At 72.0% G+C, this 56,065-nt stretch carries 54 protein-coding genes and 3 tRNA genes (1 of these 57 only partly in view); 25 read left to right on the forward strand and 32 right to left on the reverse strand.

All coding sequences use genetic code 11. The annotated features are described in order from the left end of the window. Positions 1-404: the start of an ABC transporter ATP-binding protein gene (locus LUM46_RS18265; protein ID WP_274995764.1), read on the reverse strand. It extends 658 nt beyond the left edge of the window; the window shows 404 of its 1,062 coding nt (coding positions 1-404); its start codon is at positions 402-404; its stop codon lies off the left edge, out of view. A gap of 41 nt (positions 405-445) precedes the next feature. Here LUM46_RS18265 and LUM46_RS18270 point away from each other — a divergent pair, with 41 nt between their 5' ends. Further along, positions 446-1,105, forward strand: a complete 660-nt coding sequence (locus LUM46_RS18270) for an ABC transporter permease (RefSeq protein WP_274995765.1) — start codon at positions 446-448, stop codon at positions 1,103-1,105. After that, positions 1,102-1,785 (forward strand): ABC transporter permease, encoded by a 684-nt coding sequence (locus LUM46_RS18275; RefSeq protein ID WP_274995767.1) that lies wholly within the window; start codon positions 1,102-1,104, stop codon positions 1,783-1,785. The genes LUM46_RS18270 and LUM46_RS18275 overlap by 4 nt, the downstream gene beginning before the upstream one ends. A 15-nt stretch (positions 1,786-1,800) precedes the next feature. Here the strand turns inward: LUM46_RS18275 and LUM46_RS18280 are convergent, their stop codons facing one another. Further along, the gene (locus LUM46_RS18280) at positions 1,801-2,397 is read right to left on the reverse strand and encodes a TetR/AcrR family transcriptional regulator (protein ID WP_274995768.1); all 597 of its coding nucleotides are present in this window, start codon (positions 2,395-2,397) and stop codon (positions 1,801-1,803) included. A 64-nt stretch (positions 2,398-2,461) separates the two neighbouring features. On the opposite strand from LUM46_RS18280, the gene LUM46_RS18285 reads away from it, so the two are divergent. Next, positions 2,462-3,298 carry an SDR family NAD(P)-dependent oxidoreductase gene (locus tag LUM46_RS18285; RefSeq protein ID WP_274995770.1) on the forward strand — a complete coding sequence of 279 codons (837 nt, stop codon included), beginning with the start codon at positions 2,462-2,464 and terminating at the stop codon, positions 3,296-3,298. A gap of 112 nt (positions 3,299-3,410) precedes the next feature. After that, positions 3,411-4,439: a glycine betaine ABC transporter substrate-binding protein gene (locus LUM46_RS18290; RefSeq protein ID WP_274995771.1), complete on the forward strand. Its 1,029-nt coding sequence runs from the start codon at positions 3,411-3,413 to the stop codon at positions 4,437-4,439. Between the two features lie 123 nt (positions 4,440-4,562). Here the strand turns inward: LUM46_RS18290 and LUM46_RS18295 are convergent, their stop codons facing one another. Genes LUM46_RS18295 through LUM46_RS18305 form a run of 3 tightly spaced genes read right to left on the reverse strand, consistent with a single transcriptional unit; the run spans position 4,563 to position 9,476 of the window. Continuing rightward, positions 4,563-6,149, reverse strand: coding sequence for a dihydrolipoyl dehydrogenase family protein (locus tag LUM46_RS18295; RefSeq protein ID WP_274995772.1), 1,587 nt, complete (start codon positions 6,147-6,149; stop codon positions 4,563-4,565). Between the two features lie 50 nt (positions 6,150-6,199). Then, positions 6,200-7,045, reverse strand: coding sequence for an alpha/beta hydrolase family protein (locus LUM46_RS18300; protein WP_274995774.1), 846 nt, complete (start codon positions 7,043-7,045; stop codon positions 6,200-6,202). 10 nt (positions 7,046-7,055) lie between these two features. Next, positions 7,056-9,476, reverse strand: coding sequence for a Tex family protein (locus LUM46_RS18305; RefSeq protein ID WP_274995775.1), 2,421 nt, complete (start codon positions 9,474-9,476; stop codon positions 7,056-7,058). Between the two features lie 155 nt (positions 9,477-9,631). On the opposite strand from LUM46_RS18305, the gene LUM46_RS18310 reads away from it, so the two are divergent. The 4 genes from LUM46_RS18310 (at position 9,632) to LUM46_RS18325 (ending at position 13,289) form a co-directional block, all read left to right on the forward strand. After that, positions 9,632-10,936: a serpin family protein gene (locus LUM46_RS18310; RefSeq protein WP_274995777.1), complete on the forward strand. Its 1,305-nt coding sequence runs from the start codon at positions 9,632-9,634 to the stop codon at positions 10,934-10,936. Positions 10,937-11,039: 103 nt separating this feature from the next. Then, positions 11,040-12,431, forward strand: coding sequence for an OFA family MFS transporter (locus tag LUM46_RS18315; protein WP_274995873.1), 1,392 nt, complete (start codon positions 11,040-11,042; stop codon positions 12,429-12,431). Between the two features lie 2 nt (positions 12,432-12,433). Further along, positions 12,434-12,583 (forward strand): MFS transporter small subunit, encoded by a 150-nt coding sequence (locus LUM46_RS18320; protein ID WP_274995779.1) that lies wholly within the window; start codon positions 12,434-12,436, stop codon positions 12,581-12,583. A gap of 178 nt (positions 12,584-12,761) precedes the next feature. Then, entirely contained in the window at positions 12,762-13,289 is a 528-nt protein-coding gene (locus LUM46_RS18325) for a hypothetical protein (RefSeq protein ID WP_274995781.1), read from the forward strand. Between the two features lie 71 nt (positions 13,290-13,360). Here the strand turns inward: LUM46_RS18325 and LUM46_RS18330 are convergent, their stop codons facing one another. Further along, positions 13,361-14,338, reverse strand: a complete 978-nt coding sequence (locus LUM46_RS18330; protein WP_274995783.1) for a hypothetical protein — start codon at positions 14,336-14,338, stop codon at positions 13,361-13,363. Between the two features lie 245 nt (positions 14,339-14,583). Here LUM46_RS18330 and LUM46_RS18335 point away from each other — a divergent pair, with 245 nt between their 5' ends. Further along, the gene (locus LUM46_RS18335; protein WP_274995785.1) at positions 14,584-15,627 is read left to right on the forward strand and encodes an ArsR/SmtB family transcription factor; all 1,044 of its coding nucleotides are present in this window, start codon (positions 14,584-14,586) and stop codon (positions 15,625-15,627) included. A gap of 38 nt (positions 15,628-15,665) precedes the next feature. Here LUM46_RS18335 and fdhD read toward each other — a convergent pair whose 3' ends face one another. Further along, on the reverse strand, positions 15,666-16,478 hold the full coding sequence (gene fdhD, locus LUM46_RS18340) for a formate dehydrogenase accessory sulfurtransferase FdhD (protein ID WP_274995787.1): 813 nt from the start codon (positions 16,476-16,478) through the stop codon (positions 15,666-15,668). 77 nt (positions 16,479-16,555) lie between these two features. Between fdhD and LUM46_RS18345 the strand changes: the two genes are divergently transcribed. Continuing rightward, entirely contained in the window at positions 16,556-18,880 is a 2,325-nt protein-coding gene (locus tag LUM46_RS18345) for an FdhF/YdeP family oxidoreductase (RefSeq protein WP_274995788.1), read from the forward strand. A gap of 23 nt (positions 18,881-18,903) precedes the next feature. Here LUM46_RS18345 and trmB read toward each other — a convergent pair whose 3' ends face one another. Continuing rightward, complete coding sequence (gene trmB / locus LUM46_RS18350; protein ID WP_374726939.1) at positions 18,904-19,701, reverse strand: tRNA (guanosine(46)-N7)-methyltransferase TrmB; 798 nt, start codon at positions 19,699-19,701, stop codon at positions 18,904-18,906. A 141-nt stretch (positions 19,702-19,842) separates the two neighbouring features. On the opposite strand from trmB, the gene LUM46_RS18355 reads away from it, so the two are divergent. Then, positions 19,843-20,124 carry a hypothetical protein gene (locus tag LUM46_RS18355; RefSeq protein WP_274995792.1) on the forward strand — a complete coding sequence of 94 codons (282 nt, stop codon included), beginning with the start codon at positions 19,843-19,845 and terminating at the stop codon, positions 20,122-20,124. Positions 20,125-20,136: 12 nt separating this feature from the next. On the opposite strand, the gene LUM46_RS18360 is transcribed toward LUM46_RS18355, so the two are convergent. After that, positions 20,137-20,712, reverse strand: coding sequence for a TetR/AcrR family transcriptional regulator (locus tag LUM46_RS18360; protein WP_274995794.1), 576 nt, complete (start codon positions 20,710-20,712; stop codon positions 20,137-20,139). Between the two features lie 87 nt (positions 20,713-20,799). Here LUM46_RS18360 and LUM46_RS18365 point away from each other — a divergent pair, with 87 nt between their 5' ends. Then, entirely contained in the window at positions 20,800-21,801 is a 1,002-nt protein-coding gene (locus LUM46_RS18365) for an alpha/beta fold hydrolase (protein WP_274995795.1), read from the forward strand. A 15-nt stretch (positions 21,802-21,816) separates the two neighbouring features. Here the strand turns inward: LUM46_RS18365 and LUM46_RS18370 are convergent, their stop codons facing one another. Further along, on the reverse strand, positions 21,817-22,392 hold the full coding sequence (locus tag LUM46_RS18370) for a TetR/AcrR family transcriptional regulator (protein WP_274995796.1): 576 nt from the start codon (positions 22,390-22,392) through the stop codon (positions 21,817-21,819). 104 nt (positions 22,393-22,496) lie between these two features. Here LUM46_RS18370 and LUM46_RS18375 point away from each other — a divergent pair, with 104 nt between their 5' ends. Then, positions 22,497-23,513, forward strand: coding sequence for an NAD(P)-dependent alcohol dehydrogenase (locus LUM46_RS18375; protein ID WP_274995798.1), 1,017 nt, complete (start codon positions 22,497-22,499; stop codon positions 23,511-23,513). A 13-nt stretch (positions 23,514-23,526) separates the two neighbouring features. Here the strand turns inward: LUM46_RS18375 and LUM46_RS18380 are convergent, their stop codons facing one another. The 5 genes from LUM46_RS18380 to LUM46_RS18400 form a co-directional block, all read right to left on the reverse strand. Then, positions 23,527-24,744 (reverse strand): HupE/UreJ family protein, encoded by a 1,218-nt coding sequence (locus LUM46_RS18380; protein ID WP_274995799.1) that lies wholly within the window; start codon positions 24,742-24,744, stop codon positions 23,527-23,529. Continuing rightward, complete coding sequence (locus LUM46_RS18385; RefSeq protein WP_274995800.1) at positions 24,741-28,661, reverse strand: metallophosphoesterase; 3,921 nt, start codon at positions 28,659-28,661, stop codon at positions 24,741-24,743. Before LUM46_RS18385 ends, LUM46_RS18380 begins: the two co-directional genes overlap by 4 nt. Before the next feature lie 241 nt (positions 28,662-28,902). Further along, positions 28,903-28,978: transfer RNA gene (locus tag LUM46_RS18390), tRNA-Lys, on the reverse strand. Positions 28,979-29,084: 106 nt separating this feature from the next. Continuing rightward, positions 29,085-29,160 (reverse strand) — tRNA-Lys (locus LUM46_RS18395). Positions 29,161-29,249: 89 nt separating this feature from the next. Then, positions 29,250-29,546 (reverse strand): GroES family chaperonin, encoded by a 297-nt coding sequence (locus tag LUM46_RS18400; RefSeq protein WP_374727003.1) that lies wholly within the window; start codon positions 29,544-29,546, stop codon positions 29,250-29,252. A 160-nt stretch (positions 29,547-29,706) separates the two neighbouring features. On the opposite strand from LUM46_RS18400, the gene bcp reads away from it, so the two are divergent. From bcp to LUM46_RS18415, 3 genes are all read left to right on the forward strand, one after another. Continuing rightward, the gene (bcp, locus tag LUM46_RS18405) at positions 29,707-30,186 is read left to right on the forward strand and encodes a thioredoxin-dependent thiol peroxidase (protein ID WP_274995801.1); all 480 of its coding nucleotides are present in this window, start codon (positions 29,707-29,709) and stop codon (positions 30,184-30,186) included. Beyond that, positions 30,186-31,397, forward strand: coding sequence for an acyl-CoA dehydrogenase family protein (locus LUM46_RS18410; RefSeq protein ID WP_274995802.1), 1,212 nt, complete (start codon positions 30,186-30,188; stop codon positions 31,395-31,397). Before bcp ends, LUM46_RS18410 begins: the two co-directional genes overlap by 1 nt. 31 nt (positions 31,398-31,428) lie before the next feature. Further along, positions 31,429-31,510 (forward strand) — tRNA-Leu (locus tag LUM46_RS18415). 81 nt (positions 31,511-31,591) lie between these two features. Here LUM46_RS18415 and trxA read toward each other — a convergent pair. Continuing rightward, positions 31,592-31,954 carry a thioredoxin gene (trxA, locus tag LUM46_RS18420; RefSeq protein WP_274995804.1) on the reverse strand — a complete coding sequence of 121 codons (363 nt, stop codon included), beginning with the start codon at positions 31,952-31,954 and terminating at the stop codon, positions 31,592-31,594. A gap of 156 nt (positions 31,955-32,110) precedes the next feature. On the opposite strand from trxA, the gene LUM46_RS18425 reads away from it, so the two are divergent. Together LUM46_RS18425 and LUM46_RS18430 are read left to right on the forward strand one after the other, a co-directional pair. Beyond that, a complete protein-coding gene (locus LUM46_RS18425; RefSeq protein WP_274995806.1) occupies positions 32,111-32,683 on the forward strand; it encodes an NUDIX hydrolase family protein in 573 nt (190 codons plus the stop codon). 78 nt (positions 32,684-32,761) lie between these two features. Beyond that, a complete protein-coding gene (locus LUM46_RS18430; RefSeq protein ID WP_274995807.1) occupies positions 32,762-33,499 on the forward strand; it encodes a hypothetical protein in 738 nt (245 codons plus the stop codon). Here the strand turns inward: LUM46_RS18430 and LUM46_RS18435 are convergent. From LUM46_RS18435 to LUM46_RS18445, 3 genes are all read right to left on the reverse strand, one after another. Then, entirely contained in the window at positions 33,496-35,145 is a 1,650-nt protein-coding gene (locus tag LUM46_RS18435) for an ATP-binding cassette domain-containing protein (protein WP_274995810.1), read from the reverse strand. The two genes, LUM46_RS18430 and LUM46_RS18435, sit on opposite strands and share 4 nt — an antisense overlap. 172 nt (positions 35,146-35,317) lie before the next feature. Then, the gene (locus tag LUM46_RS18440; protein ID WP_274995812.1) at positions 35,318-36,988 is read right to left on the reverse strand and encodes a sodium:solute symporter family protein; all 1,671 of its coding nucleotides are present in this window, start codon (positions 36,986-36,988) and stop codon (positions 35,318-35,320) included. Then, positions 36,985-37,329, reverse strand: coding sequence for a DUF4212 domain-containing protein (locus LUM46_RS18445; RefSeq protein ID WP_274995813.1), 345 nt, complete (start codon positions 37,327-37,329; stop codon positions 36,985-36,987). Before LUM46_RS18445 ends, LUM46_RS18440 begins: the two co-directional genes overlap by 4 nt. A 318-nt stretch (positions 37,330-37,647) precedes the next feature. Here LUM46_RS18445 and LUM46_RS18450 point away from each other — a divergent pair, with 318 nt between their 5' ends. The 6 genes from LUM46_RS18450 to LUM46_RS18475 all read left to right on the forward strand — a co-directional run bounded on the left by LUM46_RS18450 (position 37,648) and on the right by LUM46_RS18475 (position 42,776). Beyond that, positions 37,648-38,073 carry a hypothetical protein gene (locus LUM46_RS18450; RefSeq protein ID WP_274995814.1) on the forward strand — a complete coding sequence of 142 codons (426 nt, stop codon included), beginning with the start codon at positions 37,648-37,650 and terminating at the stop codon, positions 38,071-38,073. Positions 38,074-38,082: 9 nt separating this feature from the next. Then, positions 38,083-38,433 (forward strand): 6TM ABC transporter family protein, encoded by a 351-nt coding sequence (locus tag LUM46_RS18455; RefSeq protein ID WP_274995815.1) that lies wholly within the window; start codon positions 38,083-38,085, stop codon positions 38,431-38,433. Then, on the forward strand, positions 38,430-40,160 hold the full coding sequence (locus LUM46_RS18460; protein ID WP_274995816.1) for a solute symporter family protein: 1,731 nt from the start codon (positions 38,430-38,432) through the stop codon (positions 40,158-40,160). The genes LUM46_RS18455 and LUM46_RS18460 overlap by 4 nt, the downstream gene beginning before the upstream one ends. After that, positions 40,144-41,475 carry a histidine kinase gene (locus LUM46_RS18465; RefSeq protein ID WP_274995818.1) on the forward strand — a complete coding sequence of 444 codons (1,332 nt, stop codon included), beginning with the start codon at positions 40,144-40,146 and terminating at the stop codon, positions 41,473-41,475. Before LUM46_RS18460 ends, LUM46_RS18465 begins: the two co-directional genes overlap by 17 nt. Positions 41,476-41,479: 4 nt before the next feature. Next, on the forward strand, positions 41,480-42,295 hold the full coding sequence (locus tag LUM46_RS18470) for a LytR/AlgR family response regulator transcription factor (protein WP_274995820.1): 816 nt from the start codon (positions 41,480-41,482) through the stop codon (positions 42,293-42,295). A gap of 91 nt (positions 42,296-42,386) precedes the next feature. Then, a complete protein-coding gene (locus LUM46_RS18475) occupies positions 42,387-42,776 on the forward strand; it encodes a DUF3054 domain-containing protein (RefSeq protein ID WP_274995822.1) in 390 nt (129 codons plus the stop codon). 159 nt (positions 42,777-42,935) lie between these two features. On the opposite strand, the gene rdgB is transcribed toward LUM46_RS18475, so the two are convergent. The 9 genes from rdgB to LUM46_RS18520 all read right to left on the reverse strand — a co-directional run bounded on the left by rdgB (position 42,936) and on the right by LUM46_RS18520 (position 50,929). Continuing rightward, positions 42,936-43,583, reverse strand: coding sequence for an RdgB/HAM1 family non-canonical purine NTP pyrophosphatase (rdgB, locus tag LUM46_RS18480; RefSeq protein WP_274995823.1), 648 nt, complete (start codon positions 43,581-43,583; stop codon positions 42,936-42,938). Beyond that, on the reverse strand, positions 43,580-44,335 hold the full coding sequence (gene rph, locus LUM46_RS18485; RefSeq protein ID WP_274995824.1) for a ribonuclease PH: 756 nt from the start codon (positions 44,333-44,335) through the stop codon (positions 43,580-43,582). Before rph ends, rdgB begins: the two co-directional genes overlap by 4 nt. A 17-nt stretch (positions 44,336-44,352) precedes the next feature. Further along, the gene (locus LUM46_RS18490; RefSeq protein ID WP_274995825.1) at positions 44,353-45,180 is read right to left on the reverse strand and encodes an MBL fold metallo-hydrolase; all 828 of its coding nucleotides are present in this window, start codon (positions 45,178-45,180) and stop codon (positions 44,353-44,355) included. Beyond that, positions 45,180-45,983, reverse strand: a complete 804-nt coding sequence (murI, locus tag LUM46_RS18495; RefSeq protein WP_274995826.1) for a glutamate racemase — start codon at positions 45,981-45,983, stop codon at positions 45,180-45,182. Before murI ends, LUM46_RS18490 begins: the two co-directional genes overlap by 1 nt. Positions 45,984-46,084: 101 nt before the next feature. Further along, positions 46,085-46,855 (reverse strand): DUF2017 family protein, encoded by a 771-nt coding sequence (locus LUM46_RS18500; RefSeq protein ID WP_274995827.1) that lies wholly within the window; start codon positions 46,853-46,855, stop codon positions 46,085-46,087. Further along, positions 46,852-47,160: an ATP-dependent Clp protease adapter ClpS gene (gene clpS, locus LUM46_RS18505; protein WP_274995877.1), complete on the reverse strand. Its 309-nt coding sequence runs from the start codon at positions 47,158-47,160 to the stop codon at positions 46,852-46,854. The genes LUM46_RS18500 and clpS overlap by 4 nt, the downstream gene beginning before the upstream one ends. Before the next feature lie 127 nt (positions 47,161-47,287). Further along, complete coding sequence (locus LUM46_RS18510) at positions 47,288-48,736, reverse strand: nicotinate phosphoribosyltransferase (protein ID WP_274995828.1); 1,449 nt, start codon at positions 48,734-48,736, stop codon at positions 47,288-47,290. A gap of 85 nt (positions 48,737-48,821) precedes the next feature. Beyond that, on the reverse strand, positions 48,822-50,630 hold the full coding sequence (locus LUM46_RS18515; protein ID WP_274995831.1) for a DEAD/DEAH box helicase: 1,809 nt from the start codon (positions 50,628-50,630) through the stop codon (positions 48,822-48,824). Further along, entirely contained in the window at positions 50,627-50,929 is a 303-nt protein-coding gene (locus LUM46_RS18520; protein WP_274995833.1) for a DUF3039 domain-containing protein, read from the reverse strand. The genes LUM46_RS18515 and LUM46_RS18520 overlap by 4 nt, the downstream gene beginning before the upstream one ends. A gap of 136 nt (positions 50,930-51,065) precedes the next feature. Here LUM46_RS18520 and LUM46_RS18525 point away from each other — a divergent pair, with 136 nt between their 5' ends. Then, positions 51,066-52,454, forward strand: coding sequence for an AAA family ATPase (locus tag LUM46_RS18525; protein ID WP_274995835.1), 1,389 nt, complete (start codon positions 51,066-51,068; stop codon positions 52,452-52,454). Between the two features lie 3 nt (positions 52,455-52,457). On the opposite strand, the gene nagB is transcribed toward LUM46_RS18525, so the two are convergent. Genes nagB through LUM46_RS18545 form a run of 4 tightly spaced genes read right to left on the reverse strand, consistent with a single transcriptional unit; the run spans position 52,458 to position 56,048 of the window. Then, entirely contained in the window at positions 52,458-53,237 is a 780-nt protein-coding gene (nagB, locus tag LUM46_RS18530; RefSeq protein ID WP_274995836.1) for a glucosamine-6-phosphate deaminase, read from the reverse strand. Beyond that, positions 53,237-54,247 (reverse strand): ROK family protein, encoded by a 1,011-nt coding sequence (locus tag LUM46_RS18535; RefSeq protein ID WP_274995837.1) that lies wholly within the window; start codon positions 54,245-54,247, stop codon positions 53,237-53,239. The genes nagB and LUM46_RS18535 overlap by 1 nt, the downstream gene beginning before the upstream one ends. Beyond that, on the reverse strand, positions 54,247-55,098 hold the full coding sequence (locus LUM46_RS18540) for a carbohydrate ABC transporter permease (RefSeq protein WP_274995838.1): 852 nt from the start codon (positions 55,096-55,098) through the stop codon (positions 54,247-54,249). The genes LUM46_RS18535 and LUM46_RS18540 overlap by 1 nt, the downstream gene beginning before the upstream one ends. After that, a complete protein-coding gene (locus tag LUM46_RS18545; RefSeq protein ID WP_274995839.1) occupies positions 55,095-56,048 on the reverse strand; it encodes a carbohydrate ABC transporter permease in 954 nt (317 codons plus the stop codon). The genes LUM46_RS18540 and LUM46_RS18545 overlap by 4 nt, the downstream gene beginning before the upstream one ends. Positions 56,049-56,065: the final 17 nt, after the last annotated feature.

Genomic DNA, 56,065 nt, shown 5'->3' on the forward strand with positions numbered 1-56,065 from the left:
GCGAAGTTCGCGGCCGGCAGGCCGACGAGCTCCAGCAGCTCGGCCACCCGCGCCCGGGTGCGCCGGCGGTCCCAGCCCAGCAGCGCGGGCACCGTCGAGATGTTCGCCTCGACGGTGCGGTGCGGGAACAGCCCGACGTTCTGGATGACATAGCCGATGCGGCGGCGCAGCGCCACGGGGTCGGCGGTCGTCACGTCCTCGCCGTTGAGCAGGATCCGGCCCGACGTCGGCTCCACCAGACGGTTCACCATGCGCAGCGTGGTGGACTTGCCGCAGCCGGACGGGCCGACGAGCGCGAGGATCTCGTGCTCGCGGACGGCGAGGCTCAGTCCTTCGACGGCGACGGCGCCGGTCCCGAACGCCTTGCGAACGGATTCCAGCTCGATCACGGTGCGGGCAGTCATGCCTGAGAACCTACCGGGTCGCACGCGGTAGGTTCTCAGGCATGCCCGGCAACCCCTGGTTCTCCTGGTCCTACGTGGTCGACAACGCGCCCCTGCTGTGGCAGCGCACGGTCGAGCACGCCGGCCTGACCATCGAGGCGGTCGCGATCTCCGCGGCGATCGCCATCCCCCTGGGGGCCTTGATCTCCCGGTCCCGGTGGCTGTCCGGGCCCGTGCTCGGTGCGGTCGCCGTGGCGTACACGGTGCCGTCCCTGGCGTTGTTCGCGATCCTGGCGCCGCTGCTCGGCATCGGCCGCACGCCCGTCCTCGTGGGCCTCGTGGTCTATGCGCTGCTCATCATCCTGCGCAACACGGTGGCCGGGCTCGCCACCGTGGACCCGGCGGTCATCGACGCCGCCCGCGGCCTGGGCTACGGGCCGGGCCGGCTGCTCGTCCAGGTGGCGATGCCCAGCGCGCTGCCGAGCATCATCGCCGGCCTCCGGCTGGCCACCGTCTCGACGGTAGCGCTCGTCACCGTCGGGGTCGTGGTGGGGTACGGCGGGCTGGGACAGCTGATGTTCCAGGGCTTCCGCAACAACTTCTACCGGGCCGAGATCATGACGGCCACGCTCGCGACCATCCTGCTCGCCCTCCTGCTGGACCTCGTCCTGTGGGCCGCCGGCCGAGCACTGACCCCCTGGCTGCGCAGGAGGACCGCATGACCGCCCCCACCGGCGTCGTCGACCAGGCGCTCGTCTGGCTCAACGACCCACTGACCTGGACCGAGCCCGGCGGCGTCCTCGACCTCACCGCCGAGCACCTGCTCATGACCGCGGCCGCCGTCGCGGCGGCGGCCGCTGTCGCGATACCCGTCGGCGCCTGGCTCGGGCACAGCGGGCAGGGCGCCGGTCTGGTCGTCTGGCTCACCAACGCCTCTCGTGCCATGCCCACGCTCGGCATCATCCTGCTGCTCGCAGCAGGCGGGCTGTTCGGCAACACGGCCACCGTCATCGCCGCGGCGTTCTTCGCCGTGCCGGTCCTCCTGGTGAACACCTACGAGGGCGTGCGCGGCGCCGACCCCGACGCGCGCGACGCCGCCCGCGGCATGGGTATGAGCGGCGGCCGCATCCTGCTCCAGGTCGAGCTGCCGCTCGCCACCACCCTCGTCGCCGCCGGACTGCGGACCACCATCGTGCAGGTGGTCGCGACCATCCCGCTGGCGGCGCTCGCCGGGGGCGGCGGCCTGGGCCAGATCATCGCGTTCGGCATGGGCACCCAGCGGTACGGCGAGGTGCTCGCCGGCGGCGTGCTCGTCGCGGCGCTCTGTCTCGCGATCGACGCCGTGCTCGCGGTCGGGCAGCGCCTGGCGACGCCCGCCCCGCTGCGCGCGAGCGCCGGCTAGGGGCGGCGCTCCGGGTCAGCCTCGGACGGCGGCGACCGCCGCGTCGAACAGGTCCACGGGGTCTGCCGTGCCGCCCGACTCGCGCCAGGCCTCGACGGCCGTGTCGAGACAGGCGAGCGCTGCGGCGATGACGGCACGAGCGCGCGGGTCGGCAGTGGTGCCGGGGGCGATGCCGAGCCGGCGCTCGATGTCGGGCGCGAACAGCTCCTGCCAGCGCAGGTGCTTCTCGAGGTGCTTGGCGCGCAGCGACGGCGCGTCGGCGTACATGTCGGCGATCTCCAGCGCCGTCACGGCACCGGAGCCCGGAGCATGCAGGGTCTTGAGCGCCTCGCGGAGCGCGTCCCACGCCGACTCGCTCTCCGGACGCGCCTCGAGCGCGTCGCGCACCCGGCGCCCGAGCGCCTCGAGATCGCCCAGGACGACGTCTTCCTTGCTCCGGAAGTAGTGGAAGAAGGACCGCCTCGAGATTCCGGCCGCTGTCGCTATCTGCTCGACGGTGGTCGCCTCGAAGCCCTGCTCGGCGAACAGGCGCAGCGCCGTGTCGGTGATCTCAGCGTGGACGGCCCTGCGCGTTCGCTCGCGCAGGCTCGGTGTCTCAGACGTCGGCTCCACGGGGGTGATCCTACCCTGGGTGCGAATGCTTGCACCGAGTGCAACAGTCTGCGTACAGTGCAGTATGGCCGACATCGACTTCACCTCGCAGACCACCATCGTCACGGGCGCCAGCTCAGGGATCGGCGCCGCCTTCGCACGAGCTCTGGCCCAGCGCGGCTCCGGCGTGATCCTGGTCGCCCGCCGCCTCGACCGCCTCCAGGAGCTCGCGAGCGAGCTCGAGCGCGAGCACGGCGTGCGCGCCACCCCGATCGCCCTCGACCTCAGCCGGCCCGGAGCCGGGCGGACGCTGGCGAGCGAGGTCGCGGCGCGCGGCCTCACCGTGACGGGCCTCGTGAACAACGCGGGCTTCGGCACCGACGGGCCGTTCCACGAGGAGGACCCGGACCGGCTGCAGGACGAGATCGCCGTCGACGTGGCGAACCTCGTGGACCTCTCACGCGCGTTCATCGAGCCGCTCCGGCAGGCCGGGCGCGGCATCCTGGTCAACGTGGCGAGCATGGCCGCCTACCTGCCCGGCCCGGACATGGCCGTCTACTCGGCCTGCAAGGCCTTCGTCCTCAGCTTCACCGAGGCGCTCTGGTACGAGTCGCGATCGAGCGGCCTTCGTGTGCTCTCCCTCGCGCCCGGGCTCACTCGCACGGAGTTCTTCGACGACCTCCAGGGCGGGGCCTACTCCGGCAGCTACCAGACACCCGAGCAGGTCGTCGGGACCGCCCTGCGGTCGCTGGACCGGGGAAACCGCCGGCCCAGCGTCGTCTCGGGCCGGGGCAACGCCCTGGCAGCGGGAGCAGGACGCCTCTTCACCCGACGCCACGCCGTGCTCCTGTCCGGTTCGGCCGGCGCCCGCTCGCGCAACACCGCCGCGGCAGCACCCGCCGGAGCGGGCCGCAGAATGTAACGGACTTCTCACGAGCCGGTTTACCCCTTGCCATAGTGCTCCGGCCGGGGTCGAATGGGGGGCGATCAAAGCCGTAGAACAGTTGTACGTCACCCACGTTCGGAGACATTCGATGAAGTTCCCCCGTACGCATGTGTCCCTGCCCCGGGCGCTCGGCGCCGCGGCCGCCGTAGCCAGCCTCGCCCTCCTCACCGCCTGCGGCGAGCCGGGCTCCGCCGGAGGCAGCGGCGGCACCTCGACGAGCGCCGGCAGCGTCGCTGCCTGTGAGGCGGTCCCGAGCGACGAGCTGGTGGTCCTCGACGACGACAAGCAGCTGCAGACCGTCGACAACATCATCCCCGCCGTCAACGCGGCGGCCGTCGAGGGCGACGACACCCTGATCCCGCTCCTCGACACGGTGTCGGCGGCGCTCGACACCGACACCCTCATCGGCCTGAACAAGGCCGTCGACGTCGACCGCCGCACCTCCAAGGAGGTCGCGGAGGAGTTCGTGGCGGACGCCGGCCTCGACAACCCCGAGCAGAGCGGCAGCGGCGAGATCGTCATCGGCGCCGCCGACTTCGCAGAGAGCGCCACCCTCGGCACCATCTACGCGACGGTGCTGAACGCCGCCGGCTACGACACCGAGGTGACCACCATCGGCAACCGCGAGGCCTACCTCCCGGCGCTGGAGGACGGCACGCAGGTCCAGGTGATCCCCGAGTACGTGGGCACGCTCACCGAGTTCATCAACAAGGACGTCAACGGGGCCGACGCGGAGCCGGTCGCCAGCAGCGACCTCGACGCCACCGCCGAGGCCCTCACCGGGCTGGGCGAGGAGGTCGGCCTCGTGTTCGGCGAGCCGTCGCCCGCGCAGGACCAGAACGCGTTCGCGGTGACCAAGGCCTTCGCCGACGAGCACGGCGTCGCGACGCTCAGCGAGCTCGCCGAGGCCTGCGGCGGCCTGGTGCTCGGCGGCCCGCCGGAGTGCACGGAGCGCCCGTTCTGCCAGCCAGGTCTCGAGGAGACCTACGGTCTGGAGTTCGCGGAGTTCCGCTCGCTCGACGCCGGCGGCCCGCTGACCAAGTCGGCGCTCCAGCAGGGTGAGGTCACGCTCGGCCTGGTCTTCAGCTCGGACGGCTCCCTGACCCCGTCCGAGTAACGCCGACACCTCGCCGTAGTCGGCGGCCAGTCCACTCCCTTTCGAGGCCTAAGTTTCTCCCTCTTGAAACAGTTCAGAGCGGAGAAACTTAGGCCTCGAAGGGGAACTTCTCAACGCGCCAGATCAGAGGCCGTACGACTCCAGGAAGCGGAGCCAGACCTCGCTGACCGTCGGGTACGCGGGGACCGCGTGCCAGAGCCGGTCCAGCGGCACCTCGCCGACGACGGCGATCGTCGCGGCGTGCAGCATCTCCCCGGCGTCGGGCCCCACGAAGGTGGCCCCGACCAGGACGCGCCGCTGCGTGTCGACGAGCACCTGGGCACGCCCCGTGTACCCGGGTGTCTCGACGCTCGCGCCGGCCACCCAGGCCAGGTCGTAGGAGACCGCCTCCACCGGGATCCCCGCCGCGCGCGCCTCGCGCTCGGTCGGCCCCACCCACGACACCTGCGGCTGGGTGAACACGACCTGGACGCTGGCGGTGTGGTCGGCGGTCGCGGCGTACCGCGACCATGCCCTGCCCTCCTGCCCGACGGCGGGCCCCGGCTCACCGTCGGTCGGCGCCCGGTCCCCCGCCTCCGTGCCGTACCGAGCGGCCACCACGTCGCCGACGACGCGTGCCTGGTACTTGCCCTGGTGCGTGGTCGGTGCGCGGCCCGTGACGTCGCCGCACGCGTACAGCCAGCCGCCCGTGACGCCGGCGACCTGCATCGAGTCGTCCACCACCAGGGCGCCGCCACGGCCGAGGCCCGACTCGTCCAGGCCCACGCTCTCCACGCCCAGGTCAGCGGTGCGCGGCACGCGACCGGTCGCCACGAGGATCTCGGCCGCGGTGATCGTGTCGCCGTCGGTCAGGGTGACGGTCACCGGGCCGGTCGCCTCGCCCTCGGCTCCGGACCCCGCGCCGGGACGCTCGACCGACGCCACCTCGACACCCGTCCGGACGTCCACCCCGAGCCCGCGCAGCGCGTCGCCGACCATCTCCCCCGCGAAGGGCTCGGCGTTCGACAGCAGGCCGCCACGGGCCACCAGCGTCACCTGCGCGCCGAGGTCCGCGTACGCGTTCGCCATCTCGACGCCGACCACGCCGCCACCGACGACCACCAGCGACTCGGGGACGGCGTCCGCCGCCGTCGCCTCGCGGCTCGACCAGGGGGACGCCTCGGCCAGCCCCGGGGTGTCGGGCAGGACGGGCACGCTGCCCGTCGCGACGATCACCGCGTGCCGGGCGCGCAGGAGCTGCGTCGCCGGCGACTCCCCCGTCTCGGCCTCCCCGAGGCCGCCCGCGCCGTCGCCGTCGGACGCACCGGTCCCGCCGGCTCCGGCCGGCGGCACGGTGACCTCGACGAGCCGCTCCCCGGCCAGCCGTCCGTGCCCGCGCACGAGGGTCAGGCCGGCGCCCTCGACCCAGGAGACCTGACCGGCGTCGTCCCAGCCGCTGGTGATCTCGTCCCGCCGCGCGAGGACGGCGGCGACGTCGGGCGCGCCCGGGTCCCGCAGGCCCGGCGTGTCCCGGGCGAGAGCGCGCACCGCGCCCGCGCGCAGCAGCACCTTGGACGGCATGCAGGCCCAGTACGAGCACTCACCGCCCACCAGCTCGGACTCGACCAGGGCGACGGACAGGCCGGTGCGCGACGCGCGGTCGGCCGCGTTCTCACCGACCGGACCGCCGCCGATCACGACGACGTCGAACGTCTCTTCAGAAAGGCTCATGGCGCCATCACACCACGCCGGTGAGACGAGTGGCACGAGGTCGGCGGCGCCTACCTCGCGAGGGTCCTGGTGAAGAACTCGACCGAAGCGTCCACGACGTCGGCCTTCGCCTTCGGGTCGTCCTGGTCGGGCAGGACGAAGCCGTAGTGACCGGAGTCGGCCGAGCCGACGACACCGCCCTCGGCTCCTGGTACGTGGCGTGCGTAGCGCAGGGCGTTCTGCGGGGCGGGCAGGCTCTGATCGTTCGCCGTCCAGGACACCGCGACGGGCACGTCGACAGCAGCGAGGCTGTCGACGTCCACGGGCGCCCCGAGCGGGCAGAGCAAGAAGCCGGCGCGGACGCGCGGGTCGCGATAGTCCGCGGCCGCCTTCGAGACCCACGCCCGGGCCACCTCCTGCCGGTCCGGCAGTGATCCGTACCGTGCCACGATCTCGTCGGCGAGCCCGGGGTACTCCGGCGTGGGCGCCGCCTCGACCGCGCCCGTGAGCATGGCGCGGTACGCCTCCGCGGAGACGCGCGCGCCGCAGACGGCCGCGGCGGTGTACCCGCCGATCGAGAACCCGCAGGCACCGACGGGACCGCGCGGCGCGACGTGGTCCAGGACGAACGAGAGGTCGAGCGGCCGGTCCCACCACCAGACGAAGGCCTCGGCGACGTATCCGTCCACGTGGCTGTTCCCGTGGTGGTCCAGGCCGACGACGTCGAACCCGGCCTCGCACAGCGGCTCCGCCCACCAGGAGAGGTCGAGGGCACTGCCGCCCGTGCCGTGGGACAGCACCACGAGCGGCGCGCTGTCGCGTGCGGCGCGCCACTCGTAGATCCGGACCGGGCGAGGCCCGCCGCCGTCGTGCGCGCGGCGGGACTCGTCGAGAAGGACCGTGACCCGGGGACTCATGGGCGAGGCCTCACGCAAGGCCCGCCTTGCGCAGGGCGTCCGCCATCGCGGTGTCCGCGGGCGCGGGACGGCCGCCGCGGCCGCCCTGCCCGCCCTGCCCGCCCTGCCCCTGTCCGCGCCCGTTCCGGCCGCGGCCCTCGCCGCCACCCGGACGACCCCCGCGCTGGCCACCACCGCCCTGGCCGCCACCGCCCTGGCCGCCCGCGCCCTGCCCGCCGGAGCGGGAGCCGCCGGAGGTGCGGCCATCCGGCGTCACGCCGACTTCGTCGTCCAGGCGCAGCGACAGGGCGATCCGCTTGCGCGGCAGGTCCACGTCCATGACCTTCACCTTGACGATGTCGCCCGACTTCACGACCTCGCGCGGGTCGGTGACGAAGTTCTTGGACATCGCCGAGACGTGCACGAGGCCGTCCTGGTGCACGCCGACGTCGACGAACGCGCCGAACGCGGCGACGTTCGTGACCTGGCCCTCGAGCACCATGCCGGGTACCAAATCACCGAGCGTCTCGACGCCGTCCGCGAAGGACGCCGTGGTGAACGCCGGGCGCGGGTCGCGGCCGGGCTTCTCCAGCTCGGCGAAGATGTCGGTGACGGTCGGCAGACCGAACGTCTCGTCCACGAAGTCCGTGGGTCGCAGCGTGCGCAGCGCGCCGCCGTTGCCGATGAGCGCCTGCACGTCCGTACCCGCCGCCGTCACGATGCGCCGTGCCAGCGGGTACGCCTCGGGGTGCACCGACGACACGTCCAGCGGCTCGTCCCCGCCCGAGACCTTGAGGAAGCCCGCGCACTGCTCGAACGCCTTGGGCCCCAGCCGCGGCACCTTCTTCAGCGCCGCACGCGACGGGTAGGGCCCGTTGGCGTCGCGGTAGGACACGATGTTCTCCGCGAGCGTCGAGGTGATGCCCGAGACACGCGAGAGCAGCGGCACCGACGCGGTGTTGAGGTCGACGCCGACGCCGTTCACGCAGTCCTCGACGACCGCGTCCAGCGACCGCGACAGCTTGGTCTCGGTGATGTCGTGCTGGTACTGACCCACGCCGATCGACTTGGGGTCGATCTTCACGAGCTCGGCGAGCGGGTCCTGCAGGCGGCGTGCGATCGACACGGCGCCCCGGATGGACACGTCGAGGTCGGGCAGCTCCGCCGAGGCGAACGCGGAGGCGGAGTACACCGAGGCGCCCGCCTCGCTCACCATCACCTTGGTCAGGTTCAGCTGCGGGGCCATCTTGATCAGGTCGGCGGCCAGCTTGTCCGTCTCGCGGGACGCCGTCCCGTTGCCGATCGAGACGAGCTCGACCTTGTGCTTCTGGCACAGCGCAGCCAGCGTGGCCAGGGACTCGTCCCACTTGTTGCGAGGTGCATGCGGGTAGATCGTCGCGTGCTCCACGACCTTGCCCGTCTCGTCCACGACGGCGACCTTCACGCCCGTGCGCAGGCCCGGGTCCAGCGCCAGGGTCGGTCGTGTCCCTGCCGGTGCCGCGAGCAGCAGGTCCCGAAGGTTCGACGCAAAGATTCGCACCGCCTCGTCCTCCGCCTCCGAGCGCAGCCGCAGCCGCACGTCGATGCCGAGGTGCACGAGGATCTTCGTGCGCCAGGCCCAGCGGACGGTGTCGGCGAGCCAGCGGTCGGCGGGGCGCCCCTGGTTGGTGATGCCGAACTGGTGCGCGATCGTCGCCTCGTACGACGTGGGCACGCCGGCCTCGATGCCCTCCTCCGGCTCGATGGTCAGGTCCAGCACGTCCTCCTTCTCGCCCCGGAACAGGGCGAGCACGCGGTGCGACGGCAGGCTGGACAGCGCCTCGGCGAAGTCGAAGTAGTCGGAGAACTTGGCGCCCTTGTCCTGGGCGCCGTCACGGACCGTGGACAGCATGCGGCCGCGCTTCCAGAGCCGTTCGCGCAGCGTGCCGATCAGGTCGGCGTCCTCACCCATGCGCTCGACGAGGATCGCACGGGCGCCGGCGAGCGCCGCGTCGGCGTCAGCCACGCCCTTGTCGGCGTCGACGTAGGGGCCGGCGGCCTCCGTCGGGTCGAGCGACGGGTCGTCGAGGAGCGCGAGGGCGAGCGGCTCCAGGCCGGCCTCGCGTGCGATCTGCGCCTTGGTGCGCCGCTTCGGCTTGAAGGGCAGGTAGATGTCCTCCAGGCGGGACTTGGTCTCCGCCGACAAGATCTGGGCACGCAGCTCGTCCGTGAGCTTGCCCTGCTCCTCCACCGACGACAGGATCGCCGTGCGCCGTTCCTCCAGCTCGCGCAGGTACCGCAGCCGCTCCTCGAGCGTGCGCAGCTGCGCGTCGTCGAGCGTGCCCGTGACCTCCTTGCGGTAGCGGGCGATGAACGGCACGGTCGCGCCGCCGTCGAGCAGGTCGACGGCCGCCGTCACCTGCCCTTCCCGAACACCCAGCTCCTCGGCGATCCGCCGGTTGATGCTTGCCACTTGTTCCCTTACGTCACGTCTGGAAGGTCGGGACAGATTGTGCCTGGCACCACTGACACTTGTCGCCTCCTGCGGTGCGTGTCCGGATGCAAGGCCGAGGCTCGTCGCCACACAGACGGGTCAGACCCAGCGTCGGCACCACCGGAGGAGCCACAGTGCAGCGTCGCCACGCCGTCCCTCGCGTCACCCACCGCCGGACGACGGTGCTCACGGCGGTGGTCGCCGCAGCGGCCCTCGCCGTCACCGCCTGCTCCGGCCCCGACCTCGCCGAGGGCCTGGAACGGTCGGACGCGGCGCGCCACGTCGTCACGCTCGCCGACGCCTCCGCGAGCGCCGACGCCGTCGCCGCGACCGAGCACCTGGGCCTGCTCGCGCTGCGCGTGAGCGCCGAGCCGGAGGAGAACGCCCTGGTCTCCCCCGCGTCGCTCGCCCTCGCCCTGGCGCTGCTCGCCGAAGGTGCCCGCGGCGAGACCGCGGACTCCCTGGACGCGGCGCTCGGCGCCTCCGGCGAGGACCGCACCTCCGCCTACAACGCGCTCCAGGGTGCGCTGGCGGCCCACGACGGCGACCCGGACGTGGTGCGGGACGACGACCTGCCCGACGAGCCGGTGCTGCACCTGGCGAACCAGGCGGTGCTGGACGACCAGCTCACGGTCGAGCAGGACTACCTCGACGCGCTCGCGTCCGCGTTCGGTGCCGGTGTCCAGCGCACCGACCTGAGCAGCGGCGAGGGCACACGGGTCCTGGACTCCTGGGTCGACCACCACACGGGTGGCCTGATCGAGGAGTCGGCCATCCAGCCCGACCCCTGGCTGCGCCTGGTGCTGCAGAACGCGGTCCTGCTCGCGGTGCGCTGGGAGACGCCGTTCCAGGAGCACGCCACGAGCGACGAGGACTTCACCGGGCCGGCCGGCACGCGGCCCACCGAGATGCTGCACGGCGCGGAGTCCTGGGCCTACGCGGAGAGCGGCGGGTGGGCCGCCGTCCGGCTGCCCTATGTCGACGCGTTCCACGCGGACGTGCTCCTGCCCCCGGCCGGCACCGACCCGGCGGAGGTCTCGCCCGAGATCCTGACCACCCTCGTCGATGCCCTCGGTACGGCGGAACCGCGGACCGTCGCCCTCGCCATGCCGACCCTGGAGCTGAAGCCGCCCGCCCTGGACCTCGCCCCCGTGCTGGCGGAGGCCGGGCTGGGCGGCCTCTACGACGGCCCCGACCTGTCCGGCGTCACGACCACGGAGCCGCTGCAGGTCAGCCAGGCGTTCCAGCAGGCCTCCCTGAGCCTGGACGAGGAGGGCACCGTCGCGGCCGCCGTGACCGAGATCGGCACCGAGACCAGCGGCATGCCGGCCGAGCCGGAGATCCGGATGACCGTCGACCGTCCCTACCTGCTGCGGATCGCCCACACCGGCACGAGCCTCCCCCTGTTCCTGGCGGCCGTGCGCAGCCCGCAGCACTGACCATTGACCGGAGCAACCCACCGCCAGTAGCGTGCGCAGCAAAACGGGTGAAACCGCATTTATGCGGCCGGATCCCCCGAGCACGAGGAGGTGCTCCGTGGCGTTGTCGTTCCTCGACCGCGAGCACACGGTGGCCAGGCCCGGCTACAGCAGGTGGCTCATCCCGCCGGCGGCGCTCGCCATCCACCTGTGCATCGGCCAGGCGTATGCCACCAGCGTCTACAAGAACGCGCTGGTCACCCACTTCGAGTCGAGCCTGACGGCGATCGGCGTCATCTTCTCCATCGCGATCGTCATGCTCGGCCTCTCGGCGGCGGTGCTGGGCACCTGGGTGGAACGCGTGGGGCCGCGTGCTGCGATGTTCGCGTCCGCGTGCCTCTGGGCCTCCGGGTTCCTGGTCGGGGCGCTCGGCATCGCGACGTCGCAGCTGTGGCTCGTCTACCTCGGCTACGGCGTCATCGGCGGGATCGGGCTCGGTATCGGCTACATCTCTCCCGTGTCGACCCTGATCAAGTGGTTCCCGGACCGGCCGGGCCTGGCCACCGGCATGGCGATCATGGGGTTCGGTGGCGGTGCGCTCGTCGCCTCGCCCCTGTCGCGGCAGCTCATGGCGTTCTACGACAGCGGCTACGACCCCGCCGACCCCACGTCCGTGGCGTCCGGCAGTTCCGTCACCTCGCTCTTCGTGACCCTCGGCACCGTGTACTTCCTCGTGATGATGCTCGGGGTGTTCACGGTGAAGGTCCCGCCGCCCGGCTGGTCACCCGCCGGTTTCGACGCCGGCGCGGTGGCGGCCAAACCGATGGTGTCGACCGCGAACGTCTCGGCGGCCAACGCCATCAGGACCCCGCAGTTCTGGCTCCTGTGGACGGTCCTGTTCTGCAACGTGACCGCGGGCATCGGCATCCTCGAGCAGGCTGCCCCGATGATCCAGGACTTCTTCCGGGACGGCGACACCTCCTCCGTCGCGCCGACCACGGCGGCCGGCTTCGTCGCGTTCCTGTCCCTGTTCAACATGGCGGGCCGCTTCGTGTGGTCGTCGACGTCGGACTACATCGGCCGCAGACCGACCTACATCATGTACCTCGGCGTCGGGATGGTCCTCTACGTGCTGCTGGCCACGGTGGGGCACCTCTCCACGCTGGTCTTCGTGCTCGTCGCGGCAGTGATCCTCTCCTTCTACGGCGGTGGTTTCGCCACGGTCCCCGCCTACCTGCGCGACCTGTTCGGCACGTTCCAGGTCGGCGCCATCCACGGCCGCCTGCTCACCGCATGGTCCGCGGCGGGCATCGCCGGGCCGCTGATCATCAACGGGTTCCTCGACGCGCAGGGGACACCGGGCGAGCTGGTCGCGGCCGACTACCGGCCCGCGCTGTTCACCATGGTCGGCGTGCTCGCGCTGGGCTTCGTCGCCAACATCCTGGTCCGTCCCGTGGCCGAGCGGTTCCACGAGGCGCCGAGCCGCACCGATGCGTTCACCGAAGGAAAGGTGTGACCATGCCGGAGCAGACCACCGAGCAGCCGGCCCCGGAGCCGACGGCGAACCAGGTGCCGCGCCTGATCGTCACGTGGCTGGTCGTCACCGCCCCACTGGCCTACGGCTTGTTCCAGACGGTCAAGGGCGTCGTCCCGCTGTTCGCGGAGTGACCACCTCGGCCCGGTTCGTGATGCGCCGCAGGGTGGAGTTTCGGCCTGCCCCGAAGCATTCACCCGGAGCCGAACGTCGTCGCGGGGGAGCCGCCCGGATCACTAGATTCCGAGTGCCCCGCGAAAGAGCCCGGCACGGGGTCGGGCGAGGTGAGCGCGGGGCAGGACGGAAGATCCGATGTCACTCCAGAAGCGCGCACTCGCCGCACTGTCGGGTGTGCTGATGGTGTTCCTCGTCGCTCTCGGGGGTATCCCGGCGGCACAGGCATCCGACGGCACTCCGGATGGCACCCGCGTCACCAGCGCGTCCGACGACGGACAGGGGCTGCGGGCGGCAGCCGCGGCACGTTCGGCGGGCTCCGACGCGGGGACGCTGGCCAACCCGGGCGTGTCTCCGGCGCCGGAGAACACGTTCTCCAACCGGACCTACAGCCAGGCGATCAACCTGGTGAACACCTGCCCGAGCGGCCGCTTCTGCACGTACCAGCAGCAGGACAACGGCCAGTACCGGGTGTACGACTTCTACCGGTGCACCGACTACCAGCTCTCGAACTGGTTCGACAGCCGCATGGCGAAGAACAACCAGACCGGCGGCGTGACCGTCCGGTTGCTGGGATCGAACGGACAGCAGGTCGACACGGTCACGGCAGGCCAGTACAAGGCCGTGAACTGGAACCCGGTCTGGACCATCCGGCTCTGCGGCTGACCGGCCGACGGACGGCACGCCCCGTGCGCCGATGTCTGGCGCGCGGGGCGTGCCGCGCGCGCGCCCGCCCCTCAGGACGGCGAGCTGCTCAGCAGCCCGTAGCCCAGCGCGGTGAGCTCGTGCGAGGTCCGGTTGCCGCACCGGGTGGAGCGGATCAGACCGGCCCTGCGCAGCACGGTCGCATGCTCCGACGCGGAGGCCAGTGATGCTCCGAGCCGCCGGGCCAGTCCGGACGTCGTCGTCGGGCGCACGAGCGCCTGCAGCGCGGCGGCCCGCGTCCGGCCCAGCAGCCGGGCGAGCGGCGCCTGTGCGTCGGCTGCTGCCGGAGCACCGACGAGGCTCACGCCATGCTCGATCGGGAAGAGGAGCACCGGCTCGAGCTCCGGATCGGCAAAGGTCATGGGCTTGCGCCAGCAGAAGTAGGAGGGGACCAGCCGCAGCCCGCGTCCGGCCAGGTGGACGTCCCGGTCCACGGTCGGGTTGTCGATCAGCAGGACAGGAGCGTCCCAGACGACGGTCGGGTGCAGGGACGACAGCACTCCTTCCACGCCTCTCGCCGCGAGCACGCGAGCGCGGACCATGAGGTCGACGTCCACCGCGGCACGGATCCGGGTCCAGTACGGCTCGATCGCGTGGGAGTGGTACGCGGTCATCGTGGCGCCCAGACCGTCCACCGCCTTCACCAGGCCGTTCCGCAGGTCCGTCGCCCACGCCGACACCGGTTTCTGCGCGCTGAGGCGGTCCAGGTCGGTCCGCAGGCGGTCCCGGTGCGTGAAGAGGACGCCGTCCAGCCCGTCGACGAAGTCGGTCGTCCCGGCGGGCGGTGTCAGGAAGTCCGGCGAGTACCCGCGGGAAGGTGTCAGGTGCAGGTACGGCAGGGCGAGCCGAGGCAGGTCGGCGACCACCTGCGCGCGCCACGCTCCGAACGTCCGGGCACCATGGAGCTCGTTGACCAGGTGGGCGCTGAGCATGGTCTCCCACATCGGGTCGGGTCCGGACGCGATCCGGACCCGGGCCAGGTCGTCGGACGTGAAATGGAACCGGAGCATGTTCTCCCTCACGTGGTGCGCATCGTCGCGTAGCCCTGCAGCAAGCAGGCGGGTGTCCTCTGAGTGAGAAGTGGTCTGGCGGGCGATCTTCGTACATGCGGCTTGGTGGCGCCTCAGAGCACGGAGCCCCGGAGCGGCCGGCGCCGTCGGCCACCAGCAGACCGCGGAGGGACAGGCACGGGCCATCGTTTCGGCCACCGTCGAATCGTCTTCCGGGTGGACCCGGAGCGGCACACACTGGTCCCGTGGCGATCCACATCACGATGACGACCGACGTCCTGGCCCGGTCGCGCTTCGTCGTGTCGCCCGCGCACGAGGTCGTGAGCGCGGTCCGCCTGCGAGGCCGGCACCCGGCCCCGCATGCCCGCGCCTGGTACGAGCTCGCGGCGTGCCGGATGGACCGGGGCCTCCTCGCGGTCCTGGAGGCGCTGGTACCCGACGAGCACGACTACGTGTCCGACTTCCTCGCACCACCGCCGGAGCCCGGAGACACCATCGCGCGCCAGGCCGCCCGGATCGCCGGGACGGACCCGGCGGTGGTGGACTACCACCTCGACATCGGGCTGCGGGGCCGCGCCGTCCGGCCCGGCGTCGCGGCCATGCACGGCGACGCGGCACGCTACGAACGCTGGCGCCGCCCCGTGCCGCCGGTCCTGGCGGAGCTCGTGGCGTGCGGGCCCGAGGTCGTCGCCAGGACGGCGGCCGAGGCGGTGCTGGCATTCTTCGAGGCAGGCGTGGCCTGCGACTGGCCGGACGTTGCCGCGCTGCTCGCCGAGGACATCCGGCGGCGCGGTGAACTGGTCGCCGCACGAGGCGCCGTCGCAGCCCTGACGAGCCTCGGGCCCGGGCTGACGTGGAACGGGGACGGCGTGAGCCTGGCGCGCCGCTTCGAGGGAACCGTGGGCTGGGCGCGCGAGGGGCTGCTCTTCGTCCCCGTCACCGCCCACGACGGGCCGGTGCGGTTCACCGCGGAGGAGCCGTACACGCCGATGCTCGTCTACCGCCCGGACGGGATCGCGCGGCTGTGGGAGCGACAGGTACCGCCGGACCCGGCGCCGGCCCTCGCCGAGCTGGTCGGCAGCACACGTGCGCAGCTGCTCATGGTGCTCGACGAGCCGCTGTCCACCCGCGATCTCAGCCGGCGCTACCACTGGTCGGAGCCGACGGTGTCGTACCACCTGAAAGTCCTGGAGCGGTCCCGGCTGGTCGCGGCCGAGCGCCGCGGGAGGTGGGTGCTGTACCGGCAGACTCCGCTCGGGGAGCAGCTGCTCGGCCCGTGCGAGCCGTGAGGTGCGCAGCTTGTACGCGATCGGCACCGCCCGACGGATCAGCGCAGCCGGTCCGCCCGCGAGTAGACGTTCATCGAGTCGCCGCGCACGAAGCCGAGCAGGGTCAGGCCGCACTCGTCGGCCAGGTCCACGGCGAGCGTGGACGGCGCCGAGATCGCGGACAGCACCGGGATCCCGGCTCGCGCCGCCTTCTGCACCAGCTCGAACGACGCCCGCCCGCTGACCTGGAGCACCGTCCCGGCGGCGGGCAGGGCGCCGTCGCGCAGCGCCGCACCGACCACCTTGTCGACGGCGTTGTGCCGGCCGACGTCCTCCCGGACGTACAGCGGCTCGCCGTCGGCGGTGAACAGCCCCGCCGCATGCAGGCCCCCAGTCCGGTCGAAGGCGCGCTGGCGCTCGCGCAGCAGGTCGGGCAGGGCGGCGATCACGTCCGCACCGACCGTCATCGGATCCGTGGCGACCGGCCAGCGCAGCCCGGCCCGGACCTCGACCACGGTGTCCGACCCGCACACGCCGCACGCGCTCGTCGTCGCGAACGCCCGTGGCCGCGGGGGCTCGACGCCGCGCGCGAGCGCCACCTCGACGGTGTTGTCCTCGTCGGGGCACAGCCGCATCGCCACGACGTCCGCCGGCGCGGCCACCGCACCCTCCGAGACCAGCCAGCCGGCCACGAGGTCGAAGTCGTCGCCCGGGGTGCGCATCGTGAGGGTCAGCGCGCTGCTGCCCGGCGCCGGGCCGGGATCGACCAGCCGGACCATCAGCGGTTCCTCGACGGCGAGCGTGTCCGGACGTGCCGCACGTGCGCCCTCGCGGACGCGGACGACGCGCCGTCGATCGGTGACGACTCCCATGCCGCCAGTCTCGCACCCGCACGGACCGAGATGTCCGGACTCTCCACACCGGGTGAAGTCCGGCGTAGGGTCGAGCCGTGAGCGACGTGAGCGACGAGGCCCGCACCGAAGCCCCCGAGAAGACCCTGCGCATCAGCCCGCCGAAGAGCACAGCCGCCGGTGTGCCAGGGGTGGTGCACGGCCTGGCCCACGTCCTCGACGAGGCAGGCGTCGCGCGCGGTCTGCGCACCCTTCCCCTGCTCAACCAGCACCGCGGCTTCGACTGCCCCGGCTGCGCGTGGCCGGAGCCGGGCAAGCCGCACCTCGCGGAGTTCTGCGAGAACGGCGCCAAGGCGGTCGCGGAGGAGTCCACGCGCCGGCGTGCCGACGCCGCGTTCTTCGCGGAGCACCCGATCTCCGAGCTGGCGACCTGGACCGATCACCGGCTGGGGAAGTCCGGGCGGCTCACCGAGCCGATGCTGCGGGACGAGGGCGCCGACCACTACCGGCCCGTGTCCTGGGACGAGGCCCTCGACCTGGTCGCGACCGAGCTGCGCGGGATGGACTCACCGGACCAGGCGGCGTTCTACACCTCGGGCCGCACCAGCAACGAGGCGGCGTTCCTCTACCAGCTGCTGGCACGCAAGCTCGGCACGAACAACCTGCCGGACTGCTCGAACATGTGCCACGAGTCGTCGGGGACCGCCCTGACGGAGACGCTGGGCATCGGCAAGGGCAGCGTGTCCCTCGAGGACATCACCGACCACGCCGACCTGATCGTCGTCGTCGGACAGAATCCCGGGACCAACCACCCGCGCATGCTCACCGCGCTCGAGGAGGCCAAGGACCGCGGTGCGCGGATCGTGGCCATCAACCCCCTGCCCGAGGCCGGGCTGCAGACGTTCAAGAACCCGCAGCGGGTGCGCGGCGTGGTCGGGCAGGGCACGAAGCTCGCCGACCGGTTCCTCCAGGTCCGCCTCGCCGGCGACCTCGCCCTCTTCCAGGCCGTCAACCGCCTGCTCCTGGAGGCGGACGACGACGCCCGCACGGCCGGGCACCCGGGCGTGCTGGACCACGGGTTCATCGCCGAGCACACCTCGGGCTTCCCCGAGGCCGCTGCCGCGTGGCGCAGCCTCGACTGGGCCGACGTGGACGCGGCGACCGGCCTGGACCGGTCCGAGATCGAGGACTTCGTCGGCGACGTCCTGGCCGCCCAGAAGATCATCGTCTGCTGGGCGATGGGCCTGACCCAGCACAAGCAGGCGGTGGCGACGATCCGCGAGGTGGTGAGCTTCCTGCTGCTGCGCGGGAACGTCGGCCGGCCGGGTGCCGGCGCCTGCCCGGTGCGCGGGCACAGCAACGTGCAGGGCGACCGCACCATGGGCATCTGGGAGCGGCCCACCGAGGCGTTCCTCGACGCCCTGGCCACGGAGTTCGACTTCGAGCCGCCGCGCGCCCCCGGGCACGACGTCGTGGACACGGTGCGTGCGCTGCGCGACGGGGAGCTGCGGGTCTTCATGGCGGTGGGCGGCAACTTCGCCGCAGCCACGCCCGACAGCGCCGTGACCGAGGCGGCCCTGCGCGAGGTGCCGCTCACGGTGCACGTCTCGACCAAGCTGAACCGGTCGCACGTCCTGCCGGGCAAGCGGTCCCTGGTCCTGCCGTGCCTCGGGCGCACCGAGCGGGACCTCACGGGTGGACGCGAGCAGGTGGTGACCGTCGAGGACTCGATGAGCGTGGTGCACACGTCCCGGGGGCGGCTGGCCCCGGCCTCGGACTCCCTGCGCAGCGAGACCGCCATCCTCTGCGACCTCGCCCGCCGCACGCTCGGGTCCGGTGACGCGACCCCGTGGGAGGAGTTCGCCGACGACTACTCACGCGTTCGCGACTCGATCTCGCGCGTGGTCCCGGGCTTCGAGGACTTCGAGCGGCGTGTGGCCGAGCCCGGCGGGTTCGTGCTGCCCCACCCGCCGCGCGACGCCCGCCTCTTCCCGACGACCACCGGCAAGGCGAACTTCACGGTGAACGAGCTGGAGGTGGTCCAGGTCCCGGAGGGCCGGCTGCTGCTCCAGACCGTCCGCTCCCACGACCAGTTCAACACCACCGTCTACGGCCTGGACGACCGGTACCGCGGCGTGAAGGGCGGGCGGCGGGTCGTCTTCGTGCGCCCCGAGGACCTCACGGCCCTCGGGTTCGCCGACGGCGACACGGTCGACCTGGTCAGCGAGTGGCCGGTGGCGGACGGCACGGTCGAGGAGCGCCGCGCCCCAGGGTTCCGTGCCATCGCGTTCCCGACGGCGCACGGCTGTGCGGCGGCCTACTTCCCGGAGACCAACGTGCTGGTGCCGCTGGACCACACGGCCGAGGGCAGCAACACCCCGGCATCGAAGTCGGTGGTCATCCGCCTCGAGGCGCCGGAGTAGGACCGGGGCGCCGTGGCGTGCGGTCAGCGGCGCACGTACTCGAGGTCCGCGATGTCGCGTCCTGCCTGGTGAGCCTTGCGCTCGAACCCCGTGAGCACACGCCGCTCGAACCGCGGGGCCAAGGCGCCCGCGCCGTGCGCGTTGATGAGCTCGGCGTCCGCCTCGAGCACCTCGACCATCTGCTCGGCGTACTCCGCCCAGTCCGTCGCGAGCCGCAGGGTGCCGCCCGGGCGCAGCACGCGGGCCGCGAGCGCCGTGAACTCCGCGGTCACGAGACGACGCTTGTGATGGCGCGCCTTGTGCCAGGGGTCGGGGAAGAAGACCCAGAGCTCGTCGACGGCGCCGGCCGGGATCGTGGTCTCCAGCAGCTCGGCCGCGTTGGCCTGCACGAGTCGCAGGTTCGGCAGCCCGTCCTGACCGAGGGCCGCGCCGGCCCGCTCGGCACGCGCGATGGTGTGCGCCAGCCCGGGCTGGTAGACCTCGACGGCGAGGTAGTCGCGTGCGGGGTCGGTGACAGCCGCCTCGACGACGGCGTCGCCCAGGCCTGAGCCGATCTCCACGACGAGCGGTGCCCTGCGGCCGAACACCGCCTCGGCGTCCAGCACGAACTGAGGGTCGACGGAGGTCCGGGCGATCGCCCGGGGCACGTCGATCAGGTAGGTGCCGTGCCGCTCGGCCCACATCCGCTTCTGCTTGTCCGTGAGCCTGCCGGACCGGCGCACGAACGACACCGGCTTCGTCCGGAACCCCGCGAGCTCGGGCCGGTCCGCGGCGTCGGGCTGGTGCGGGGCGTCAGGCTGGGGAGGAACGGGCTGGCTCACGGGCACAGCGTACGAGGTGGTGGCCGAGCGTTGCGTATCCGCAAGGATTGCCGCCTCCCCGCGCGGGCGGGCTCCGGCCTGCGGAAGGCTGGGAGCGGATCACCTGAAGCACTCCCCGGACGACCTCTGATCGGAAGCACCATGACCGACCGCGGCCCGTGCTCCCAGGTCGAGCTCGACGGACGGCGCGTCGTGATCGACCTGTCCGACGCCGACCTCGCACAGCTCGCCCGGATCACGACGAGGCGCCGCGCCTGCGCCCCCGATCTCGTCCTGGACTGGATCCGTCGTGGGCTGTACGGCGAGGGCGCCTGGGCCGAGCTGAGCGGCAGGTCTGACCGGATGGCGCGGGACGTCGAGGTCGCACGACAGACCGACGAGCTGTTCGGGGGCCTGCTCGGCGACTGCGGCGACAGCGACTGACCCGCCGGTGCCTCAGAGCCGACCGACCTCCACCTCGAGCATCCCCACGGCCTCGGCCGGCTCCAGGTCGCCGACCAGGACCCGCAGGGTCAGGCCGTCGGCCAGGGCGAGCAGGTGCCTGGCCTGCTCCAGTGCGCTTCGGCCGTCGCCGTCACCGACCGCACCGCGGTCGGCACGGATCAGCCGCACGCACTCCTCCTCCGCCCCCCGTCGCGCCTCGGCCAGCACCTGGCGGACGGCGGAGTCGTTGATCGACTTCGCCACGTAGGCGTACCAGACGCTGACGCCCATGCGTCCGGCGTCGTCCCGCGGGATCTGCTGGCTCACGACGTGCAGCAGGCGTTCGCGTGGCGCCGCGTCGGCGGTCTCCTGGTAGCCGCCGTACGCACTCTGGACGAGCGAGGTGCACCCGGCCAGGACGAGGGCCTCCTTCGTGCCGAAGTAGTGCTGGATCCGTCCCATCGAGACGCCCGCCTCGGCCGCGACGTGCCGCAGGCTGACGCCCTCGATCCCGTGCTGGGCGATCACCAGCCAGAGCGCGTAGACGATCTCCCAGCGGCGTTCCTCGTGGTCCACGACTCTCGGCATGCGCCCACGATAACAATACGTTCGCATCGCAACCTGATACGATGCGAACGTATTGCAAAACAGTCGACATCCTGGGAGGGCCCTCCGATGCGCACGAACCACTCCGGACCGAAGCGCCGCCGGTGGCCGATCGTCCTGCTGGCCGTCGTCGCGGTGGTCTCGACGAGCGGCCTGGTCCTGCTCCTCGCGACCGGCGGACCAGCCGTCGGACACTTCCGCTCGCCGGACGCGCGCGACGACTACGCCGACGCGTACGCCGAGGCGCTCGACCGCCTGCCGGAGCCCACCGAGACCCACGACGTCGAGACGACCTTCGGCACGGTGCGCGCCTACGCCTGGGTAGCCGAGGAGCAGCCAGCCGCCACGCCCGTCGTCCTGCTGCCCGGGCGTTCGGCGGCCACGCCCATGTGGGGCGACAACCTGCCGCACTACATCGAGCACCGGACCGTCTACGCCTTCGACACCCTCGGAGACACCGGCCTGTCCGAGCAGACGATCCCGATGCGCGACGTCGGGGACGCCGCCCGCTGGGTGGACGAGGCCATGGCCGGCCTGGACATCGAACGCGCGCACCTGGTGGGGCACTCGCAGGGCGGTGGGCTGGCCGCCGCCGTGGCGGTGCGCCACCCGGACCGCCTGGCCAGCCTCACCCTGCTCGAGCCGGTCCTGACCCTCGGATCACTGCCGCTCTCGACGGTGCTTGCGAGCATCCCGCTCTCGATGCCGTTCCTCCCCGAGTCGTGGCGCGAGGCGGCACTGAACGAGATCGGCGGTGTCGAGGACGAGGAGGTCGACCCGGACGACCCGCTGGCCCGGATGATCGATGTCGGCGCGGAGAGCTACAACTCGTCAGGGCTGCCCAACCCCGTCCAGCTCACCGACACGGAGCTGAAGGGCCTACCGATGCCGGCCTACGTGGCGATCGCGAGCGACTCCTCCCTGGCCGGCGGCGAGGCGGCGGCGGACAAGGCGAAGCTGATCCCGGATGCCCGGGTCAAGATCTGGCCCGACACCACCCACTCCCTCCCCATGCAGGTGGCCCCGGCGCTCGACGCCGAGCTGGAGGCGTTCTGGGCGGCACACCCGTAGGAGCAGCGCCCGCCGTCAGCGCTCAGGGACGAACGCGCGCCGCACCGTCTCGGCGAGCGCCGTGCGCCGCCGCGCGTGGTCGTCGTCCGGGTCGGCGGGCGACGCCGCGTGGTAGAGGCTGGCCGGGGACCAGGTGAGCGCGAGCATGCTGACCATGGCGAGCACGTCGGCCGGTGCCACGTCAGGATGGACGCGCCCCTCCCGCTGGGCGTCCGCGATGGCCTCCACCTTGTCGGCGTACGAGCCCTGCCGGTCGGTGACCAGGTCGCCCGTGGGCACGCGCTCGAGCCGCGCCCAGGTCGCCAGCCGGACCAGCTCCGGCCGCCCCAGGCACGCGTCGTAGAGGCCCACGGCGTACCCGGGCAGGTCTGCCGCGGTCATCGGCACCGCGTCGACGAGCCGGTCCGCGTGCTCGCGGAACACGGCGTCGAACAGGCCGTCCTTGTCGCCGAAGTACCCGTAGAGCTGGGCCTTGTTCGCCTGCGCGGTCGCCGAGATCCGGTCGACCCGGGCACCCGCTATGCCGTACGCGGCGAACTCCGCCGTGGCGGCGTCGAGCAGGCGGCGGCGCGTCGCTTGTCCATCCCTCACGATCGAGACAGTAACAGACTGGTTTGTTTGACCCATCCGGCTCGGCGGGTTACGGTCCTCACGAAGCAACTAACCAGTTTGTTTCTAGTTGAAGGGTGAGCACCATGACAGTTCACGCGTACGCGGCCGTCGTCGCGGGCGGACCACTGGAGCCCTACGAGTACGAGCCTGGCCCGCTCGGGCCGAACGAGGTGGACGTCCGGGTGACCCATTCGGGCATCTGCCACACCGACGTCGGCATGATCGACGACGACTGGGGCATCTCCCGGTTCCCCGTCGTGGCCGGGCACGAGACCGTCGGCGTCGTCGAGGCCGTCGGGGACGCCGTCGACCAGGGGCAGGTCGCCGTCGGGCAGCGCGTCGGCGTCGGCGCGGTCGCCGGAGCATGCTTCAGCTGCGAGTGGTGCCTCGGTGGCCGCCAGCACCTGTGCCCGCACAAGGACAACCTGGTGCAGCGCGGCGACCGTGGTGGGTTCGCCCACCACGTACGCGCCAGCGACTGGCGCTACGTGCTGCCTGTCCCCGACGAGATCCCCTCCGCACAGGCGGCCCCGCTGCTCTGCGCGGGCACCACGGTGTTCCCACCGCTGCTGGAGCACGGCGTGCGCCCGGTCGACCGGGTGGCCGTGGTCGGCATCGGCGGCCTGGGCCACCTTGCCATCCAGTTCCTCGCGAAGTGGGGCTGCGAGGTCACGGCCATCTCGACCACTCCGGACAAGGAGGCGGACGCCCGTCGGTTCGGCGCCACGGGGTTCATCGCGACCAGGGAGCCTGGCGCTCTGCGGGCGGCCGCGGGCTCGTTCGACTTCATCCTCTCCACGGTCTCGGCGGACCTGCCCTGGGACGAGTACCTCGACGCGCTGCGTCCCCAGGGCACGCTGTGCGTCGTCGGCGTACCCTCCAGCCCGATCGCGGTCGGGCCGCTGAACCTGCTACCGGCCGAGAAGACGGTGGTCGGTGGCGTGACCGGCACCCCGCTGCGGACCCGGCAGATGCTCGAGTTCGCCGCGCGGCACGGGATCCGGACCGAGGTGGAGACCTACCCGGTGGCCCAGATCGAGCAGGCGGTGGACCGGGTGCGCCACGGCAGGGCTCGCTACCGCGCCGTCCTGGAGCTGTAGGCCCCGGCCACCGTCAGAACCCGCCGACGAGCCGCTCCACCACCCAGAAGAGCGCCACCACGACGATCCCCGCGGTCGCCGTCCCGAGCACCCAGCGGGCGGCCCGCGGGGCTCGCACGCGCAGCAGCACCAGCAGCGGGAACACGAGGGCGATGATGCCGAGCTGCACCGCCTCGATGCCCACGTTGAACGACAGCAGGGACCACAGCAGCGTCCAGGACCAGGCCGCGTCGATGCCGAGCGCGCCGGCGAACCCGACACCGTGCACCAGCCCGAAGACGAACACGACGGGCAGCCGCCACCGGTCCCAGGTGGTCAGCTGCTCCCGCGAGCCGGCCACCGGCCGCCACCGCAGCGCGTCCCGGACGGTGCCCGGGGACTCGCCTCGCCCGCGCCAGATCAGGTACAGGTCCACAGCAGCGACCACCGCTATCGACGCCGCGATCACCGGCTCCACCACGATCGCCGGCGCCGAGACCACGCCCAGGGCCGCGAGCAGGAACGTCACCGAGTGCGCGACGGTGAACGCGGTGGCGGTCCAGACGACGTCGCGCAGGCGGCGCGCGCCGATCAGCAGCGCGAGCAGGAACAGCACATGGTCCAGCCCGAACAGCAGGTGCTCACCGCCCAGCACGAAGAACTCGCCGATCTGCTTGAGCAGGCGGTGCTCCCCCGTGGTGAGGGTGGGCGACGCCGCGGTCAGCACCGCGGAGCCGTCCTCCTCGTCGAGGGTGTACCGGACGATCGTCTCGGTGGAGTGCACGAACGACTCGGCATCCGGGAACAGGGCGCTCGAGACCTCGTGCACGCCCTCCGGCTCGCCGTCGCACCCGAACGTGTACGTCAGGGAGGCGTACGGCCGGCCCCCGCGCTCCACGACGTCGGCGCCGGACAGCGCCGGGGCGCACGGCTCGCCCTCGTAGGTGACCGCGAAGCGGTCGGTGACGTACCCGTCGACGGCCTGCTCGTGCTCGTCGAGCTGCGCGAGCTGGTCGGCCCGGCCGGTCGCCTCGTAGGCCTCGGCCCGCAGCCACGCCGACTTCATCAGCAGGTCGTACTCGAGGTCGAGCACCGCGGTGACGTCCGCCGTCGGCCCGCCCGCCGACGCCGCCGGGGTCACCGTGGCGTAGACGTCGCTGTTGGCGTCGTGGGCCCACGCGGCCTGCCCGACGGCGGGGCTGCTCACCACTGCGAGCAGCCCCGCCCACGCGACGCGGCGCCAGAACCTCAACGCCGTGCCGTGGTGAAGTACGCCGGCGGAGCCGTCGTGGTGCCGCCCCCGGAGGTGCGGGCCGTGACGAACCAGGCGTAGGTGCGGTCGGGCTTGAGACCGGTCCACCGAACCGAGGCGACGTCACCGGACGCGACGGTGTCCTCGCCGATCTGGTGCACCGGGTCGTACAGCACCACGGACTCGGTGGTGAACGACGTGGTGCGGGAGGTCAGGTCGACCGGCAGCACCATGTTGTCCTCGAGCCCGTTGTACCGCTGGTCCTCGTCGTACTCGGTGGCGCCGAACTCACCCAGCAGCGGCGAGTAGGTGTCGATGGAGACCTCGCCGCGGTCGACGTCGAACTGCAGCATCCGGAAGAACGACGCGCCCAGCCGGAGCCGGTCGGTCGGCCGGTAACCGCCGATCTCGGTGAGCCCCAGCTGGCCCGCCGACACCGTGTAGAACTGGTAGTCCGCGAGCAGCTCGATCACGCCGCCACCGATGTCGCCGACCACGGGCGGGCGCACGTTGGTGCCCACCCCGTGGCGGTGCCCGGCCAGCACCATGAAGACGTTCGGGTTGTCCTTGACGAGCAGGTTGTACAGCAGGGGCCCGTCGGACCCGCCGAAGTTGGCGCCGCGCCCGTCGGGCGACGTGGACGGCTCCAGGTAGTCGTGCGTGAGCAGGATGCCGTTGCGGTCGGAGTAGCGGTCGAAGATCTCCGCCGCCCACTCGGCCTCGTCCCGGGTCACGCCGTAGGACAGGCCCACCACCACGAAGTCGAGGCCGCCGGCCGAGAACAGGTCGTAGTGGTTCTCGTTCGAGCCGGGCGTCATGGACCCGCCGTAGGTGGCGTTCTCCCAGCCCTCGGCGAGCTCCTCGTAGCGGTCCGGCCCGAAGTGCTCGTCGAACAGCTCCGGGTTGGTGCCCGACTGGTTGTCGTGATTGCCCGCGACGACCCCGTTGGGGATGCCCGCCGCGTCGATCCGGCCCTGGGCCTCCGAGGCGAACTCGAACTCGCCGGCCACCTGCTCCTCGAGCTCCGGCGGGATCGCCCGGATGTTGTTCTCGGTGATGTCGCCGGTGTGCGCCACGTACGCGATCTTGCGCTCCGCGGCGTTGTCGACGATCCAGTCCATGACGCTCGTGTAGGCACTGCCCCACACGGCCCGCTCCTGGGCCGTCTCCTGCTCGACGGCGCCCTCCGACAGGTACTGCGTGTCCGTGTAGTGGACCATCGAGAAGTCGTAGTCGTCGGGGTCGGCGAAGGTGTCCGGGTCCCCGGCGTCGATGTCGTCGGCGAAGGGGTCCTCACCGGTGACCATCGCGTGGACCTTGCCACGGTCCACGTAGTCGCGGGTCACGGCACCCTCCAGCACCGTGGGCCCGTCGACGGCGCCCCGCGCGGAGGCGACGACGTCCCAGGCGTCGGTGTCCGGGTTCCAGGCCCGCAGGCTGACGAGGCGGGCCGGGTCGGCGGCGCCCTCCCAGCGCAGCACCGGCGCCTCGACCTTGCCGCGGACCGGCACGTCGAACCGCTGGTAAGTGACGTCGGCCGACGCCGGCGAGTCCGCGGACCTGCCGTCGCCCGGCTTCAGCCCCTTGGTGCTCAGCCTCTGCTGGCCCGGGACCTGCAGAGCGGTCGGCACACCGTCGCTCTCACCCTGCCAGGCGCTGGTCGGGGTGAGGATCTCGGCGCGGGAGAAGCTCGCGGTGACCTTACCGCCGTCGGGCTCCGCGACCTTCGCGCTCAGCGTCGCGGTGCGGCCGACGCCGGGCGCGCCCGGCTCGGGTGCGACGTCGGCCGGCACGTCGGGGATCCCGGCGCTGACGAACGGGACCTCGTGGGTGACCTCGTTGCCGAGGCCGTCCGTCGCCGAGACCTCGAGCGTGTGGCGGCCGGCGGAGAGACCCGGGCCGACCAGGTCGCCCGGGGTGACCTCCTTGCCGTCCAGCGTGACGTCCGGGCCCTGCACCACGCCGGAGGTGTCGTCCACGGAGACCGCGAGCGGCACGCTGCTCGTGAGCCGGTCGCCCTCGGCGGGCGTCACGGCGACGAGCTCCGGGCCGGTGTTGTCCGTGAACAGGGCGCGGGTGGCGGTCTCCCCGGTGGTCGACGTCGCCGCGAGCTCGTGCTCGCCGTCGGCCAGCGCGGTGGTGTCGACCTGCGCGATCAGGCCGCGGGCCGGAGCGTCGACGTGGAAGACCCAGTCGACCTCGACCTCGGGGTTCACGCTGCTGCCGCAGCTGCCGTCACCGATGTTGTGGCTCGCGCGCATGCTCACGTGCGATGCCGTGCCCTCCGCCGGGATCAGCTCCGGGTCGGCCAGCACGTAGTCGTCCCGGTTGTCACCGCACGAGCTCCCGTACAGGGTGCCGGCGACCACGTCGACCCGGTTCCAGCCGGCCAGGAGCCACTCGTTCGGGACGGTGATCTCGACACGCTCGGACACGTAGTCCCGCTCGTCCATGGTGAGCTGGTGCCCGTTGACCTCCAGGTACGAGCCGTACCGTGCCTCCATCGAGTTGGAGCCCACGTCGAAGGCGAGCACCGCGTCGCCCGCGCCCAGCGACGGGTGCTGGGTGACCGCGGGGGCGTCGATCGTGTACGTGAGCGCGACCTCGCGCAGCAGGCTGTCGTCGGTTCCGCAGCTCCCGTCGCCCAGCGCGTAGGAGTCGGCGACGTCGTGTCCCGTGACCGTGGCACCGTCGAGCACCAGGTCGAGACCGGAGACCGCGAAGTCGTCGCGGTTGGCACCGCACGAGGACGCGTAGTCGCCGGCCACCAGCGTGATCGTGTTGTCCCCCGGGACGAGCAGGCTCGCCGGGATCGTGACGTCCACCCGCTCGCTCGCCCAGTCGCCGCCGAGCTCGACGCGCGAGCCGTTGACCAGCAGGAAGTTGTGGTACGCGTCGTCGATGGAGTTGGCACCGACGTCGAACGAGAAGGTGGCGGCGCCGTTGCCGAGAGTCGGCAGCGACTCGGGCTCACCGCCGTCGAGCAGCAGCTCGGCGACGCCGCCGTCAGCACCCGCAGGACGGGCGGCGGTGACGGCCACCGTGCCGTGGGCGAGCGTGCCGTCGACCGGGGTGAGGCGCGGGGCGCCGGTCGGGGCGTTGTTGACGCGGACCTCGTGGGCCGTCGTGTCGCCGTCCGCGGTCCGCGCCTCGATGGTGTGCTTGCCGTTCGACAGCGTCGTGGTGTCGAGGTCGGCGCGCAACCCGGTGGTGCTCTGCGGGTCGCCCTGGAGGAAGAACGAGAGCTCGGCACGGCGGAGCAGGCTGGTGTTGGTACCGCAGCTGCCGTCGCCGAACGCGTAGGTGTACTCGTTCTCCTCGCCGTCGGCAGTCTCGCCGAGCGGCTCGAGCGTGAAGTCGGAGAGCACGAAGTCGTCGTGGTTCGCGCCGCAGCTGGTGTTGAACGTCCCGGCGACCACCTCGACGGTGTTCTCGCCCGTCACGAGGTACTCGTTGGGGATCTCCAGCTCGACGCGCTCGCTCGCGGCGTCGGGCAGGTAGATCGGCTCCGAGCCGTTGACCGACACGTAGTTCTTGTACCGCGCCTCGGTCGAGTTGCTCCCGACCGTGTAGCCGAGGACCGACGTGCCGAGCGTCGTGGTGGCGCCGGGCACGGCGGCGCCGTCGACGGTGAGTCGCTCGATGTCGTCGCCGGGGGCGACGGGCTCCGCCGCGACGGGCACCGTTCCCTCGAGGAACGCGCCGTCAGCCGGGGCGAGGACGGGGCCGCCTGCCGCCGGCGTCTCCGGCTCGTGCGGCGCACTCGCGGCCCTGCCTGCCGCGGTGCTGCCGGTGTCCACGGGAGCGGCGGACGACGACGTCGCGACCCATCCCGTCATCGCGAGCGTGGCCGCCGTGACCGCCGCGACGAGACCGGCCTGCTGCCGACCCCGCTGTTTCCTGGTGACTGGCCGCATGGCCGTCCTCCCTGTGCTCCGTGAAAGGTGGGCGGCCCTGAGCACGCCCGGGGGTCAACCTGGACCGGGCGGGTGAACGGAACGGGAGCGACAGGCAACAATCGGACAAACTGTCCCCTCGTCCGGGCATCATCCCAGGTCAGCGGCAGCTACGCGGGCGGGTGAACTTGGGGTGCGGGTGAGCGGGACACCACGGGGAACGGCGAAGGCCCCCACCGTCGTGGGGGCCTTCGCCGTGTTGTGGTGCGCCATCAGGGACTCGAACCCCGAACCCGCTGATTAAGAGTCAGCTGCTCTGCCTATTGAGCTAATGGCGCCTGCGACGGAAAGATTACCAGGGCCTGAGCCCTCTGGCGCACCGGTTTCTCCGTCTCACGACGGTCCCGCGGCCGCCCTCTGGAGGGGGCCGCCGGGCCGCCGTGCTGGTGCGCCATCTAGGACTTGAACCTAGAACCCGCTGATTAAGAGTCAGCTGCTCTGCCAATTGAGCTAATGGCGCGCAACGGGGAGAAACACTACCAGGACCAGCACCGTCATCGGTAACCGAACGAACGGCCCGGACCTGTGAACTGCGCGACAGCCAGTGTTCTACAGGTACAGCCCCGTGGAGCCGGCCGCCTCGTCGCGCTCGGCCACGCCGTGCACGTCCCGCTCGCGCAGCAGCACGTAGTCCTTGCCCGCCAGGTCCACCTCGGCGCGCTCCTCGGGGTCGTACAGGACGCGGTCGCCGATGGCGACCTGCCGTACGTGCTCGCCCTTGGCCACCACGGTCGCCCACGCGAGCCGCTTGGGCCCGACGGCGGTCGCCGGGATCACGAGGCCGGCCGTCGACTGCCGCTCCGCCGAGTCCGTCTCGGGCTCCACCAGGAGCCGGTCGTGCAGCATGCGGATCGGGAGGGTGCCGGGCGTCGTAGCAGCGTTCATCACAGCGTTCGTCACAGCGGGGGTGCTCACAGGACAACGCTACGCGACCACCGGACGAGGCCGTCCACAGGTCCCGCCGCACGGACCGCCGTCGGCCCGTCGGGCGGCTACGGTTACGGGCATGACCACACGTCTCGCACCCGGGGACAAGGCTCCCGACTTCACGCTCCCGACCGCCGACGGCGCGACCGTCCGCCTCGCCGACCTGGCCCAGAACACGACCAAGGGCGTCATCGTGTATTTCTACCCGGCCGCCGCGACGCCGGGCTGCACCAAGGAGGCGTGCGACTTCCGCGACTCCCTGGCGTCCCTGCAGGGCGCCGGCTACGCCGTCGTCGGCATCTCCCCCGACAAGGTGTCGAAGCTGACCAAGTTCGCCGACGCCGAGACGCTGACGTTCCCGCTCGCGTCCGACGAGGACCACGCGACGCTGGAGGCCTACGGCGCCTGGGGCGAGAAGCAGAACTACGGCAAGACGTACGTCGGTGTGATTCGCTCCACCGTCGTGGTGAACCCGGACCTGACGGTGGCCGAGTCCTTCTACAACGTCCGGGCGACCGGTCACGTGGCCCGGGTGCGCAAGGTGCTGGCTCTCGACTGATGGGCTCACCCGCCGACCTGCTCGACATCGACTCGGAGCTGAGCGACGCCGAGCTGGCCACGCGCGAGAAGGTCCGTGAGTTCGTGGACCGGCGCATCCGCCCGAACATCGCCCGCTGGTTCGCCGACGCGCACTTCCCGCGCGAGCTCGTTCCCGAGTTCGGCGAGCTCGGCCTGCTCGGCATGCACCTGGACGGGTACGGCTGCGCCGGCCGGTCCGCCGTCGAGTACGGGCTGGCGGTGCAGGAGCTGGAGGCCGGCGACTCGGGCATCCGCACCTTCGTCTCGGTGCAGGGTTCGCTGGCGATGTCGGCGATCCACAAGCACGGCTCCGAGGAGCAGAAGCAGCGGTGGCTCCCCCGCATGGCGACCGGAGAGGCGGTCGGCTGCTTCGGGCTCACCGAGCCCGGCGCGGGCTCCGACCCGGCGAGCATGACCACGCGCGCCCGGTTCGAGCCAGGCAGCGAGAGCGGCGACTCCGGCGGCGAGTGGGTGCTGGACGGTGCCAAGCGGTGGATCGGCATGGCCTCGTTCGCGGACATCGCGATCATCTGGGCCAAGGTCGCCGAGCCGCAGGAGGGTGGCGGCGAGCGGGACCGGGTGCGCGGGTTCATCGTGCCGACGTCGGCCCTGGGGTTCACCGCGGTGCCGATCGAGCCGAAGCTGTCGATGCGCGCGTCCGTGCAGTGCGACATCACGCTGGACGGCGTGCGCGTGCCCGCCGACGCCCTACTGCCCGAGCACCCCGGACTCGCGGGGCCGTTCGCCTGCCTGGACGAGGCGCGCTACGGCATCGTGTGGGGCACGGTCGGCGCCGCGCGGGACGCGTTCGAGGCGGCCCTGTCCTATGCCAAGGAGCGCGAGCAGTTCGGCACGCCGATCGCGGGCTTCCAGCTCACGCAGGCCAAGCTCGTCGACATGGCGCTGGAGATCACCAAGGCTCAGCTCATGGCGCTGCGCCTCGGCCGGCTCAAGGACGCCGGGCGGCTGGAGGGGCACATGATCTCGGCGGGCAAGCTGAACAACGCCCGCATCGCCATCACGATCTGCCGGGAAGCGCGCACGGTGCTGGGTGGCAACGGCATCACGCTGGACCACTCGCCGATGCGGCACGCCAGCAACCTGGAGTCGGTCCGCACCTACGAGGGCACCGACGAGGTCCACACGCTGGTGCTCGGGCGGCACATCACGGGGCTCGCCGCATTCCGCTGACCTGCCCCTGGACCCGTAGACTGTGCGCCGCGCGCGAGTGGCGTAATTGGCAGCCGCGCCAGGTTTAGGTCCTGGTGTCTTCGGACGTGGGGGTTCGAGTCCCCCCTCGCGCACAGTGGTCCGGCAGACGGCGACGGCCGCCTCCCGTGGGGAGACGGCCGTCGCTGCTGCTCAGCCCTCTCGGGCCGGCCGGATCAGTTCTGCTGGGCTGCGAGGTCCTTCTTCACGGCCTCCATGTCGAGCCCGCGGACCGCCTCGACGACCTCGGCGAGACCCTTGGCCGGCAGCGCGCCCGCCTGGCGGAACACGAGCACGCCGTCGCGGAACGCCATCAGCGTGGGGATGGACGTCACCTGCGCGGCGGACGAGATGCCGGGGTTCGCGTCCGTGTCGATCTTGGCGTGCACGATGTCGGTGTTCTTGTCCGAGGACGCCTCGAAGACCGGTCCGAACATCTTGCACGGCGGGCACCAGGTGGCCCAGAAGTCCACGAGGACTATCTCGTTGTCGCTGACGGTCTTCTCGAACGTGGCGTCAGTGATGTCGACGGTGGCCATGTCTCGTTTCCTCTCGTTGGACGTCTCCTTCGTGCAGCGCAGTTCTGCTCTCCGCTATTCCAGGAACAGCGCCTCGGTGAGCGGTACGACACCCCTGCGCCGGTCCGACGGCGCGGGGTAAGGCAGCGTGCGGCCCGAACTGGTAGAACGGACCCCGTGACGGACACTGCCGACTACCCACCCGACGACGAGTTCTACCGCGACCCCTCCCAGGTATCGGGGTGGCTGACCGACGAGGACCTCGCGGTCGTGCGGGCGCAGCTCCCCCTCGTGTACGTCGACGCCGTACCGGTCCGGGTCGACGACTCGGGTGACGTGGTCGCCGTCGGGCTGCTGCTGCGCGTGAACACGCAGGGCACGATGACGCGGGCCGTGGTCTCGGGGCGCGTCATGTACCACGAGCGCCTCCGGGACGCGCTGCTGCGGCACATCGAGAAGGACCTCGGCCCGGTGGCGCTGCCGCAGGTGCCGCCGTCGCCGCAGCCGTTCACCGTCGCCGAGTACTTCCCGACACCAGGCATCACGCCGTTCCACGACCCGCGTCAGCACGCGGTGTCGCTCGCGTACGTCGTGCCCGTCACCGGTGACTGCCGCCCGCAGCAGAACGCCCTGGACCTCGCCTGGCTGACGCCGGAGGAGGCGTGCGCCGACGACGTCCAGGCCGAGATGATGAACGGTCAAGGCATGCTGCTCAAGCAGGCGATGGCTCACGTGGGGCGGCTCCCGTAGTGTCGTGATGTCCGACTCCTCCGCACCTGCGGTATAACGTCCCAGGCGCCCGACGGTCGGCGCCCGGACGGGAGCACGATGGGGCGCCACAGGGTTGCGGGGCGGCTGGCAACAGGGCTGGGCGGGAGCCTGCTCCTGCCGTTCCTGGTGGAGCTCAGCATGGCGTCCATGCTGGGCGAGCACTTCAGCGTGCGCCGCGGCGTGATCTTCGTGGGTGTCCTGGCGGGCGGGTCGGGGCTGCTGCTCGCCGTGGACCGGCTCGCCGAGTACCGCAAGCATCGTGCGGAGCAGCGGGCGCGGCCCGACGTCGCGCAGGCCCCCGCCGAGCACGTCGCCCACCACGCGCTCGCGCCCTACGGCCCGGAGACCGACGGCGTGGTCGCGCTGTGCGCGTCCCGGCTCGGTGTCTCGTCACTGCACTACGTCGCGTACCACGCGCGCGGCAAAGGGCTCTTCCGGGTGGATGTCCTGGACCACCCCGACCTGGCGCCGCTGGTCGGCCTGGCGACGCCGGACCGGCACCGCCGCATCTACGAGAACTACGGCACGCGGCTCAAGGCCCTCATGGCCCACCTCGACGACGACTTCGACGAGCTCGACAGCGGACGCCTGGTCCGGCTCGTCCTCGACGTCGAGAAGGGTGCCGTGTTCGTCATCGAGGTGCACGAGCACTCCGGCAGGTATCTTCTCGGCGTGACGCTCGACCAGTCGCACGTGGACACCGCCGACGAGGAGATGCGCAGGCTCACCGCGGAGATCCGCCAGTACCTGGGGCACCCGGCGATGCCCACGACGGGCGGCAGGAACCACACCTAGCTCAGGTCCAGGACGGGCCAGTCCTCCAGGTCCGTGCGCATCCGCCGGTCATGGGTCGCCACCACCACGGCGCACGGCGTCACCTGCAGCGCCCGGGTCAGCTCGTCGACGAGGTCGATCGACAGGTGGTTCGTCGGCTCGTCCAGGAGCAGCAGGTGCGGCGCGTGCAGGAGCGCCCGTGCCAGCTCGAACCGGCGGCGCTGCCCCGCGGACAGCTCGGCGAGCGGCCGGTCCAGGTCCTCCTCGCTGAGCAGGCCCAGACCCGCGACGGGCACCAGGTGGTCCGGGTCCAGCTCGCCCGAGGCGAGCAGCCGGAGCGCCTCGTCGGCGTACGTCTCGAACCCGGTCCGCAACCGCGCCTTGCCGGTGATGGGCTCACTCTCCTGGCCCACGACGCCGATCCGCGCACCGGGTGCGACGAACCGGCTCCCCCGGTCCAGCTCGAGCGTGCCGGCCAGTGCGCCGAGCAGCGTCGACTTGCCGGTGCCGTTCGGCCCCACGATGAGCAGCCGGCCCGACGGCGGGACGGCGACCCGCGTGCCGGGCAGGTCCAGCCGGGCGCCGCCTCCGTCGTCCGTGCCGTGCGGCAGACCGACGCGCGGCGAGCGGACCTCGACCACCGGCTGAGCCGGGTCCCAGCCCGGCGACATCGCCGGCAGGTCCGGGAAGAGCAGCTCCACGGGCGGCACCGGCACCTCGATCGCTTCCGCCTCGAGCTTCTGGACGAGCCGGTCCGCGGCCTTGACGTGGATCCGGGCGTGGGTGGCGCGCCGGTGCTTCTGCGAGCCCTTCGCGGGGCGCCACTCGTCGGACAGGCCCTCGTACGACTCGTCGAGCCGCTCCGCGAGCGCCGCCGCCCGCTTGCGCTCCGCCCGGTAGCGCTGCCGCCAGCGGTGCAGGGACTGGTTCTTCGCGAACCGGTAGGCCAGGTAGCCCGGCTGCCCGTAGAGCACGGGCCTGCCGTCCCAGGACGGGTCGAGGTCGAGGATCGCGGTGGCGACGTCGTCCAGCAGCTCGCGGTCGTGCGTGACCAGCACGACGCCGCCCCGCCATGCGACGAGCTCGCCGGTGAGGAACTCGATGGCGGAGTCGTCGAGATGGTTGGTGGGCTCGTCCAGCAGGAGCAGGTCGGAGCGCTCGGCGAGGCGGCAGGCGAGGCGGACCCGGAACCGCTCCCCCACGCTGAGCCGGTCGAGCCGGCGGCCGGGGTCGCGGGGCGCACCCAGCCGCGTCAGGGCCACCTCGACGCGCCGGTCGGCGTCCCAGACCGCGAGGTGCTCGGCGAGCGACAGGGTACGTTCGAGCACCGCGAGGTCTCCCGAGCCGTGGTCGAAGGCTGCGGCCGCGGCCTCGAGCTCGGCCGCCGCGGCCCGCAGGCCGTCGAGCGTGCCGGCGACGACGTCGCCGATGGTCTGTCCGGGTGCGGGGTGGAGCTCCTGCTCGACGAGGGCCACGGAACCGTGCCGGCGGACCTCGCCCGACTTCGGCTGCAGGTCACCGGCCAGCAGGTGGAGGAACGTGGACTTGCCGGACCCGTTCTCCCCCACGACGCCGAGCCGCGTGCCGTCGCTCACCGTGCAGCTCACACCGGCCAGCACGTCCCGCCCGGGGTACGCGAAAGCAAGGTCCTGGGCGACAAGATGCATCTGACAAGCCTACGGGCCGTTCCGGAACGGGCTGACAGCTCGTGCGGGCACGCCTGCGACACAGCGCGGTGCCCGACGCCGTCGCGACGTCGGGCACCGCAGGGATGCTGTGGGTACGCAGCGGGGGGGTATCCAGGGGCGGATGTACTGCGTACCCACAGCGAGGAGGTGATCAGGCAGAGGTCTCCGTCCGACGGGTGGCGGCGGGGTACCTGATGTTCTCGACCATCTCCTGGATCTCGTGCGACGGAGGCTTGGTCGCCAGCGACACGATGACCGTGACCACCAGGTTCACGACTGCGCCGACGGCACCGATGCCCTCGGGGCTGATGCCCATGATGTGGTCGTTGGCCGCCGTGCCGAACACCGGGAGCGTGTAGATCATGTACGTCGCGGTGAAGACGAGGCCTGCGAGCATGCCGGAGACGGCGCCCGCCGCGCTGGCCCTCTTCCAGAAGATCCCCAGCAGCAGGATCGGGAAGAAGGTGGACGCGGCGAGCCCGAAGGCGAAGGCGACCACCTGGGCCACGAACGCCGGCGGGTTGATGCCGAAGTAGATGGCGACCAGCACCGCGATCCCCATCGCGATCCGGCTGACCAGGAGACGACGGCTCTCCGACGCGTTGTGGTCCACGTACCGGAAGTACAGGTCGTGGGACGCCGACGACGAGATGACCAGCAGCAGGCCGGCCGCCGTCGACATGGCGGCCGCGAGGCCACCCGCCGCGACGAGCCCGACGATCGGTGCCGGGAGGCCCGCGATCTCCGGGCTGGCGAGCACGAGGATGTCGTTGTTGATGATCAGGTCGGCGCCGGAGGTCGGGTCGTTGCTGACCGTGCCGATCGTCTCGACCCCGTCACCCACGGTGACCAGGCCCGTCATCATCCAGTTCTGCACCCAGGACGGCAAGGCGTCCACCGCCGCGCCCTGCACACCCTGGAGCAGGTTGAGCTTGGTGAACGCACCCACGGCCGGGGCGGTCGTGTAGAGCAGGCCGATGAAGACCAGCGCCCACAGGGCCGAGTAGCGCGCCCCGCGAACGGTCTTGGTGGTGTAGAAGCGGATGATCACGTGCGGCAGACCGGCGGTGCCGATCATGAGCGACAGGGTCACCAGGAAGACGTCGAGCTGCGGTCGCGCGGTGAACGCCTCGGTGTAGGCCGGCATCCCGAACTCGGCGCTGATCTGGTTCAACTCGGCGAGGATCTCGCCGAACGAGATCTGCGGCACCGGGAAGCCGGTCATCGTGTGCGCCACGGCCCAGGCCGGGATCAGGTAGGCGACGATCATCACCGTGTACTGGGCCACCTGGGTCCAGGTGATGCCCTTCATGCCGCCGAACACGGCGTACGCGAAGATGACGGCCGCCGCGATGGCGACGCCCGCCCCCTGCTCCACCTGGAGGAACCGGGAGAACACGATGCCGCCACCGGCCATCTGCCCCACCACGTAGGTGAAGGAGACGATGATGGCCACGAGGGCGGACACCGACCGCACGGTCTCGGAGAACCGGTCACCGACGAACTCGGGGACCGTGAACTTGCCCCACTTGCGCAGGTACGGCGCGAGCAGGAGCGCCAGCAGCACGTAGCCGCCCGTCCAGCCCATCAGGTAGATGGAGCCGTCCGACCCGAGGAAGGCGATGAGCCCCGCCATCGAGATGAAGGACGCCGCGGACATCCAGTCCGCGGCGACGGCCGCACCGTTGGCGACGGCGGGGATGTTCTGCTCGGCGACGAAGAAGCCCTTGGTCTCCTTCACCCGGCTGCGCCAGGCGATGCCGATGTACAGCGCGAACGTCACCGCGACGAAGACGAGCGCCCAGGTCTGGATGTCACTCATGACCGGCTCCCGTCGTCGTTGCGCTCGCTGACGCCGTACTCGTCGTCAAGCCTGTCCATGCGCAGGGCGTAGATGAGGATCAGCAGGATGAACGTGTAGATCGAGCCCTGCTGCGCGAACCAGAACCCCAGGGGGAAGCCGCCGATCACGATCTCGTTGAGCTGCTCGACGAACAGGATTCCTGCGCCGAACGAGACCGCGAACCAGACGATCAGCAGAGCCACCATCAGGCGGAGGTTCTTCTTCCAGTACTCCTTGCGCCAGCCGTTCCCCGGCAGCGCGGCACCTCCGCCGTCCGACGGCGGTGCACCGCCGGGCGGACTCGCGTTCGTGTCGGCCATGTCTCGACGCTCCTTTGCGTGTCGGTGGTGCGGCCCCGGCGGCAGCCCCAGCTGCCTTGCCGGGACGCACTGTGGTGCGGATCACAATGCCCCTGAGCCTGAGCCAAGGGCAGACGCCCCCCGCGACGCAAGGGCCGACCGGTCGGACGGCGGGCGCGACCCCGCGAGCGGTCGTTCCGGGCCACGAACGGTTCCGCGCTTCGTGACCCGACCGTTCGAGGCGCGTTCTCGACCGTTCGCGGAACACGACCCGCCGTTCGGCAGAGCGGAGCCCGTCCGGGGGTCCGTAGACGACCCCGACAGCCCTACGATCGCCTCATGTCCTCGACGTCGAGCACTTCCGGTACCGCCGTGCGCCGCCGCGTGTTCCATCCCGGCAGCCTGGCGATGGCCATCGGAGGGCTGTGCGTCATGATCGGGTCGGTCCTGCCCTGGATCAGCACGCCGCTGGGACACATCCCGGGCCACGCGAGCTATCTCGGCTGGGCGACGATGTTCGCCGCTCCCCTCGCCTTCGCCGGCGCCGTCCTGCCGTTCCGGCGGGTGGCGATCGGCCACTGCCTGGTCGTCGCGGCGCCCTGCGTGCTCGCCGTCGTCTGGAACGTCGTGCGGATGGTGCAGGTCAGCGCGACCACGGACTCCTGGGGCAAGATGTGGCCCGGCATGGGCCTGGTCATGATCGCCGGTGGAACGGTGATCCTCCTGCGCACCGCCTGGCGCCTGTACCGGACCCCTGACGCCTAGTCTCGTCGTATGGAGCACGACGACGGCGTCGACGAGCACGACACCCCGGCCGAGGTCGATGCGACGTTCCGCACGCTCCGGCGCGTCGCCATCACGCACTTCGTGCTGTTCCTCGCCGCGGTGATGGGCGTGCCCGCCCTGTCGCTCACGCTGGGCTGGTGGTCGGGCGGGCGCCTGGCCGGCGGGATGAGTCCCGGCTTCGCCTGGGCCGCGTTCGGGCTGTACGCGTTCTTCCTGGTGATCGGCCTCGCGGCCGCCACACTGTCCTCGGCGGTCGAGGCCCGCATGCTCGGCGGCCGGCAGGACGACGAGGACCGCTACGTGGGCGACACGTACCCGAGCGACGGCGAGGCCCCGTGACCGCGACGAGCATCGGCACCCTGGTGGCGCTCATCGCCCTGGTGGCCCTCATCACGCTCGTCGTGCGGCCACGGGGCACCTCCACCGTGGACTTCTACCTGGCCGGGCAACGGGTCGGCGTCGCGACGAACGCCCTGGCCATCTGCGGGGACTACTTCTCCGCCGCGTCGTTCCTCGGGGTCGCCGCCGCCGTCTACGTCTCGGGCCTGGACGGCGTCTGGTACGCCGTCGGGTTCGCCGCCGGGTTCGTCCCCGTGCTGCTCTTCGTCGCCGCGCCGCTGCGCCGGTTCGGCGAGTTCTCCATCCCCGACTTTCTCGGCCGGCGCCTCGCCTCCGAACGCGTGCGCCTGGTCGCCGTCGGCGTGGTGCAGATCGTCATCCTGTCCTACCTGGTCCCGCAGGCGGTGGGCAGCGGCATCACCTGGCAGCTCCTGGTCGGGCACGGGCTCCCCGGCCTCTCCGCGTACGCCACGGGAGTGGTCCTCTCGACGGCGGTCGTGGCGGGGCTCGTCGCGTTCGGCGGCATGCGCGGCACCACCTGGACCCAGGCCATCCAGTTCGTCGTGCTGCTCGGCGCGCTCGTCTGGCTCGCCGTGGCCGTCGCCGGGTCGGGGTTCCACTACTCCGAGGCCGTCGCGGACCTGTCCGCCGAACCGCTGGCCAACCCCGTGCACGACGAGTCAGGATGGCACCTGCAGCCCGAGAACAACCAGCTCGACCCGACCGAACCCGCGACGTTCGGGCAGCCCGGTGCCGCCTACGGCCCGCTGGCCCAGTTCGCCCTCATCCTCACGCTCGTCATGGGCACCGCAGGCCTGCCCCACGTGATGAACCGGTACTTCACCAGCCCCACGGGCACCGCCGCCCGCATGACGACCGTGTGGGTGCTCGGACTGGCCGGGCTGTTCTACGCGCTCGCCGTCATGCTCGGCACCGCCGCCCGCCAGCAGATCGCGGCAGCCGTCGAGCACCATCCCTGGCTCGAGGAGCTCACCGTCGACGGCGTGCTGCGGGTGCCCGAGCACGCCCTGCCCGTGCTCGGCCGGATCTACGGCGGCGACTCCGGGCTCGCCGTCGTCGCGGCCGGCGCGCTGGTCGCCGTCATGTCCACGATCGCGGGTCTCCTGCTCGCCGCCGCCGCGTCCTGGGGCCACGACGTCTACGAACGGCACATCAACCCGCGTGCCACCCAGAGCCAGGCGGTGTGGGCGGGGCGGGCGAGCACCGCGGTGGTCGCGCTCGCAGCGGGCGGCCTGGCCATCGCCATGCAGCCGGCGGAGATCACCCCGGCCGTGCCGTCCATCGTGGCGGCGATGGTGACCTGGGCGTTCGCCATCGCGGGCTCGGCGCTCACCCCGGTCTTCGTCCTCGCGATCTGGTGGCGCGGTACGACGGCGGCGGGCGCCATCGCCGGCATGGTCGTCGGTGGCCTGGTGTCGGTGACGATGTTCGTGGTGGGCGCCCTGCCGATCGGGCCGGGGCTCGGCGAGATGCTGATGACCCCGACCCTCGTGGCGGCGCCGCTGGCCGCCCTGGTGACCTGGTTCGTCTCCCGGGCGACGACGCCCCCGGACGACGTCGAACGGCAGTGGCTGGTGCTGCACGGCACGGCCGCCGACCGGCACGCCGAACGTCTGGCGCGCCTCACCATCGCGAGCCTGGGGCCGAAGTCGCGCCGGGCCGCGCGGTCGGCCCGGGACGAGGGGGAACATGATGCGGACGGGTAGCGCACTGCTGGCCGCGACGATCGCCGTCACGTGGGCGGTGGTGTACCTGGTGACCCAGGTGTTCGTGTCGCCGCCGCTCGGCGTCGGGACCACCGTGGCGGCGGGCGCCGTGGCGTCCGTGCTCCTCGTGCTCGGCTACCCCTCCGCGCTGCGGGGTCCGCGCGCGGCCACGACACTGCGGCGCGGGCGTGAGGGGCGCGGCGTCGAGCGCTCCCGCCGTCGGATCGTGGCCGGCGGACACCGTATGCCGCTCCGGTCCGGGCTGACCGCCGACGCCGCCCGCCGCACCGCGGAGCTGCTGCGCCCGCTGCTCGGCGGGGACGCGGTGGTGATCACCGACCGGGAGCTGAACCTGGCCTTCGTCGGTCCCGGCGTCGACCATCACACGGCGGGCGGTCCGGTGCGGGCCGCCATCGTACGGAGCGCCATCGCCAAGGGGCGCACCGTGGTGTCCCGCCGCGCGTCGAGCATGGGCTGCGACGACCCGGACTGTCCCCTGCGCAGCGCCGTCGTCGTGCCGCTGGTCGTGGGGACACGCGTGGTGGGCACCATCGGCGTGTTCCGGACGCACGACCAGCCCGCACCGCGTGTCCAGGTCGAGGACATGGCGAGCATCCTGTCGCTGCACCTGGAGCTGGCCGAGGCGGACCGCGAGCGCAAGCTGGCCTCGGACGCCCGGCTGGACGCCCTGCGCGCGCAGATCAACCCGCACTTCCTGTTCAACGTCCTGAACACGATCGCCTCGAAGTCGCGGACCGATCCGGACGAGGCCCGGCAGCTGCTGCTGCGCCTGTCGGACTTCTTCCGGTACGCCGTGCGGCAGGAGGGTCAGCTCGCGGAGTTCGCGCAGGAGTACTTCTTCGTGCGCACCTACCTGTCGCTGGAGCAGGCCCGGTTCGGGGACCGGCTGCGGGTGCGGTACGACATCGACCCGCAGGTCCTCACCGCGCACGTGCCGGTGCTCGTCATCCAGCCCCTGGTCGAGAACGCCGTGAAGCACGGCCTGGCGGACAAGGTGGCGGGCGGGACGGTCACCCTGAAGGCCCGCGTGGACCCCCTGACGCGCACGACGTCGATCCGCGTGACCGACGACGGCGTCGGCATGACCGCCGACGTGCTCGACACGCTGGGCGCCGGAGGCGGCGCAGACCGGGGCGGTGAGGGCGCTCCGAACGAGGGGGGTGCGCGCGGCGGCATCGGTCTGCAGAACATCTCGGAGCGCCTCACGACGCTGTTCGGCGAACGGTTCAGCCTGGACATCCAGTCGACGGCGGGTGCGGGCACGGTGGTGGAGGTGCGCGTCCCGCTACGCTGACCGCATGCGCCCCCGCGCCCTGATCGTCGACGACGAGGCACCGGCCCGTGCCGAGCTGCGCTACCTGCTGGAGGAGCTCGGACAGGTCCAGGTGGTGGGTGAGGCCGCGAACGGTGAGGAAGCACTCCTCCTCCTGCGGTCGCTCCCCTACGACCTGGTGCTGCTGGACATCCGGATGCCCGGCGGCAGCGGCCTGGAGGTGGCGGGCGCGCTGCGCGACCTGCCGCACCCGCCCCAGGTCATCTTCACCACCGCCTACCCCGACCACGCGGTCGAGGCCTTCGACCTCGCGGCGGCGGACTATCTGGTCAAGCCGTTCGACGCCGCGCGCCTGAGCCGCGCGGTCGAGCGTGCGCTGGAGCACGCCGGCACCGACGACGCGCAGTCCAGCCCGGCGGGTACGGGCGGCCCTGCCGGTGCGGGGTCGGCGAGCTCGTCGAACGGGGGTCCGGCCGGACGGCGGGGCGACGACGCGGCGAAGCCGGAGCCGCTCGCGCGGGTGCCGGTGCAGCGCGACGGCCGCACGATGCTGGTCGACCAGTCGGCGATCGTCTACGCGAGCGCCGCGCGCGGCTACTCCTATCTCAAGCTGGCCGACGAGCGGCTGCTGGTCACGTTCTCGCTGAACGAGCTGGAGCGGCGGCTGCACGGGCACTTCTTCCGGTCGCACCGTTCGTACCTGGTGAACCTGAACCACGTGCGCGAGCTGGTCCCGGACTTCAAGGGTGCTCTGGTGCTGGTCATGAACGACCGGCAGCGCAGCCGGGTCGAGGTGTCGCGGCGACAGGCACGGGAGCTGCGGCGCCGGCTGGGCGTCTGACCCCTGCCAGGGCCGTGCACTTTCCTTGACGCGCAGATGCCGCCTCAGGGGATGCTCCCCGCCCTGGCCAGATGATGCCTAGGATGCGCTGGTGAGTACTGCCCGAACCCCGGTCTGGCCGGCCGTCGCGGCCGACGCCGTCTGCGTGCTCGTCTTCGCGGTCACCGGCATCGCGTCGCACGACGAGTCGATGATGACGGCGCTCGGCCGCGTGGTGTGGCCGTTCGCCCTGGCCGCCGCGCTGGGCTGGGCCGTCACCCGCGCCTGGCACGACCCCGCCCGCATCTGGCCGACGGGTGTGCTGATCTGGTTCGTGACCGTGGCCGGCGGCCTGGCGCTGCGCGGTGTCTCCGGCCAGGGCCTGGCCTGGACGTTCGCGCTGGTCACGACACTCTTCCTGGCGATCACCATGCTCGGCTGGCGCGCCCTGGTCGCCGCGCTCCGGCGGGGACAGGCGGCACGGAGCGGGACGGACGGCTGACCGAGGCCGACACGGCGTCGGGCGCCAGTGCGGGGGTGCGATGGACCGAAGTGAGCGAGATCGGTCGGTTGCCATGAGATCGGTCGGTTGATTGACCGATCTCATGGCAAGGGACCGAAGTCAGCGACGTCGGTCCGTTGCACGGCCAAGACCAGAGGCTCAGCGCGCGCCCAGCACCTCGAGGATCGCCGGGGCCAGGGCGCGGAACGCCTTGCCCCGGTGCGAGATCGCGTTCTTCTCCTCCGGGTCCAGCTCCGCCGCGGTCCGACGGCGACCGCCGTCCGCGCCGTCGGCCTCCGGCGCCTCGTCCGGGACCAGGATCGGGTCGTAGCCGAACCCGTTGGCGCCCCGCGGCTCGGTCTCCAGCACGCCCCGCATCTCACCGAGGCGGACCTCCTCGCGGCCGTCGGGCGTGACCAGGGCCGCGGCGCACACGAACCCCGCCTGGCGGTGCTCGGGACGCACGTCGCCCAGCTGACCGAGCAGCAGCTCGAGGTTGGCCTGGTCGTCCCCGTGCTTCCCGGCCCAGCGCGCCGAGAAGATGCCGGGCGCACCGCCCAGCACGTCCACGGCCAGCCCGGAGTCGTCGGCGACGGCGGGCAGCCCGGTCGCCGCGCACACCGCCCGCGCCTTGATGAGCGCGTTCTCGGCGAACGTCACGCCGTCCTCGACCGGCTCCGGAGCGCCGACCTCGCCGGACGTGACCAGGCCGCCGTCAGGCAGGTCGAGGCCGGACGCCGCGAGGATCGCGCGCAGCTCACCGACCTTCTTGGTGTTGTGCGTCGCGAGGACGATCCGGGGCGTCACGCGAGCTCCTGCGCGAGCGCTTCCTGCTGGATCTTGGCGAGCTCGCCGGTGCCGCCGACGGCCAGGTCGAGCAGCGAGTCCAGCTCGGCCCGGTCGAACGGCGCGTGCTCGGCGGTGCCCTGCACCTCGATGAACGTGCCGGATCCCGTGACCACCACGTTCATGTCGGTCTCCGCGCGGACGTCCTCGACGTACGGCAGGTCGAGCATCGGCGTGCCGTCGATGATGCCGACGGACACCGCGGAGACCGAGTCGGACAGCACCTGCTTGCCACCCTTGACGTGCCCGTGCCGCCGGCCCCACGCGATCGCGTCGACGAGGGCCACGTAGGCCCCGGTGATCGCGGCGGTCCGGGTGCCGCCGTCGGCCTGGAGCACGTCGCAGTCCAGCACGATCGAGTTCTCGCCGAGCGCGCTCATGTCGACGACCGCGCGCAGCGACCGGCCGATGAGGCGCGAGATCTCGTGGGTACGGCCGCCGATCTTGCCCTTGACGGACTCCCGTGCGCTGCGCTCGTTGGTGGCGCGCGGCAGCATCGCGTACTCGGCGGTGACCCAGCCCTCGCCCGAGCCCTTGCGCCAGCGCGGCACACCCTCGGTGAACGAGGCGACGCACAGCACACGGGTCCGCCCGAACTCCACGAGCACCGACCCCTCGGCCTCGTCGAGCCATCCCCGGGTGATCTTCACGGGGCGGAGCTGGTCGGTGGCGCGGCCGTCGGCGCGGACGATGCTGTCGGTGCTGGAGGTCATGCGCCAAGCCTAGGCCGTCACAGCTCGTAGACGGTCCCCGGTTCCGCGACGTCCACCGGGCCCGAGTACACGCCGCGCGCCTCGGTCAAGGAGTCAGCGGGGTCGTTCCAGACGGGCAGGTGCGTGAGCAGCAGACGGCGGGCACCGGCGTCGGTCGCCACCTGACCCGCGCGGCGGCCGGTGAGGTGGATACCCGGCTCGACGCCGTCGTCGCGGCCCTCGAGGAACGCGGCCTCGCTGAGCAGCAGGTCGGCGTCGCGCGCCAGCTCGACGACCGAGGGGCACGCGTCGGTGTCCCCCGTGTACGCCAGCGTCGTCGTACCGCCGGACGCCGAGGGGCCGGTCAGGCGCACGCCGTAGGTCTCGACCGGGTGGAACACCCGGTGCGGCTCGATGGTCAGCGGCCCGACCTGGACCGACGGGAGCTCCGCCCACGACCGGAAGTCGAAGTCGTTCTCCATGGACTCGCCCTCGCTCAGCCCGTAGGACAGCGCGACGTGCCGCGCCGTCGTCGACGGGCCGAACACGGGCAGGGGCGCGTCCCGGCGACCGGTACGCAGCGAGCCGTGCTCGGGGTGGTACCGCAGGTACACGTACAGGCCCGAGAGGTCCGCGCAGTGGTCGGGATGCAGGTGTGAGATCGACACGGCGTCGAGCTCCATCGGGTCCATGAAGCGCTGCAGGGCACCGAACGCACCGTTGCCCAGGTCGAGCAGCACGTTCCAGTCGCGCGCCTCGTGGCCCGCCGCGGCCGCTTCCGCGGCCGGTACGCGGACCAGGTACGACGACGCGGGCGTCGCCGGCCCCGGGAACGAACCGGAGACCCCGATCGGGATCAGGCGCATCAGACGGCCTCCACGAGGGAGACCTCAGGGCCGAGGAACCGGCTGGCGAGCTGCCCGAAGGGCGCCGGGTCGCCGGTGGTCAGGAACCGGTGCACGGGAGCGCCCGCGTCGGGCGCGCGCTCCAGGCCGTGCGCGACGAGGGTGCGGTACACGTCCTTCGCGGTCTCGTCGGCACTGGACACCAGCGTGACCTCCTCACCCATCACGTAGGAGATGGCTCCCGCCAGCAGCGGGTAGTGCGTGCAGCCCAGCACGAGCGTGTCGACGCCGGCGGCCTTGACCGGGTCGAGGTACTGGTGCGCGAACTTCTGCACCTCGGGGCCCGACGTCCGGCCCTCCTCGACAAAGCGTACGAACTCGGGGCAGGCCTGGCTCGTGATGGCCAGGCCCGGGGTGACGTGGAAGGCGTCGTCGTACGCCCGCGACTGCACGGTGGTCCGCGTGCCGATGACGCCGATCCGGCCCGACCGCGTGGCCGTCACCGCGGCGCGGGCCGCCGGCAGGATCACCTCGACCACGGGGATGCCGTGCCGCTGCGTGTACCGCTCGCGGGCGTCGCGCATCATCGCCGACGACGCCGTGTTGCACGCGATGACCAGCATCTTCACGCCGGCGGCCACGAGCCGGTCCATGGCGTCGAGCGCCATGGCGCGCACGGCGGCGATCGGCTTGGGGCCGTACGGGCTGTTCGCGGTGTCGCCGAGGTACCGGACCTGCTCGTTGGGGAGCTGGTCCAGGATGGCCCGCGCGACCGTGAGGCCGCCGAGGCCGGAGTCGAAGATCCCGATGGGCGCGTCGTTCACGGGGTGAAGCCTAACGATCAGGGCCTCCCGTCACCGGTGCTCGTGAGCCGCGCCACGCGTGACGCGTGACACGTTACGGCAGGTCAGCGCGTCAGGCCTGATCACTCGGACGCTGCGGGCGCGCCAGGCGGACGCCGCCCCCGCAGCTCGGTGAGCATCACGTCCATCAGGGTCTCCTGCGCGTAGCCCGCGGCGACGAACACCCCGGACCAGAAGCGCCGGGCCGCCCGACCGTCCGTCGCGACAGGGATCTCGCGACCGGCCTGGCGGTCCCACATGATCTCGTCGGTGAGCTGCACGACCTGCTCGTCGGACTTCAGGCCGAGCCGCTCGGCGATCACGAGGCGCACGTCCGTGAGCGCCCCCGCGAACTGCTCGGCGTCCTCGCGCGGCACCCGCACGGGCGGCGGAGCGCCGTGCCTGCCCAGCGGCGAGGGCGCGTCCTCACCCGTCGGCAGGTCGAGCAGCGCGGCGAACGCCTCGAGCCGGTCCACCTTCGCCTGCGCCACGTCGTTCTGCGTGAGCCGGCGGAACTCGTCGGCCACGTCCGGGTCGTCCTTGCTCGCGTCGGGCAGGAGCCGCTGCGCCGCGGGGTCCGTCGGGACGCGGCCCACCCCGGTCACGCCGGTGAGCCGCGCCAGGTCGGCGTCGGTCAGCTCGTCCGGGGCGAGCAGGCCGTTGGCCCATGCCTGACCCTTGCCCGGGCCGGGGTGCGTCGAGAGGCCTGGCACGCCGTCGTCCGGGAAGAGGTCCAGCCCCGCCTCCTCGCGGAGCATGTCCGCGACGTCGCGCGCCACCCGGGCGAGGACGACCCGTTCCACCGGCTCGAACCTGGCCTCGTAACCCCGCCGCATGGCGCGGAACGGCGTCATGCGGCTCCCCGCGCGCCCGACTCCTGCAGCGTGGCCCACAGTCCGAACCCGTGCATCGCCTGCACGTCCACCTCCATCCGCTCGCGCCCGCCGCTGGACACGACGGCGCGACCGTTCTTGTGCACCTGGGTCATGAGCTGTTCTGCCTTGACGCGCGGATACCCGAAGTAGCTCTCGAAGACGTACGTCACGTACGACATCAGGTTCACCGGGTCGTTCCAGACGATCGTCACCCACGGGTCGGCGACCCCCGAGGCGAGGTCCGTCTCGGTGTCCTCCTCGACGGCCGTCCCGGCTGACCCCATGGGCGATAGCAGCGGCGGTGGGGAAGAAGTCACAGGTCTCACTCTAGGCGGTTTCGTCCCTGGGCTGGACACCCTTGGCCGAGATTTTCGCGAAGTTGTCGCCGGGCTGTGACCTCCGGCGTCGTGCTCAGTCGAGGAGGTCGTCCAGGCGCAGGTCCACGGTCGGGATCGCGACGTCGCCGTCGGACAGCCGAAGCGCGCTGCGCGGCAGCTCGGCACGCACCATGCCGTGGTTGACCGCCGCGTTCGCCACCCCGTACGGACCCACCCAGCGCGAGTCGACGGCGCCGTCCACGACCATCGGGGCGAGCAGCGGGCGCAGGTCGTCGCTCTGCGGCATCCACTCGGCCACCGCCGTGTCCGGACCGGTCACCATGATCTCCTCGACCGCGTAGCCGTCGCGGCCGTAGCGCCGTGCGGCGGCCTTGCGCCCGCCCACCGACGCCTTGTTCGCGGAGGCCTTCGCGACCGGCTGGAGCACGCCCGACGAGTCGGCGCGTGCCACCAGCTTGTAGACCATGCCGCACGTCGGTGCACCGGAACCGGTCACCACGGACGTCCCGACGCCGTACACGTCCACCGGCGCCGCGGCCAGGGAGGCGATCGCGTACTCGTCGAGGTCGGACGTGACCACGATCTTCGTGTCGCGCGCACCGAGCTCGTCGAGCTGCCGACGCACCTCCTGAGCCAGGCCGCCGAGATCGCCGGAGTCGAGCCGCACCGCGCCCAGCCCGGTGCCTGCCACCTCGACGGCGGTCGCCACGCCCTGCTTCACGTCGTACGTGTCGACCAGGAGGGTGGTGTCGGGGCCCAGCGAGGCGACCTGCGAGGCGAACGCGTCCCGCTCGGTGTCGTGCAGCAGCATGAAGGAGTGCGCGGCGGTGCCGATGGTGTCCAGCCCGTACCGCATCCCGGCCTCGAGGTTGGACGTGCCCGCGAAACCCCCGATGACGGCGGCACGGGCCGCCGCGACGGCGGCCTGCTCGCTGGCCCGCCGCGAGCCCATCTCCAGCACGGGGCGCCCGCCGGCTGCGCTCGTCATGCGCGACGCCGCCGAGGCCACCGCCGAGTCGTAGTTCAGGATCGACAGGATCAGGGTCTCCAGCAGCACGGCCTCCGCGAAGGTGCCCTCGACCTGCAGCACGGGCGAGCCGGGGAAGAACACCTCACCCTCGACGTACCCCTGGATGGTCCCGGAGAACCGGTAGTTCGCGAGGTAGTCCAGGGTCCGGCGGTCGACGATGCCGTTCTGCTCGAGGTAGGCCAGCTCTGCGTCCTCGAACACGAAGTGTGGCAGCGCTTCCAGGACGCGACCGGTCCCCGCCAGGACGCCGTACCGGCGGCCTGCGGGCAGGCGTCGCGTAAACACCTCGAACACGCAGTGCCGGTGCGCCGTGCCGTCCGCGAGCGCCGCCTGGAGCATGGTCAGCTCGTAGCGGTCGGTCAGGAGCGCTACCGACGGGCGTACCGACGGCAGGGGTGCTGCGGGAAGCGGCCGAGGCTCTTCGACACCGTTGTCGAACGCAGGCCACGAGTCTGTGAGCGAGGCGCCGATGCCCCGAAGCTCGTCGGTCATGCACTCACGGTAGGCCAGTGAACCCACCTCGGCGGTGCGAACGGGGCCAAGGTGGCATCTTGTCTCAACATGCGGATCCTCTGCTCTACTTCTGGCCGACGAACCAGCGTCGGACCTGGGCCACGCGTGCGGCGAGCTGGTCGGCGGTCGCGAGGGGCACCTCGGGCCCGCCGCAGGTACGGCGCAGCTCGTTGTGCACCATGCCGTGCGGCTGGCCGCTGCGCTTGGCCCAGGCCGAGACCAGCTTGGCCAGCTCCTTGCGCAGCTCGGCGGCGCGGCGGTGCTCCTGCTCCGACCGCTCGACCTCCACCTCGCGGGTGGTCGGCGCTCCCCCGCGCGCCTTGAGATGGTCCGCCTGCCGCTGGCGCAGCAGGGTCGCCACCTGGTCCGGCTCCAGCAGGCCGGGCAGGCCGAGGAAGTCCTGCTCCTCCACGGAGCCGAGGTCGGCACTGGTGCCGAACTCGCCGCCGTCGAAGAGGACGCGGTCGAACGACGCCTGGGCGTCCAGCGCCTCGAACGACCCCTGGGTCAGCTCGCTCGACGCCTTCTCCTCCCGGTTGGCCTCCGCGATCAGCGCGGCCTCCGGGTCGTACTCGATGCCCTGCTCCTCGGCCGTGCGCGGCCGGTCGAGCGCATGGTCGCGCTCCTGCTCCATGGTGTTCGCCAGGTTCAGCAGCGGCGCGACGCTCGGCAGGAAGATCGACGCCGTCTCGCCGCGCTTGCGGGCGCGCACGAACCGGCCGATCGCCTGTGCGAAGTACAGCGGCGTCGAGGCGCTCGTGGCGTACACGCCGACGGCGAGGCGCGGTACGTCGACGCCCTCCGACACCATCCGCACGGCCACCATCCAGCGGTCCTCGCTCTGCGCGAACTCCTCGATGCGGCCGGACGCGCCCTCGTCGTCGGACAGGACGACGGTGGGGCGCTTGCCGGTGATCTCGTGCAGGTGCTTGGCGTAGGCGCGGGCGTTGTCCTGGTCGGTGGCGATGACCAGACCGCCGGCGTCGGGCACCGTGCGGCGCACCTCGGTGAGTCGCTTTTCTGCGGCCGAGAGCACCGACGGGATCCACTGCCCCTCCGGGTCGAGCGCCGTGCGCCACGCCTGGCCGGTCATGTCCTTGGTCATGGCCTCGCCGAGGCGGGCACTGACCTCGTCACCCATCTTGGTCCGCCAGCGCATGTCGCCGGCGTAGGACATGAACAGCACGGGGCGGACCACGTGGTCGCGCAGCGCCTCGCCGTAGCCGTAGGTGTAGTCGGCCTTCGACCGGCGGATGCCCTCGGCGTCGCGCTCGTACTCCACGAACGGGATGGCGGACGTGTCGCTGCGGAACGGGGTGCCGGTGAGGGCCAGCCGGCGGTCCGCCACCTCGAAGGCCTCGCGGACGGCGTCACCCCAGCTCAGGGCGTCACCGCCGTGGTGCACCTCGTCCAGGATCACGAGCGTGGGCGCCGCCTCCGTACGGGCGCGGTGCAACGCCGGCTTGGCCGCTACCTGTGCGTAGGTCAGCGCGACGCCGTCGTAGTGCGCGCCGTGCCGGCCCTGCGAGTTCTTGAAGTGCGGGTCGATGCGGACGCCGACGCGCGCGGCGGCGTCGGCCCACTGGGTCTTGAGGTGCTCGGTGGGTGCCACGACCGTGACCCGCCGGACCACACCCTGCTCGAGGAGCTCGGTGGCGATACGGAGCGCGAACGTCGTCTTGCCCGCGCCCGGGGTGGCGACGGCCAGGAAGTCCCGCGGGTTCTTCTCGCGGTAGAGCTCCAGGGCCTCCGCCTGCCAGGCGCGCAGACTCGACGCCGTGCCCCAGGGGGCGCGACGCGGAAAGGCAGGGCTGAGCGACGATGCGGCCGCAGACGACGGTGTGTGGGGCAGCTGCTGCGGCTGGCTCGTCACTTCGAGGAGTCGCCCTCGCCGCCGTCCTGCGGGTCACGAAGACCCTCGTAGATCTCCTTGCACCGGGGACAGACCGGGAACTTGCCCGGGTCCCGGCCCGGGACCCACACCTTGCCGCAGAGCGCGATCACGGGCTTGCCGCTCATGGCGGACTGCATGATCTTCTCCTTGCGCACATAGTGCGCAAAGCGCTCGTGGTCGCCGGGCTGGGTCTCCTCCCGGGTCTCCTCGCGCTCGAGGACGCTCGTACCGCCCTGCGTACTGGGCTCGTCCTGCGGGTTCGAGAGTGGTTCGGTCATGCCGAGAAGTCTACGCGGGACCACCGACAGCCACTCCAGCGGGACACGCCCCGAGGCAGGTCCGGCGGCACCGGGACGGGACCGGGCCGCGGAAAGGCTTGCGGTGGTGTCGGTGACCACGGCTATAACTGTCTGCATGTCACACCCCCGCCCCGAGAGGAGCCTCACTCTGCCCGACGACGGCGCCGCCTCCGACCTCGCCGACACCCTGGCCACCACGCTGACCGCCGACCTGCCCGAACCCGTCTGGCCCGACTTCGGCGACAACGACGAGGCCGCGCGCCGCGCGGTGGTCGCCGTCGCCGCCATGCTCGGCCGCACGATTCCCGAACGCCCCAAGGACCCGCGCTCGTCGAGCGAGTGGCTCGCCCGCACGTGGGACGTCGACGAGAGCGTGCTGGTCAACGTCTCGCGCGACATGTCGCGCACCCTGCAGCGGCTGCACGCGTACGCGCTCCAGCGTTGGATCGAGCGCCACCCGGACGACGTCGCCGTGTTCGGCCCGGGCGGAGCGCCCCAGCGGGCGGCGCTCGACCTGGGCAACGGCACCTCGGTGAGCGTGCCCGCCGTGGCCACCGTCCTCTTCCCCGCCGGCTCCGCGTACGAGACGCCGGTGGCCGTCGAGGTCGCCTACCGGTACGGGACGCCGACGGTCACCGCCTTCACCCCGCCGGGCGGCCTCGCCCTCGCCGAGCAGGTCCTCGCCGACCTGACCCGCACGCTGGAGGACGAACACCCCTACCGCGGCGGCGTGCTGTCGGCACGGGCCTCGACCGGTGCCGTGGAGCTGACCCCGGTCCAGCACACCGTGCAGGTGCGCGGCGACGTGGTGCTCCCCGCCGACCTGTGGCACGAGGTCGACCTGTTCTGCTCCAGCGTCACCACGCGCCGGGACGCGCTGCGCGCCCTCGGCCACACGACGTCGCGCGGGCTGCTGCTGGCGGGCAGGCCCGGCGTCGGCAAGACGAAGCTGACGCGGGTGATCGCCACGGAGCTGGCCGGACCGCTCACGGTGGTGCTCGTCACCGCGGAGGTGCTGCGCACCTGGATGACCGAGCTGTACGAGGAGATCCGCGGCCTGGGGCCGTGCCTCGTCGTGCTCGAGGAGATCGACTCGGTCGCCTCCAAGGGCTCGCGCGGCGACACGTCGTTCGCCGAGTTCCTCGACGCGCTCGACGGCACGCGCAGCTCGGACGACGTCCTCACCGTGGCCACGACGAACGACCCCGAGGCCCTGGACCCGGCGGTCAAGCGCCCCGGGCGCTTCGACACCATCATCGAGGTGCCGCCGCCGGACCTGGCGGGGCGCACCGAGATCCTGCGGCTCTTCCTGCCGCCGGAGGCCCCCGTCGACGTCGCCCTGGTGGCCTCGTACCTCGACGGCGCGACCGGCGCCGACCTGCGCGAGGTCGCCCGCCGCTCGATCCTGGAGCACGGCCCCGACGGGCTGACCACCGACCGGGTCACCGACGTGGCGACGTCGGGCCGGTGGAAGCCGACTCCGGTGGCGGGCAACTACCTCTGACGGTCAGAGCCCTTGCCAGCCGGGCTTGTCGGCGTACGTCTGCCGGTAGTAGTCGGCGAGCTGCAGGCGGGACGCCGCCGCGTCGTCGACCAGCACGGTGGCGTGCGGGTGCAGCTGCATGATGGTCGCAGGCCACATCGCCGAGATCGGGCCTTCCACCAGCTGGTGCACCGCCTCCGCCTTGGCGCGCCCGGAGGCCAGCAGCACGAGGTGGCGTGCCGACATGATCGTCGCCAGGCCCTGGGTGAGGCAGTGCCGGGGCACGTCGTCGACGGACCCGCCGAAGAACCGCGCGTTGTCCTCGCGGGTCTGCCTCGTCAGGGTCTTGATCCGGGTGCGCGAGGCGAGCGACGAGCCCGGCTCGTTGAACGCGATGTGCCCGTCCGTGCCGATGCCGAGGATCTGCAGGTCGACACCACCGGCGTCCGCGATGCTCGCCTCGTACGCGGCGCAGGCGGCCGGAAGGTCCTCCGCCAGGCCGTCCGGCCCCTGCACCGCACCGGGTGCGAGGTCGACGCGGGAGGCGAACTCCTTCTCGATCACGTTGCGGTACCGCTCCGGGTGGTCGGCGGGCAGGCCCACGTACTCGTCGAGCATGAACGCCCGGGCCCGCACGAACGAGAGCCCTTCCTTGTGCCGGCGTGCCAGCTCGTCGTACACCGCGAGGGGTGACGACCCGGTGGCGAGCCCCAGCACCGCCTCGGGCTCGGACCGCAGCAGGCCCTCGACGGCGTCCGCCGCCAGCCGGGCGAGCTCGACCGGGGGCGCGATCACGACCTCCATCAGCTTCTCCTTCCCAGGACGGCGGCACCCACCGCCGCGACCGGAACGTGCGTCGCCGCGAGCTGGACCCGGTCCGCCAGCTTGAGCGACCCGAGGAACGACGAGACCTTGGCCTGCTCCCGCAGGGCGTCCTGCACCGCGTCCAGCAGCTCCGTACCCAGCTGCGCGACGCCGCCGCCGAGCACCACGTGGCGCACGTCGGTGGTCAGCACCAGCAACCGCACGGCGGATGCCGTCGCGGCAGCGAACCTGTCCTTGACCACTATCGCCTGCTCGTCGCCCGCTCGCGCCGCCTCGAACAGCTCCACCGGCGCCGGCTTGCCGTGCCGGGACGGCCACGCCGCCTCCAGCGCCTTCCCCGACGCGAACCGCTCCAGGCAGCCCCGCTGTCCGCAGGTGCACTCCGGCCCGAGCGGGTCCACGGGGATGTGGCCGATCTCGCCGGCCGCGCCGCTCACACCACGCCGCAGCTGCCCGTCGATCACCAGCCCGGACGCCAGGCCCGTGCCGAGCGCGAGGAAGGCGAGGTCCTCGTGCTCACGCGCCTCGCCGCCGGGGGCCGAGCGCTCCAGCACGTGCGCCGCGCCGACGGCGGCCACGTTGAGGTCGTTCTCGACCACGACCGGAACGCCGCCCAGCTCGGCGGACAGCAGCTCGGCGAGCGGGAGCTCGTCGTCGTGCACGCCGAGGTTGACCGCGTGCTTCACCGTGCCGGACCGGTGGTCGACGATGCCGGGGATACCCAGCCCGACACCGGCCAGCGCCGCGAGCTCCACCCCACCTGAGGCGACCACGTCCCGCACCGCCTGCGCCGCACCCGCGACGAGCCCGTCGGCGCCGTGCACGGTGGCCCGCCGCACCGTGCCGACCACCTCGCCCTCCGGGTCGAGGAGCGCGCCGAGGATCTTCGTCCCACCGATGTCGAGGCCGACCGTGTACTTTCCCATCCCGACCTTTCCCTTGCTGGACTCGTCCTGGCTGGACGCGCCTGTACCGGACCTGCTGACCATCAGCCCTTCACCGCGCCGGACACCAGACCACCGGTCATCCGACCCTGCACGATCAGGAAGAAGATCACCGCGGGGATCGCGATGAGCACCGACGCCGCCATGACCGCTCCCCAGTTGGTGGCCTGCGTGGCCTGGAGGAACGTGCGCAGCCAGAGCGGCAGAGTCATCGCCTCGGGCCGCTGCATGATCACCAGCGCCGTGATGAACTCGTTCCACGCCTGGATGAAGGCGAACACGCCGGTGGCGACCAGACCCGGGGCGAGCAGCGGGAAGGTGACCCGCCAGAACGCACCGGCACGGGAGCACCCGTCGATCATCGCCGCCTCCTCCAGCTCCTTGGGTACACCGTTGACGAATCCGCGCAACGTCCAGATGGTGAACGGCAGGACTCCCGCCGCGTACACGAGCGTCAGGCCGATGATCGTGTTGAGCAGCTGCCAGCCGTCGATGATCCGGAACAACGAGATGATCATCGCCTCTCCGGGGATCATCTGGACCACGAGGATCAGCACGATGAACGTCCGGCGACCCTTGAACTGGAACCGGGTGAGGGCGAGCGCGGCCACGAACCCGACGACCAGGGCGATCACCAGGGTCAGGAACGTGACCCCGATCGAGTTCGCCACGGCGGGCGCGAACGGCGCTCGTGCGTTGAAGATCGCGGCGCGGTAGTTGTCCAGCGTGAACACGTCCGGTGTCGGGAAGAACGCCAGGTTCTCGCCCCGGATCCGGTTGTTCGGCAGGAACGATGTGCTGACCATCCAGTACACCGGGAACGCGGAGAACACGAAGACGGCGATGGCCAGGGCACCGAACCCGGTGTCGGTGAGTCGCTTGCGGATGGTGATCACAGTTCTTCCTCCCGCAGCGTGCGCCGCACATAGGGGTAGGCGATGGCCAGCATCACGATCACGAAGACGACGCCGATCGCGCTCGCCAGGCCGTAGTGCCCCTGGGCCATGCCCGTCTGGTAGATGTAGACGCCGATGGTGCTGGTCAGCTCGCGGTCACCGCCGATGTCCTGCAGCACGAAGACCTGCGTGAAGAGCTTCAGGTCCCAGATCATCGACAGCACCACGAGCACCGTGAGGATGGTGCGCACGTAGGGCAGCTGGATGAGCCGGAAACGCTGGAACGCGTTCGCGCCGTCGAGCTGTGCGGCCTCGATGACCTCCTCCGGGATCTGCGTCAGGCCCGCGTACAGCGTGAACGCGACGAACGGCACCGCGCCCCATACGACGATGCACGCCACGATCACGAAGAAGGACAGCGGGTCGAGCAGCCAGGAGTAACCGAACCACCGGTCCCCGGTGATCGCGGTGAGCACGTTGTTGATCACGCCGTACTGCGTGTCGAAGAGCCAGCCCCACACCGTGGTCGCGGCCAGCGACGGCATGGCCCAGGCCAGCAGCAGGCCGATCGACATGAGGAGCCGCAGGCCCTTGCCGACCCGCATCATGAGCAGGGCCACGAGCATGCCGAGCGTGATCGTGACGGCCACCAGCACGACCATGAGCACGAAGCTGCGGGCCAGCACGGGCCAGAAGCCGTCGACGTCGGTCAGGATGGTCGCGTAGTTGTCGAGACCGACCCACGAGGCGGGCTGGCCCATCAGCTGGGCCCGTTCGTACTCCTGGAACGACATCAGGACCAGGCGAACGAGGGGGAAGCCGGTCAGCACGCCGAGGATGACCATGGCGGCCGAGAGCAGGAGCCACGGCAGGACGGGCTTCCGGCTCGGCTGCCGGATCTCTTGGCGGGGTGACGTCGGAGGCGCGGGAACGTCCGCGAGAAGGCTCATGTCCGTCTTCCTCAGGG

The organism is Promicromonospora iranensis, from assembly GCF_028994805.1.
GTDB lineage: Bacteria > Actinomycetota > Actinomycetes > Actinomycetales > Cellulomonadaceae > Promicromonospora > Promicromonospora iranensis.

Coding starts and splice junctions, on each gene's coding strand:
- LUM46_RS18430 (WP_274995807.1), top strand. CDS start 32,762: ATGGGGCGCCACAGGGTTGCGGGGCGGCTGGCAACAGGGCTGGGCGGG.
- LUM46_RS18275 (WP_274995767.1), top strand. CDS start 1,102: ATGACCGCCCCCACCGGCGTCGTCGACCAGGCGCTCGTCTGGCTCAAC.
- LUM46_RS18520 (WP_274995833.1), bottom strand. CDS start 50,929: ATGACCGAACCACTCTCGAACCCGCAGGACGAGCCCAGTACGCAGGGC.
- LUM46_RS18320 (WP_274995779.1), top strand. CDS start 12,434: ATGCCGGAGCAGACCACCGAGCAGCCGGCCCCGGAGCCGACGGCGAAC.
- LUM46_RS18535 (WP_274995837.1), bottom strand. CDS start 54,247: ATGGTCAGCAGGTCCGGTACAGGCGCGTCCAGCCAGGACGAGTCCAGC.
- LUM46_RS18375 (WP_274995798.1), top strand. CDS start 22,497: ATGACAGTTCACGCGTACGCGGCCGTCGTCGCGGGCGGACCACTGGAG.
- LUM46_RS18440 (WP_274995812.1), bottom strand. CDS start 36,988: ATGAGTGACATCCAGACCTGGGCGCTCGTCTTCGTCGCGGTGACGTTC.
- LUM46_RS18290 (WP_274995771.1), top strand. CDS start 3,411: ATGAAGTTCCCCCGTACGCATGTGTCCCTGCCCCGGGCGCTCGGCGCC.
- LUM46_RS18465 (WP_274995818.1), top strand. CDS start 40,144: ATGATGCGGACGGGTAGCGCACTGCTGGCCGCGACGATCGCCGTCACG.
- LUM46_RS18410 (WP_274995802.1), top strand. CDS start 30,186: ATGGGCTCACCCGCCGACCTGCTCGACATCGACTCGGAGCTGAGCGAC.
- LUM46_RS18355 (WP_274995792.1), top strand. CDS start 19,843: ATGACCGACCGCGGCCCGTGCTCCCAGGTCGAGCTCGACGGACGGCGC.
- LUM46_RS18510 (WP_274995828.1), bottom strand. CDS start 48,736: ATGACCGACGAGCTTCGGGGCATCGGCGCCTCGCTCACAGACTCGTGG.
- LUM46_RS18455 (WP_274995815.1), top strand. CDS start 38,083: ATGGAGCACGACGACGGCGTCGACGAGCACGACACCCCGGCCGAGGTC.
- LUM46_RS18470 (WP_274995820.1), top strand. CDS start 41,480: ATGCGCCCCCGCGCCCTGATCGTCGACGACGAGGCACCGGCCCGTGCC.
- LUM46_RS18435 (WP_274995810.1), bottom strand. CDS start 35,145: ATGCATCTTGTCGCCCAGGACCTTGCTTTCGCGTACCCCGGGCGGGAC.
- clpS (WP_274995877.1), bottom strand. CDS start 47,160: ATGGGGTCAGCCGGGACGGCCGTCGAGGAGGACACCGAGACGGACCTC.
- LUM46_RS18400 (WP_374727003.1), bottom strand. CDS start 29,546: ATGCTGCACGACCGGCTCCTGGTGGAGCCCGAGACGGACTCGGCGGAG.
- LUM46_RS18500 (WP_274995827.1), bottom strand. CDS start 46,855: ATGACGCCGTTCCGCGCCATGCGGCGGGGTTACGAGGCCAGGTTCGAG.
- LUM46_RS18490 (WP_274995825.1), bottom strand. CDS start 45,180: ATGCGCCTGATCCCGATCGGGGTCTCCGGTTCGTTCCCGGGGCCGGCG.
- LUM46_RS18330 (WP_274995783.1), bottom strand. CDS start 14,338: ATGCTCCGGTTCCATTTCACGTCCGACGACCTGGCCCGGGTCCGGATC.
- LUM46_RS18270 (WP_274995765.1), top strand. CDS start 446: ATGCCCGGCAACCCCTGGTTCTCCTGGTCCTACGTGGTCGACAACGCG.
- rph (WP_274995824.1), bottom strand. CDS start 44,335: ATGACCTCCAGCACCGACAGCATCGTCCGCGCCGACGGCCGCGCCACC.
- LUM46_RS18325 (WP_274995781.1), top strand. CDS start 12,762: ATGTCACTCCAGAAGCGCGCACTCGCCGCACTGTCGGGTGTGCTGATG.
- LUM46_RS18365 (WP_274995795.1), top strand. CDS start 20,800: ATGCGCACGAACCACTCCGGACCGAAGCGCCGCCGGTGGCCGATCGTC.
- LUM46_RS18385 (WP_274995800.1), bottom strand. CDS start 28,661: ATGCGGCCAGTCACCAGGAAACAGCGGGGTCGGCAGCAGGCCGGTCTC.
- LUM46_RS18285 (WP_274995770.1), top strand. CDS start 2,462: ATGGCCGACATCGACTTCACCTCGCAGACCACCATCGTCACGGGCGCC.
- trxA (WP_274995804.1), bottom strand. CDS start 31,954: ATGGCCACCGTCGACATCACTGACGCCACGTTCGAGAAGACCGTCAGC.
- LUM46_RS18450 (WP_274995814.1), top strand. CDS start 37,648: ATGTCCTCGACGTCGAGCACTTCCGGTACCGCCGTGCGCCGCCGCGTG.
- LUM46_RS18525 (WP_274995835.1), top strand. CDS start 51,066: ATGTCACACCCCCGCCCCGAGAGGAGCCTCACTCTGCCCGACGACGGC.
- LUM46_RS18295 (WP_274995772.1), bottom strand. CDS start 6,149: ATGAGCCTTTCTGAAGAGACGTTCGACGTCGTCGTGATCGGCGGCGGT.
- LUM46_RS18360 (WP_274995794.1), bottom strand. CDS start 20,712: ATGCCGAGAGTCGTGGACCACGAGGAACGCCGCTGGGAGATCGTCTAC.
- LUM46_RS18300 (WP_274995774.1), bottom strand. CDS start 7,045: ATGAGTCCCCGGGTCACGGTCCTTCTCGACGAGTCCCGCCGCGCGCAC.
- fdhD (WP_274995787.1), bottom strand. CDS start 16,478: ATGGGAGTCGTCACCGATCGACGGCGCGTCGTCCGCGTCCGCGAGGGC.
- LUM46_RS18445 (WP_274995813.1), bottom strand. CDS start 37,329: ATGGCCGACACGAACGCGAGTCCGCCCGGCGGTGCACCGCCGTCGGAC.
- LUM46_RS18545 (WP_274995839.1), bottom strand. CDS start 56,048: ATGAGCCTTCTCGCGGACGTTCCCGCGCCTCCGACGTCACCCCGCCAA.
- nagB (WP_274995836.1), bottom strand. CDS start 53,237: ATGGAGGTCGTGATCGCGCCCCCGGTCGAGCTCGCCCGGCTGGCGGCG.
- bcp (WP_274995801.1), top strand. CDS start 29,707: ATGACCACACGTCTCGCACCCGGGGACAAGGCTCCCGACTTCACGCTC.